Source organism: Streptomyces cyaneochromogenes, from assembly GCF_003963535.1.
GTDB classification, from domain to species: domain Bacteria; phylum Actinomycetota; class Actinomycetes; order Streptomycetales; family Streptomycetaceae; genus Streptomyces; species Streptomyces shaanxiensis.
The window spans coordinates 7,924,543-7,981,322 of sequence record NZ_CP034539.1; the positions used below are offsets into that span (position 1 = coordinate 7,924,543).

Genomic DNA, 56,780 nt, shown 5'->3' on the forward strand with positions numbered 1-56,780 from the left:
CGGACCGCCGTCTCGCACATGACCTGCGGTGAGGGCGCCGACCTGGCCGGGCTGGAGCTGGGCCGCGCCCAGTACGCGCTCCTGGCCGCCGTGGCCGCCACGGGCACGCCGACGGCCGTCGTACTGATCCAGGGCCGCCCGCACGTCGTGCCCGACACGGCGGGCGCACTGCTCACCGCCTGGTACCCCGGCCCGTGGGGCGGCGAGGCCATCGCCGAGGTGCTGCTCGGGCTCACCGAACCCGTCGGCCGTCTGCCGGTCTCCGTGCCCCGCTCGGCCGCCCAGCTCCCCGTCTACTACAACCACAAGGACACGGAGTACGGCGGCTACGTCGACGAAAGCGCGGAGCCGCTGTACTCCTTCGGGCACGGGCTGTCGTACACGAGCTTCGAATACGGCCCACCGCGGCCGGCCGGGCACACAGTCGAGGTCGACATCACCAACACCGGCCACCGGCACGGCCGTTCCGTCGCCCAGCTCTATCTGCGTCGGCTGCGGACGCCGGTGTGGCCGCGCACGCTGGAGCTGTGCGGTTTCCGGGCTGTCGACCTGGCGCCGGGCGAGACCCGTACGGTCACGTTCCCGCTCGGCGCCGACCTGCCCGGCAGGGGCACGGTGGTCGAGTTCCGCGTCGCCGAGTCGGCACGGGCGGCGCTGACCGCCGTACCGACTCAGAGCTTCACGGCCCCCGACGAGACGCCCTTGTAGAACCACCGCTGCGTGATCACGAACAGCACCAGCACCGGAATCACCGAGATCACCGACCCCGCCATCACCAGCCGCTGGTCGTACCCGAACGACGACGTCTGCAGCCGGGCCAGACCCAGGGTCAGCGTGAAGTGCTCCTCGGAGCGCAGCACGATCAGCGGCCACAGGAAGTCGTCCCAGGCGCTGATGAAGGTGTTGATGGTGACGACCAGGATGGCGCCGTAGGCGGAGGGCAGGTACAGGTGGCGGAACCTCTTCCACTCGCCGGCGCCGTCCAACATCGCCGCGTCCTCGATCTCGCGCGGCACCGAGAGGAACGCGGCGCGCATGATGAGGACGTTGATCGCGGCGACGAAGCCGGGCAGCCAGACGCCGACGAGGTTGTCGACCAGGCCCATGTCCCGGACGCTCAGGAACAGCGACACCATGATCGACTCGAAGGGGAACATCATGGACGCCATCAGCAGCACCCAGACCAGCTTGCGGCCCTTCCAGCCGGGCTTGGAGAGCATGTAGCCCGCCATGGTGGAGAAGACGAGCTGGCTGGTGATCGAGATGACCGCGATGAACAGGCTGTTCCCGATGTACGTCCACACCGGGACCTGGTCGAAGACCTCCTTGTAGGCCCGCAGGGTGGGGTGGTGCGGGATGAGGGAGGCGCCCGCGCCGAAGACGTCCTCGGTGGGGCCCTTGAGCGACGACAGCACCTGCCACGCCAGCGGGCCCACGGTGATGAACAGGACGAACACCAACAGCAGGTAGCGGACGACCAGTTCGCGCGGACGGCCGTAGTCCCGCCGGCGGGGGGTCGGACGCCGGTTCTTCTCGACGGCCGTGGTCATCCCTCGTCCTCCTTCGTCAGGCGCTGGGCGAGCAGCGTGAGGCCCAGGGTCAGGGCGAACAGGGCGACGCTGACCGCCGCGCCGTAGCCGGCGTTGCCGGTGAGCGGGTCGAGGCCGACGTCCCGGATGTAGAAGGGGAGCGTGCGGTCGGCGCCGCCGGGGCCGCCGGTGGCCCCGCCCAGCATGTAGATCTCGGTGAAGACGCGCAGCGAACCGATGCCGGTGAGGGTGCCGACCAGCATCATCGAGGTGCGCACGCCGGGCACGGTGATGTGCCGGAAACGGCGGACCGCGCCCGCGCCGTCCACGGCGGCGGCCTCGTGCAGCTCCTTGGGCACGTTCCCCAGCGCGGCCAGGTAGAAGATCATGTACCAGCCGAGGCCTTTCCACACCGTCAGGCCCATCGCCGACAGCAGGATCAGCCACGAGTCGGACAGGAACGGGATGGCGTCACGGATGATGTGCGCCTTCTGCAGCCAGGTGTTGACCAGGCCCTGGTCGCTCAGCAGCCACTGCCAGCTCAGGCCCACGACCACGCTGGAGGCGAGGACGGGGGTGTAGAAGGCGGAGCGGAAGAAGCCGATGCCAGGGAGGTTCTTCTCCACCAGGACCGCGAGCAGCAGCGGCAGCATGACCATCAAGGGGACGACGATCAGGGCGTACAGGATGCTGTTGCGGGTCGCCAGCCAGAAGTCGGAATCCCCCAGCATCCGGGTGTAGTTGTCCAGGCCCACCACGTCGTACGCGCCGCCGAGCGGCTTGGCGTCGGTGAAGGACACCAGGATCGTGTTGAGGAACGGGAACACCCCGAAGACCGTCGTGCCGACGATCGCCGGGAGCATCCACAGCCACGGCAGCCACCAGCGGCGGTAGAGCGCCGCGCCCCCCGCGTCCGCCGTCGGGCCGGGCGTGACGGAGCGGAGGGCGCGGCGCAGGCGCCCCGGCGGTTCGGGTACGGAGCCGGGGCGGGGGGCGCCCTTCCCGAGGGGAGCGGGAACGGGCGCCTGGTCCACGGTGTGCTGAGCCATCGTCAGCTGCCCTGCTCGATCAACTCGTTGCCCTTGGACTGGGCGTCCTCGAGGGCGTCCTCGGCGCTCTTCTTGCCCTGCATGGCCAGCTGGATCTGGGCCGAGATGGCGTTCAACTCGCCCGGTGTGAGGGCGACTTCGTCGGCGGTCGCCGTCTTTCGGTCACTGGCCACGATCTTCCGGGCCTCGGCGAAGGGGTCGGTGCCCTTGACCGACTGGAAGAACGGGTCGTCCAGGGAGGCCGTGGTCGACGGGAAGATGACCACGTTCGGGTCCTTCGCCCACTCCAGCTGGTTCTTCGCGTTGGTCAGGAACTGCGCGAACGCGAGTGCGGTCACCGCGTTCTTGCTGGTGGAGGCGGTGCCTATGTACTGCGGGGCGCCGACGGTGTGGCCGAGGTCGTCCAGCATGAAGCGGGCGACGCCGGTCTTCTTGTAGACGGTCGGGTTGTTCTGCTGGATGAACCGCAGGAAGTTGGGGTTGGTGGGGCCGTAGACCAGCTTGGCCTGGCCGTAGACGTTGGCCGGGTCCTGCGTGGAGGAGAGCGAGTCCCGGGGCATCCCGCCGGCCTTGTACAGCTTGGTCATGGCCTCGACCCACCGCACGGTCTTCGGATCGTCGGCGAAGGTGAACGACTTGCCGTCGGCGGAGAAGATCTGGATGCCCATCTGCTGCCAGTCGGCCGGGATGCGCAGCTGCGGGTTGGCGAGGAAGGCGTAGTACTTGCCGCCCGAGGCCCTGGCCACCTTCTCGGCGTCGTCGAACAGACCGAGGACGGTCGTCGGAGGTTTGGCCGGGTCCAGGCCCGCCTTCTTCATCAGCTCGGTGTTGAAGGTCTGCACGATGCCGCCGGAGTACCAGGGCAGCACGGAGTGCACCTCGGTGCCGGAGGCGTCCGCGTACAGGCTCGACTTCCACAGCGCGGGGACGAACGGCTCGCCCGCGTCCGGGGCCTTCTTGTCCAGGTCGAGCAGATAGCCGTTCCTGGTGAGCGCGATCGCCGTGTTGACGTTGATGTTCACGACGTCCGGCAGGGTGCAGCCCTGTGCGTCGGCGACCAGGCGCTGGGTGAAGGTGGCGTCGCCCGGGTCGTCGATCCACTTCACCTTCGCGTCCGGGTGCTCCTTCTCGAAGGCGGCGATGACGCCGTTGAAGTAGTCGCCGAAGTCCTTCTTCAAGTTGGTCGTCTGGAAGGTGATGCTGCCCTTGACGTCCCCGGAGAGCTCACCGGACCCGACGTTCGCCTTGTCGACCTTGCAGCCGCCGGCGGTGGCGTCGCCGTCGTCGGAGCCGCCGGAGAGGCCGCAGCCGGCGGCCGCGAGGGACAGGGCCGCGATACAGGTCAGGGTGCGGGTCAGTCTTCTTGCGCGCATGTCGGGGGCCTCCTGCGACCAAGTGGCAAGGGAAGGGGCTGGGTCAATGCGGCTGGTTCAATTCACCAACTTCAGCTCCGGGTGATGAAAATGTGGACCACAATTCATCGGAGGTCAATGGGCTGCCGTGTTGCTTTTGGGTTCCGGTCGGGTCAGTGCCGGTGTTCGTGATCCTGGTGTGCGGGGTCACCGGGGTGTTCGTGTCCGGGGGCGTACACCACGCCCGTCCGGGCGCGGTCCAGCCAGTCGAAGAACGCCCGCCGTCCCGCCGCGCGGCGCAGATCGCGGATGATCGCCTCGCGGACCTGCTCGTACGGGAGGACGTCCGCGGTTTCGTGGTAGGGGTCGACGCCGCTTCTGAGCGCCTGCGGGGTGAGGAAGCGGTCACGGTTGCGGTCGTAGTAGTCCCGTGCCGCGGCTTCGGGGATGCCTTGTTCTGCCTCCAGTTCGGAGAGGAGGGCGCGGGCGGCGGGGGAGTGGGCGAGGGCCGCGGCGACGATGCTGCCGAGGTCTGCGACGTCGCGCTCCGCGGGGAGTGCCGCGTTGGGTTGTGGGTCGTGTGCGGCGCCGTCGTGGCTGGTCGCGCCCACGCGGCGGAGCCGCATATCGACACCGCCCGCGCCCCTTTGGGGCGTTGCCGAACCGGCGTCGAGCAGTCCGCGTTCCGTGCAGGCCCGCCGGGCGAGTTCGTCGATCACCACCACCTGCGTCGCCCACCGCCGCCGCTGCCGCTCGGCCCGTGCGAGCGCCTCGGGGCGGGCCGCGCGGTCGAGGGGAGGTACGACCGTCAGGAGGGCGTCGACACGGGCCTTGGCGACGGCTTGGCCGTGAACCAGGGCCGCGTGATTCGGCCCTGCGGCGTGCTCCCTCACGGCGTCACCTCCAGCTCCACAGCCGCCGTATACGCCACGCACCCGTGCCAGCCCACCTTCGCCATCAGCCAGTACGAACCCGGCGGCACCGCCCCGCCGTCCACCTCGATCACGCGTTCCGCCTGCTCGCCGCCGGCCACCGTGAAGCCCTGGCAGGCCGGCGTCACGCCCGCCCAGGTCCCCCAGGAGGAGACCGCCCAGAGCGTCCCGCTGACCGGGCCCCGGGTCGGGTTGAGCAGGGTCACGGGGATGCGGGCCCGGTCGCCGCGTCGTACGCTGATCCGTTCGACTCCCAGCCGTGTCACCAGTGTTGGACCCTTGTGTCCGTCCCCCACATCCAGCGCCACGACGTCCTCGTACGTCTGCCCGCCGTACGTCAGCCGGGCGGCGAGCCAGTGTCGGCCGGGATCGGGGTCGGACGGCGGGGTCACCGTGGCCTCCGCGACCGTGAAGCCGCCTGGGCCCAGCGCGTACGGCAGCTCCGCCGGTTCGACGGACCAGCCGGGCGGGACGTGCAGGGTCGCCGTGCCCGACACCGGCGCGTCGGTCAGTTCCGAGCCGATCCGGACCGTTGCCGTGACCGGGCCGTCGGAGACGGTGAGGGTGGTCGGGGAGACGTACACCGCGACCGGCATGTTGCCGCGTGGGGCAGGGCCGCAGTTGTGGAGCCAGTAGCGGGTGCGGACGGGCTGGGCCGGTTCGTGGGCGGCGATGCCGGGGCCGGGTGAGGGCTGCGTTTCGGCGGCCGTGGCGAGCAGGGTCGTCACCTCGAAGCCGGTCAGGTCGAGTTCGAGTGCGCCCTGGCCGGCGGGCGTCAGCGGCTCGCCCCGCCGCTCCAGTACGTCCGCCCGCGCACCGTCCGTCCACTCCCGAGGCCCGCGCACCCGCGCCCGCACCGGCCGCCCGTTGACCTCATGCACCCGTACGACGACCCCGCGCCCGGGATCGGCCGCCGCCACGCTCCCGCGCGCCAGGGGCGACCCGACCGGCTTGAGTGCGTCGAGCAGCACCTCCCCGGCGGGGTCGAGGCCCAACAGCACGGCCTTCCGGGGCAGTACGGCATCCTCGGCGGCCGTCTCCCTCAGCCGCGCCGTCAGCGGATGGTTGAACGCGTGCCCGGCCTGGGGCAGCCGCAGCTCCCGCCAGTCTCCCGTGCCCGCGACGACGGCGTACTCGAAGGTGTGGGACCAGCGCTGGAGCTGGAAGGCGGACCCGTCGGGGGCCGTGCGCCGGGGCGGGTCGACCCAGATGCCGGAGGGCCAGCCGGTGCAGGAGCGCATCAGGGACATGTAGAGGTCGCCGGACGACGTCACCACGCAGCCCGGCGTCCCGCGGTTCAGGACCGCGAAGCTGCGGCCGTCCCACGCGTCGCCGGGCGGCAGCGCCTCCCCGCCGCCCGCCGCCGTGGCCCGCAGGGCCGCGTCGTCCAGGTCGGCGATCAGCGCGTCCACGGCCTTGGCGTCGTCCTCGGGCCGGGCGCCCGCCACCACGAGCAGCGGCAGCCGCTCCAGGTCGCGCAGGTCGGCGCCGGGCACCCACTCCTCGCGCAGCGAGGCCCGCGGCGCGACCCAGACGGCCGCCACGCCCCGCTCGGCGAGCTGTCGGCGCAACTCGCGCCCGGCGGCCGGGTCCCAGCCGAGGGCCTCGGCGACCAGCGAGTTGCGCTCGGGGGCGCCGACCGCGATCCGGATGTCGGGCAGGTTGGAGTCGACCTCCAGGTCGCCGTAGCGCGGGCCACCGGCGATCGTCGAGGTCGCCGTCACGCCCACGCGCACCAGGGCCGCCGCCAGCCCGGTGCCCAGCTCGCCGGCGTCGTCCCAGGAGGAGTACACCAACTCGGCGACACCGATGGACCGTTCCCCGAGCGGACGGCCGGAGCCGTCGGAGACCGCGACCCGCGCGGTGGAGCCCAGCCCGAACCAGGTGTTGGCGGGGTTGTCCAGCGTCCACGGGAACCGCTCGCTGTCCACCTCCACGAACCCGAACCCACGCCCGATCACCGCGTCGGCCACCTCGTGCACCGGCAGCCCGCCGCGCACGTCGGAGGGCCAGCGGACCCGGATCAGGCGGTCGGCGCCGTCGTAGCCGTCGACGGTGGTGGTGAGGTCGAGGCGATCGACGCCCTTCCAGAGCGTGAGTCGCTGGGTGTAGCGGAACAGGCCGAGGTCGGCGCGGACGGTGATACGTGATCCGGCGGGGGAGTGCTCGACATCGATGTCGGCCGTGACGTCGCGGCTGCGGGCGGCCGTCGTGCCGGTCGGTGTGAGGTGCCAGGGGCCCTCGCCGAAGCGCGGGTGCCTGGAGTACTCCTCCTGCACGACCAGTTCGTTGCCGATGTCGCCCGCGCGCAGCAGTTCCCGGCCGTCCTCCGCCAACGCCCGCAGGCTGCTGACCGCTCCTCCGCGCGCGGGGTCGACCGTCACCTCGTAGAACTCGTTGCGGATGGTGGCGCCTTCGGCGTGCGTCCACTCGGGGACGCTGCCCTCGGCGAGCGGGAGCGCCTTGAGTCCCATGCCGGGCACCTCCGGTACGACGACGCGGAGTGCGCCGTCCTCCCGTACGGCGGGCAGCGGCAGCCCGGTGTCGTCGAGCGGGACGAGCCCGGGGTCCTCGACCGCCAGAACGTCCCGCCGCTCCCAGGTCGCCGCGTTGAAGACCACCAAGTCCGATGCTCCGCCCGGTAGTTGGGCCACCTTGCGCGCAAGGGCGTCGGTCGCGTCGGCGTGCACGGTCCGCGCCAGGTCGTACAGCTCCCGCCAGCCGGTGAGCAGGTCGATGTAGACCTGGTCCGACTCCGAGCCGGTGATGGCGTCGTGATGGGCGCCGTAGATCAGCTGCCGCCAGGCCTTGTCGAGCGCCGCGTCCGGGAAGGGGCGCGCGGTGATCATCGAGGCGAGTGTCGCCCAGGCCTCCGCGTCGGCGAGCAGGGTCTCGCCGTGGCGCTGGGCCTGCTTGGTGTCGATGTAGGAGACGTCCTTGCCGGTGTAGACCGGGTTCATGTCCCGCGTCTGCGGCGACGCCTTGCGGCCCTGCGCCTCCAGTTCCGACCGCACGGCCGCGAAGAAGTCCCTCGGGATGCCGCTGACGAAGCGCGGCCAGACGTACCGGGCGTTCCAGCCCCGGTGGATGTCCATCACCCAGCGGCAGGGCGGCGCGTAGTCACCGCCGACCGGGAGCAGGACGTTGCGGGTGAGCGCGACCTGCTTCAGCCCCTTGAACAGCTTGAGCGCGGCCGCCTCCGCCTCGGGGAGCGTGGGCGCGTTGTCGATCGCCCAGCCGGCGCCGTAGTGGTTGACCATGTAGGCGGTGAGGATGCCGCGCCCCGACGGGGCGATCCAGTCGAACTCCGCCGGGAACTGCATCCGCTTCGGGTCCCGCGGCTCCTCGCCGAACACGGAGAGGGTCGGCCCCCACTGGTGGAAGGGCCCGCGCGCCCACGAACTGGAGCTCACCCCCGCGTCCGCCATCAGCCCCGGGAACTGCGGATCGTGCCCGAACGCGTCCAGCTGCCAGGCCGTCTCCGGGGACGCCCCGATGATCCCGCGCTGGAAGCCGTCGCCGTACAGCGCGTTGCGTACGGTCGCCTCGGCGCCGGTGAGGTTGGTGTTCGGCTCGTTGTAGGTGCCGCCCATGATCTCGACGCGGCCGGTGCGGATCAGCTGGCGCAGGAAGGCGCGTTCCTCCGGGAAGGCGTCCCAGTAGGGCTTGAGGTAGTCGACCTCCGCGAGCACGAAGGTGTACGCCGGGTCGCGCCGGGCCAGATCGCTGTGGGCGCGGACCAGGCTCGTCCCGGACTGGCCGCGCGAGTCGAAGGTGCGGGCGGGCAGGCCGGTGCCGGCGGGGTCGTCGGCGACGTCCCAGGTCTCGGTGTAGGCGCCCTGGGTGTTCCACCAGACCGGGTCGTAGTGGAAGTGGCTGACCATGAACATGGTCCAGCCGGGTTCGGCGGCCGTGAACCTGGCGGAGTGCTCCGCGGTTCGCGCCGGGTCCTCGGCGTCCGCGGCGGTGACCCTGACATGCGTGCCGTCGCCGGGAGCGAGGTCGGTCGTGACCGGTATCTCGGCCCGTACGGTGCCGTCGTCTCCCGTGGTCGCCTCGGCGGTGCCGCCGACCCCCGGCCCCTCGACGGTGAGGCGGACGGCCCGGCCGGGTTCATGCCCGATCTCGACGGCCACCACCTGCTGCGGACGGTCCTCGGTGCCGACGAAGAGCTCGGTCGACTCGACAGAGATGACGCGCATGGGGCTCCTACGAGTGCTCGTGGGGAGCCCCATCCTGGCACCGAGGAGTTGGTTCAAACAACCATCTCTGTGTTTCCTTGGTGGTTCATCCATGCAGTCCCGGACGGGGGTGGAGGGGCTCAGCGCGTCCGGCGCGACTTCACCGCGTGCTGCGGCGTGATGTGGTCGGTCAGTGCCAGCGAGGCGCTCGCGCGCTGGTAGGAGACCTGACCGACCCTGACGTAGAGGCAGTCGACGATCATCAGGACGGAGTGCCGGCCGCCGATGCTGCCCGTGCGGAAGCTGGTCTCCGAGGTGGACGAGATGAGCCGGATGTCGGCGGCCTTGGCCAGGGGTGAGCGTGGGTCGGTGGTGATGGCGATGGTGGTGGCGCCCCGCTCCTTGGCCATCTCGAACGGTTCGAGGGTCTCGCGCGTGGCACCGGAGTGGGAGATGCCTATGGCCACGTCGGCGGGGGTGAGCAGGGCCGCCGAGGTGGCCGCGCCGTGCACCTCGGTCCAGCCGCGGACCTGGCAGCCGATGCGGAACAGCCGCGTCTCCGTCTCCTGCGCCACCGCGCCGCTGCCGCCGACGCCGTAGACGTCGATACGCCGGGCACGTGCCAGGGCCTGGGCCGCGCGCTCCAGCGCGTCCAGGTCGATCCGGTCGATGGTCTGCTGGATCGCGCGCAGATCCGCGCTGCCGACCACCTGGACGACCCGCTCGAGGCTGTCGTCGGGGGAGATGTCCGGGCCGATCTCGGCGGTGCCCCAGTCGGAGACCTCGCCCCGGCCGCGCTCCTGGGCCAGCTCGATCAGCAGATGCTGGTAGGAGTCGAGGCCGATGGCCCGGCAGAAGCGGGTCACCGTCGCCTGGGAGGTGCCGGTGCGGCGGCCCAGCTCGGCGGCCGAGCAGTGGGTGACGGCGGCCGGATCCTCCAGGATCAGCTCGCCGACCTTCCGCAGGGAGCCGGCCAGCCGGGGCAGTTCGGTGCGGATCAGTGTGGTGACGTCCGTCGGGGGCATGGGAAGAAGGTATCAGCCACCGTTTGTCCCACAGCTTGAATACCAGGACCGGGCCAGGGGCGGAGCGGGGGCGAGCCGGGACGGAGCCGGCGGGCTCATTGCCCGTACCATCCGGTGTGTGATTTATTGATTCATCGATGAGGTAGTACGAGGTGGTTCAATCCACCGGTGGGGAGTGACGCGTGTCCGACGAGTCCGTGAGCGCCCGGCGCTTCGCACGCGAGAGCATGGCCGTCCTCGACCGCGTGACCGAGTCCGCCCAGGGCGACGTGGCCCGCGCCGCGGGGCTGATCGCCGACTGTGTGCGCGCGGACGGCGTGATCCAGGCCTTCGGCACCGGGCACTCCCAGGCCGTCGTCCTCGAACTCGCCGGACGGGCCGGCGGGCTGGTCCCGACGAACCGGCTGAGCATCGCCGACCTCGTCCTGTACGGCGGCGAGTCCCCGGGCGTCCTCGACGACCCGCTCCTGGAGCGCCGCGCCGGAGTCGCCGCCCGGATCTACGACCTCGCCGCACCGCGCCCCCAGGACCTCTTCGTCGTGATCTCCAACTCCGGGGTCAACAACGTGATCGTGGAGATGGCCCTGCGGGCCAAGGAGCACGGCCACCGCGTCCTCGCCATCACCTCCCTCACCCACACCCGCGCCGTCCCCGCCGGCCACCCGAGCGGCAAGAAGCTCGCCGACCTCGCCGACGTCGTCCTCGACAACCGGGCCCCGCGCGGTGACGCGCTGCTGGAGCTCCCGGAGGGCGGCGCGGTCTGCGCCCTGTCCACGCTGACCGGCGTGCTGCTCGTCCAGATGGCCGTGGCCGAGGCCTCCGCCCGGCTCATCGCCGCTGGGGAACGCCCGCCGGTGTACGTCTCGGCCAATGTGCCCGGCGGCTTCGAGGGCAACCTGGAACTGGAGAAGCGGTACGCCGGACGGATCCGGCGCACCGCCAGTTGATCACTGCGGCGCGCTGATCACTCCACGGGTACCGGCGTCAGCGCCACGGCCAGCGGATAGGCCCCTGTCCGCAACGGCTCCTCGGTGGCGCCCGACGCGGTTCGGGTCCGTTCGGGAGCCAGGCTGCCGTAGGGGGCGCACACTGGATGTGTGTGCGTCGGTGCTCAAGGGGGTGTCGGCATGGCTGCGTCGGAGTGCCCGAGGGTGCGGCTGTGGCGGTGGCGGCGCAGCCCACTGAGGCGGCGCAGTGACCTCGTCGAGGCCTGGGTCGTGTTGTGCGCGTGGGTGTTCGCGCTGGTCGGCGCGCTGTTCGCGGGGATGGTGGCGGCGGACGCGGTCACGCACTCCGCCGAGGAGCAGCGGGCCCAGAGCCGCAAGGTGACGGCCGTACTGGTGAAGGACGCGCAGGCACCGGAGGCCTCGCGGGTCGGCACCGACCATCTCGTGTGGGGCGTGGTCCGGTGGACCGACCCCGACGGCACGATCCGCACGGACGACGCACGGGTGCCGCCGAAGTCGCAAGCGGGCAGCAAGGTCGACGTGTGGGCGGACCGGAACGGCGCCGTCGTCAACCAGCCGCTGTCCGAGACCGAGATCCTGCTGCACGCGATCGCCGGTGGCGTCCTGGCCGCGGGGGCGGCCGGCGGCGTCGTGGTCGGGTGCTCCTGGCTGGTGCGGCTGGGGCTGGAGCGGCGGCGGATGGAGCAGTGGGCCGCGGAGTGGGAGCGGATGGACACCCCGTGGGGATGGAAGACGGGCTGACCCGGAAGCCGGGCTGACACGGCACCCGTCGCCGCGGCCGAGCCGAACCGAGCCGTGGCGAGGGATGCCGTACCGCTGTGTGACGTTCCCGCTCCGTCAGCCGGCCGACGGGCTCGGGGCCGGGGAGGCGGTGTTGAGGTCCTGCAGGTCCTTCGGGATGTTGAGGACGAGGACCGGGGTGCCCGGCTGCGGCGGGGGCGGGGTGGTCTGGTCCTTGGGGAGCTTCGGCGGGGTGGTCTGCTGGAAGTTGTTCGCGTCGAAGTTCACCAGGCCGGTCTTCTCCAGGACCGTCATGTGGTCGAGCACGGTGTCGTTCGCCTGGTCGGCCAGCTGACGGACCAGCGTGTTCTGGGTGTTCGCCCGGATCTTCGCGACCACGGGGAAGATCTGGCCATGGGTCACCCGCATGATGGCGGTCGCCGTGGCGTCGAACTCCTGGCCGCTCTTGGAGTCCGCGGTCGCCACGAACTGCTGCTGCTGCGGGCTCGCCTGGTTGGGCAGGGTGATGCCCAGTTCGGGCGCGATCTTGCGGCAGGTCTCGTCGAGTCGGCCGTGCCCGACGACCAGGTGCTCCCCGGCCTCCTTCATCGCCGCGGTCGTGCCCTTCCGCATCGAGATCAACCCGAGCGGGTGCTCCCACAGACCCGCCGCGCGGACCTTGACGACGAAGTCCCGGTCGGCCTCGGTCAGCGGGCCGTAGCGGGTGTTGGCGATGATGCGGTCCTGGTTGGCGGAGGTGTTCTCCACGCCCAGCATGGCGGGGTAGGCGAGCGCGGAGAGGGTGAGGACGAGGGCGCCTCCCACGAAGACGGTGCCTACCATGCGGCGCGAGACGGGCATCGTTACTCCTGACGTGAACGGCCGGTACCCCTTCAGGTACGGATGGATCACGCGAAACAATCATCGCCGCGGGAAAAAACTTGCGGTCCGCTGTGCGTCGTCCGTCACAATCCACCGCGAAACGCGCGTACGGCACGCGCCGCGCGTCCGCCACGGCTCCCCCGCCCGGCCCGCTACGGCGCTCGGCGTCCCTCCGCGACCAGGGCGGCCACCTGACGCGCGTACTCGGCGGGGTGGGTGACGTGCGGGACGTGTCCGGCGCCTTCGAAGGTGTACGTCGCCGCCCGGGGGAGCGCGCCGCCGAGCCGGCCGACGATCCTGGCGAACCACGGCGGGCTCTCGCTGCCCTTCGTGAGCAGGGCCGGCCCGGGGTAGCCGGAGAGCCGGCCGAGGTCGAGATCGGCCCACTGCGGGTCGCCCTGCTCGTCCGCGAACGTGGGCGCGTTGGCGCGGAACGTCTCCCGCACCCGGTCCGGCATCCGCTCCCACTCCCCGGGGCCGAACGCGACCTCGTCCACGAACTGCCGTGCCCCCGCGGCCGTTTCACCCGCCCGCAACCGGTCGACGACGGACGCCATGAGCCGCTCGGTGGCCGCCATCAGCGGCCGCGCCTCGGGGTCGTCGGCCACGATGCCCATGAGCGGCGGCTCGTGCGCGACGATGCCCCGGAAGAGCTCCGGACGGCGGGTGGCCAGGCCCAGCGCCGTCGACGCGCCGAAGGAGTTGCCCGCGACGAACGCCGGGGCGAAGCCGAGGGTCTCCATCAGGGCCGCCAGATCGTCCTCGTCCTCGCGTCGTGCCCCCTGTCCCGGCGGACGCTCGCTGCGGCTGTGCCCGCGACGGTCGTACACCAGCACGCGGTGGTCGCGGGTGAGGGCCGCCAGGGCCGGGACCCAGTTGTGGTGGTCGCCCCAGGACCCATGGACCAGGACCAGCGGAGCGCCGTCGCCCGCCACCTCGTAGAAGAGCTCGACGCCGTTCACCGCGACCTGTGGCATGCCCTTTGCTCCCCTTGTCGATCAGCGCAGATGGCGTTCGAAGAAGGCCATGGTGACGTCCATGGAATCCGGCCAGCGCGGCCCGAAGGTGTGCCCCTCGCCCTGGTACGTCCGCAGCTCCACGTCCTTGCCCGCCGCCTCGAACGCGGCGACCGTCGCCCTCGTCCACGCCGGCGGGCAGGTGTCGTCGGCGCTGCCGTGGTGGATCAGCAGGGGCTCGGTGACCCGGTCGACGTACGTGACCGGGGAGACCTGCCGCCAGAACTGCGGGTTCTTCTCGGGCGTACCGTGCGCGGCCTCGATCTCCTCGACGAGGGGATCGCCCTCGGGCCGCTGGAACCGGTCGATGTTCTGCTCCGGGCGCGAGCTGACCGGCGCGAAGACGACGGCCGCGTCGAACAGCCCCGGCGCCACGACCAGCGTGTTGTACACCACCCCACCGCCCATCGACCGCCCCAGCAGGCCGATCCGGTCGTCGTCGACGTTCGGCCGGGCGGCGGAGCGCAGCGCCAGGGCGGCGGCGATGACGTCCTCGGTGTAGCCGAGCCGCAGGTTGACGTCGTTGTCGGGGTCGTCGTCGGAGCCCGCGTGGTTGCGGTAGTCGGTGTGCAGGACGACGTAGCCGTTACGGGCGAGCAGGTCCTGTTCGCGGGGCATGCCCTGGCCGGTGCGGTAGACGTCGGGGTCGATATAGCCGTGCGCCAGGACGAGCGCCGGGAACGGGCCCTCGCCGCGGGGGACGTTCATGATCCCCGAGATGGTCAGGTCGTTCGCGCGGTACGTGACGGCGTACTGCGTGTAGGCGTCGGTGCGCACGCGTGCGGCGCCGAGGCGGAGGTCGGAGCCGTGGTGCTCGCGCTGCATCAGGGCGGGGAGGGAGACGGGGTCGGCGGGCGTCGGGGAGGGCGAGGGCGGCGCGGCGGGGGCTTCGCTCGTGGCCCGGGGTGACGTCGGCGGGGCCGCGGTACGAGCCGTGTCCCGGCCGTCGGTCCCGGTGCAGCCCGCGGCGGCCACCAGCGCGAGCGCGGCGGAGAGACACGAGGCGCCCCGCAGGAACCGCATGACGTCCAGTATCCGGCCCTCGGTCTGCGGACGCTTCCGCTCCGCGAGGCCTGAGCGATCCGTTGTGAGCCACATCACATGGGGCTAGGGTGATAGCGCTTGGAGAAGCCTCGCCGGGCCGTGGGCCGAGTGGCGGTGTGCGCGACCGGGACGGCTTCAGGTGAGGGAAGTGATCCCGTTGTCCGTCGCCTGGGACGACATCGGCGGGCTCGTCGATGCCCACGAACGATTCCTCGCCGGCTCACTCGTCGAGTCGGACGTCCGGGCCTCGGTGCTGGCCTCCTGGAAGCGATGCCGATCCGCGGGGCTCGAGCCGCACCGGCTGACGGTCCGCTACACCGAGGACGTGGCGCTGGACGACCGGGTTCTGCGTGCCGTGGACCCGGTCCTGCGGGAGCTGTCCGCCTCCCTCGCCCATGTGGGCATGACGATCGCGCTCTGCGACGCACAAGGGCGTATGGTCCAGCGGCTCGGTGGTGACCGACCGCTGCGCGAACGGCTCGACGCGGTCCGGTTCGCCCCCGGCTTCGACGCCTCGGAAGCGGTCGTGGGCACCAACGGCATCGGCACCGCCCTCGCCGAGCGCGGACCGGTCTACGTCGCCGGCCGGGAGCACTTCGCCGACTGTCTGCAGCCCTTCGCCTGCGCGGGGGCGCCCGTCCGGGATCCGCTCAGCGGGCGCATCGAGGCCGTCCTCGATCTCACCTGCCTGCGCGACCAGGGCGACCCGGCCATGGTGCGGATGGTCCGCGAGGCCGCCCGCACCATCGAGGTCCGGCTGCTGGAGCAGGCGACCCAACGCGAGCGGGCGCTCCTCGCCGCGTACCGGCTGGCCGACGGCCATGCGCGGGGCCGGGCGAAACAGCCCGCGCAAACGCCACCCGGCCAGGACCTCGGCGCCCTCGGCCGGCTCGACCTGGCGGTCCTGCGCGAGAAGGCCGAGGAACTCCTCGCCTCACCGCACCGCACCCTCGACGAGATCACCCTGCCCAGCGGCCGGAACGCCACGCTGTTGCGCCGGCCGGTGCGGGGAGCGGCCGGGGAGAGCGGGGTCGCGGTGGAGGTACGGGTGCTCGGCGGGGCTCGCCTGCGGCATGTGCGGTCGGCGTCGGTGGGCGGGCTGGGACTGGACGCGTTGACCGTGCGGGGCGTGGGCGGGGCGGGGGCCGCCGGCGTTTCCGCCGGGCAGGGCACGGTCGGGCCGGCCGTGCGGGGTCCGGGTGGGCCGGTGGCGAGGTCCCCGGCACCGTCGCGCGGGTCCGCGGCGCCCGCGCCACCCGCGCCTGCGTCCGCGGCGCCTTCCGCAGCGGTGCCGCCGCCCGCACAAGGCATGCCGACCACGCGGCGGGTGCCGCCCACCTCCGCCGAGTCACCGCCGCTCACACCGGCATCCGCCCGCCCCGCGCCCGAGTCCGTCGGAGCACCGCCCGCGCCGACCCGGCCCGCAGCGCCGCCCGCCGCGACGCACACGGTCGTACCCCAGCCGCACACCACCCGGCCCGCACCGGACGCCGAACGTGACGGCGACCGTGCCGCCCCCACCCTCGAACCCCCGCCCCGGCCCGCCACCCTCCCCGAACCCGAGCCGGACGGCGTCGGCGCCGACGGCTGGCTGCTGCTCGTCGGCGAGCCCGGTGTCGGGCGGCTGGCCGTGCTCGCGCGGCGGCGGCTGGAGTTGCTGCACGACGCGAGCGTCCGCATCGGCACCACCCTCGACGTGACCCGCACCGCGGAGGAACTCGCCGAGGTGACGGTCCCCCGGTTCGCCGACTTCGTCGCCGTGGATCTGCCCGACCCCGTGCTGCGCGGAGAGGAGCCCGAAGTGCTCGGCGGCCGCACCGCGTTGCGGCGGGTCGCCATACGGGCCGTACGCAAGGATCCGCACAACCTGTACGACGTCGGCGACCTCGTCGAGTACGTCCCGTCCACGCCGCAGGCCCGTTCCCTGGAGACCAGACAGTCCGTGCTGGAACCCGTCCTGTCCGAGGCGGGCGGCTGGATCGCGCAGGACCCGGAGCGGCTGGAGCGGGTGCTCGCGGCCGGCATCCACTCCCTGATCACCGTGCCGCTGCGGGCACGCGGCACGACCCTCGGCGTGGTCAGCTTCTACCGTTCCCTGCGGCCCGCCCCCTTCGAGGACGACGACCTCTCCCTCGCCCAGGAACTGGTCGGCCGCGCGGCGATCTGCATCGACAACGCCCGCCGCTACACCCGCGAGCACAACACCGCCCTCACCCTGCAGCGCAGCCTGCTGCCGAGGGGCCGCCCCGAGCAGAGCGCCGTCGAGGTCGCCTACCGCTACCTCCCCGCGCAGGCCGGGGTCGGCGGCGACTGGTTCGACGTCATCCCGCTGTCCGGCGCCCGGGTCGCGCTCGTCGTCGGTGACGTCGTCGGCCATGGGCTGCACGCGGCCGCGACCATGGGCCGACTGCGTACCGCCGTCCAGAACTTCTGCTCCCTGGAGCTGCCGCCCGAGGACGTCCTCACCCACCTCGACGACCTGGTCGGCCGCCTCGACCGCGGCGAGGGCTGGGCCGCGGAGAGCTCCCCCGACTGCGGCATCGTCGGCGCCACCTGTCTGTACGCCGTCTACGATCCGGTGTCCCGGCGCTGCACCCTCACCCGCGCCGGGCACCCTCTGCCCGCGGTCGTCGCCCCCGACGGCACGGTCGAGTTCGTCGACCTGCCCTCCGGTCCGCCCCTGGGCCTGGGCGGCATGCCGTTCGAGACGGTCGAGCTGGAGCTGGCCGAGGGCAGCCAACTCGTGCTCTACACCGACGGGTTGATCGAGGACCGGCACCGCGACATCGACGCCGGTCTGGACAAGCTGCGCGTCGTGCTGGGCTGCGTGGGCCGCCCGCCGGAGGAGACCTGCGAGGCCGTCCTCGACGCCCTGCTCCCGGCCCGACCCGGCGACGACGTCGCGCTGCTCGTCGCCCGCACCCACGCCCTGGGCGCCGACCGGGTGGCCCAGTGGGACCTGCCCAGCGACCCGGCGGTCGTCTCCCGGGCGCGCGTGGCGGTCACCGAGCGGCTCGCCGCCTGGCATCTCGACGAGCTGGCCTTCACCACCGAGCTCATCGCCAGCGAACTGGTCACCAACGCCATCCGCCACGCCACCGGCCCCCTGCAGCTCCGCCTCCTGCGCGACCGCGCCCTGATCTGCGAGGTCTCCGACGGCAGCAGCACCTCACCGCGCCTGCGTCGTGCGCGCAGCGAGGACGAGGGCGGGCGCGGGCTGTTCCTCGTCGCGCAGCTCACCGAGCGGTGGGGGACGCGGTACTCGCCCCACGGGAAGATCATTTGGGCTGAGCAGCCGCTGCCGTGACGCCTCTGGGGGCTGCCGCCCCCAGACCCCCGCTTCGGCCCTTGAGGGGCCTCGTCCTCAAACTCCCCCAGAGGGGGCACCCCCAACGGGCTGAATATTGCCGACCGGGGTCACGACACCCCCGGCAACCCCGGCCCCGCACACCGCACATCCGCCCCCGGCGCGACCCCCTCGACGAGGTACGCCGCCACCGTCCCGTCCACGCACGCGTTCCCCCGGCTGGCGAACACCCCGTGGGAGTAGTCGTCGTCGAGGACCACCAGCCGGGAACCGGGCAGTACCTTCCGCAGCTGCCGGGCGCCCTCGATCGGCGTGACCGGGTCGTGTGCGGAGGCGACCAGCAGGACCGGCGGGGCGGCCGGACTGCCCAGCGGTGTGCGGTGGTTCGGGCGGTGGTGCCAGTACGCGCAGGTCGATGCCTCCATGCCGGTCAGGACCGGGTGCGGGTCGAGGCGGCGGGTGCGGTGGATGTCCGCCAGGATCTCGCGCGGGGTGGGTCCCGGGCCGTCCGCGCACTTCACGATCCGGTTGGCCGCCTCGTAGTTGCGGTTCTCCGGGCTGTCGAAGGCGGATGCGGGGCGCAGGCCGTCGGGGCTGCCGTCGGTCAGGTAGGTGTGCAGTCCGTCGGCGAGGCCCGCCCAGCGCTCGGTGCGGCCCAGGGCGCGATAGACGGCGCGGTCGAACTCCGCGGGGCCGAAGCCGTTCACCGGGCGGGCGGCGAGGCCGTGGCGTACGCGCAGGTACGAGCGCCGTACGGCGTCCGTGCCGGCGCCGAGTCCGAAGCGCTCCGCGTGCGCGGCCGTCCAGGCGAAGAAGGTGTCGCGGGCGCGTAGCATCGCACGGCTCTGGACGACGTCGAAGTCGTACCAGTCCCAGGGTCCGACCACGCTGTCCAGCACCATGCGGCCGACCCGGTGCGGGAACTGTGCCGCGTAGGCCGCGCCCAGATAGCTGCCGTACGAGACGCCGAGGAAGTTCGTCCGCGGCTCACCCAGCGCGGCGCGGATCGCGTCCATGTCGTACGCCGTCTGTTCGGTGGACAGGTACGGCAGCGTGTCCGTTCCCGCGCCCGCCGCGCAGTCGTCGGCCATGCGGCGCAGTGAGGTGAGGTACGTCCGCTCGGCCCGCGGGGTCGTCGGTACCGGGTCCGTGCCCGGGGCGGTGAACAGACCGCCCATCGGGCCGCAGTCCACCGGGGTGCTGAGGCCCACGCCGCGCGGGTCGAAGCCTATGACGTCGTACGAACGCCGCACGCTCGCGGGGAGTTTGGCGCGCTTGGTCACCGCGTAGGGGAGCCCGGAGCCGCCTGGGCCGCCGGGATTCACCAGCAGGACGCCGCGGCGCTCGGCCGGGGTGCCGGAGGCGGGGACGCGGGAGACGGCGATCTCGATGCGCCGGCCGGAGGGGTCGTTCCGGTCGAGCGGGACCGTGAGGCGCCCGCACTCCACGCGGTCGGGTGCGGGAGGGCTCGGTACGGAGTCCGGGCAGGGGCCGAAGGCGAGGGAGGCCGACGCGCGGGCGGGCGTGGCCGTGGCCGAGGGGAGCAGGGCGGCCGCGGCCGCGAGGGCGCACAGCAGGGCGGTGGGGCGGGGCGGGACGGACAAGAGGTCGCTCCGGAGGCAGCAGGCAGCAGGCGGCAGGAAGGGCAGCAGGGACAGCCGGGTAAGAACGGGGTAGCAAATGAAAATGATTATCGATAGCGTGTGCGTGTCAAGTCCGGCACCCCTCCCGTCGAGGGGTGTCCCGGGCTGCCCTGACGTCTGAACTCGCGGCACGAAAAGGGGAGTTGTGGCTCATCTGCTGGTGGTAGAGAGCTGGGTCGGGTCGATGAGCAGGCTGCTGCCACGCGCGATCCGGGAGGGCGGACACGAGTTCACCTTCCTCACCCGTGACCTGCATCACTACCTGCGCTCGGCACCCGAGGGGGTGGCGCATCCGCTGCTCGGCGCCCGCAACGTGATCACGGCCGACACCAACGACCTCGACGCCCTGCTGCCCGAAGTGGAGCGGCTGCACTCGGTCCTGGGCTTCGACGGGGTGATCACTTCCTGCGACTACTACCTGCCGACGGTGGCCCGCATCGCCGGACACCTCGGACTGCCCGGCCCCGGCCCCGAGGCGGTGGAGAACGCCTGCCGCAAGGACGCCACCCGCCGCGTCCTCGCCGACGCGGGCCTGCCCGGACCGCGCTTCGCGGTGCACGAGGAGTGGGCCGACCTCGCGCGGGCCGCGAAGGAGATCGGCTACCCGCTCGTCGCCAAGCCGGTCGACCTGTGCGCGGGCATGTATGTGCGGCGCGTCGACGACGAGGACCAACTGGCCGAGTTGTTCCGCGCGTTGGCCGAGTTCCCGGTCAACGCCCGCGGGCAGCGGCGCACCCCCGCCGTCCTCCTCGAAGAGCTCCTCGACGGCCCCGAGGTCAGCGTCGAGACCGTGTCGCACGGGGGTGCGGTGCACCTGGTCGGCGTCACCGACAAGAGCATCGGCGGAGCGCCCGCCTTCATCGAGACCGGCCACATGTTCCCCGCCGCGCTGCCGCTCGCCGACACGGACGCCGTCGAGCAGACCGCGCTCGGCGCCCTGAAGGCGCTGGGGCTGACGGACGGGGTCGTGGCGCACACCGAGATCAAGCTGACCTCCGCCGGGCCGCGCCTCGTCGAGGTCAACCCCCGGCCCGCCGGCAACCGCATCACCGAGCTGGTCCGCCATGTCACCGGCATCGACCTCGCCGCCGCCTTCGTGGACGTCGCCCTCGGCCGCGAGCCCGACCTCAGGCGCACCGACACCGGGCTGCGCAGCGCCGCCATCGGCTTCCTCGTCCCGGACCGCGCGGGCACGCTCCAAACGCTGGACGGTGGTCAACTTGCCGACGAACCAGGTGTGTTGGAGGTGCAGCTCGCCGAGTCCGGCAAGACCGTGAAGGCGGCGGGCAGCAACAACGAGTACCTCGGTCATGTCATGGCCGGTGACCCGGACGGCCTCGGCGCCCGCGACCGCGTCGAGGGTCTGCTGGCCGGGCTGCGCGCGGGGCTGGTGATCCGATGACCGGCATCGCCGCCTCGCCGACGGCGCCCTGCCGGACGTACGACGAACTCGTCGCCCGCGTCCGCGAAGGCGCCCTCGGCCCCGACCCGCACACTCAGCGCATCGCCGTCGCCTTCACCACCCGCCAGGCCGTACGGCACGACGGGCGCGGCACCGGCTACCGCAACGAGGTCCTCAGCCTCCGCCTCGCCGAGGCCGTCGGATCGTGCGCCGTGGAGCCGGGGGAGCTGCCCGACAGCGCGCTCGACGACTGCGTCGGCGCCGATGTCGCACGGCTGCTCGGCCATCCGCTGGCAGCCGTGCGGGTGGCCGCCCTCGACGCCTATCTGATGCACGTCACTCCGCACACGCCGGACCACGGGGCGCTGCCGGTCGCGCTGCCCGCCGGGTCGTCGCTGGGGAAGTCCACGGCGCGGGCGAAGGCGGTCGTGGAGCTGCTGGACCTGCCGGGCGGTTCGCGGGTGCTGGTGGTGGGGGTCGTCAACTCGCTTCTGGAGGCGCTGCGTTCGCGCGGGCTCGGCTATGTGCCGTGCGACCTCAAGGGCGGGGTGACCGAGTGGGGCGAACCCGTGGTCACCGACGCGCTCGCCGCCGCCGGGCGCTGTGACGCGCTGCTCGTGTCCGGGATGACCCTGGGCAACGGCACCTTCGAGCCGCTGCGCGAGCACGCCCTGCGGCACGGCAAGCAGCTGGTGATGTTCGCGCAGACCGGCAGCGCGGTACTGCCCCGCTTCCTCGGGCACGGCGTGAGCGCGGTGTGCGCGGAGCCGTACCCCTTCTTCTGGCTCGACGGCGGGCCCGGCATCGTCCACCGGTACCGCTGTCCCGGGGGTGCGCGATGACCCTCACGACCACCGCCGCCGTACGCCCGCCCGCCGCGCGCCCCGAGTTGCTCGCCCTGCTCGGCCGTACCCCCGTCGTCCGCGTCACCAGCGAACTGCCGCACTCCCACCCCGGTTTCTGGGCCAAGCTCGAAGGGCTCGCCGCGGGCGGCATGAAGGCGCGGGCCGCCGTGTCGATGCTGCTCGGTGCGCGCGAGCGCGGTGAACTGCGGCCCGGCGCCCCGGTGGTGGAGTCCACGTCCGGCACGCTCGGCATCGGGCTGGCCTTCGCCGGACAGGCCCTCGGTCATCCCGTCGTCCTGGTCGGCGACAGCGAACTGGAGCCGTCCATGCGGCAGTTGCTGCGCGCACACGGCGTCCGCCTGGAACTCGTCGACCGCCCGGCCCCACAGGGCGGCTGGCAGGCCGCCCGGCTCGGCAGGCTGCGCGAACTGCTCGCCGAACTGCCTGACGCCTACTGGCCCGACCAGTACAACAACCCCGACAACACGGTCGGCTACGCCTCCCTCGCCGCCGAACTCGGCGCTCAGCTCGACCACTTGGACATCCTGGTGTGCAGCGTCGGCACCGGCGGCCACAGCGCGGGCATCATCGCCCCGCTGCGCCGGCACTGGCCCGCGCTGCGGCTCATCGGCGTCGACGCCACCGGCTCCACCATCTTCGGCCAGCCCGCCCGGCCCCGCCTGATGCGCGGCCTCGGCAGCAGCATCCACCCCCGCAACGTCGCCTACGACGCCTTCGACGAGGTCCACTGGATCGGCCCCGCCGAGGCCGTGGACAGCTGCCGGCGGCTCGCCCGGGGCAGCTTCGTCAGCGGCGGCTGGAGCACGGGGGCCGTCGCGCGGGTCGCCGCCTGGGCGGCCTGTGTGCACCCGGGCGCGGTCGTCGCCACCGTCTTCCCCGACGGGCCGCACCGCTACCTCGGCACCGTCTACGACGACGACTTCCTCGCCGCCCACGGCCTCGACCCGGCCGGTGCCGCCACCCGGCCCGTGGAGATACCGCACCCGTACGCCGCCGAGGCGAGCGGATGGGCGCGGTGCACCCGGGTCGCGGACCCGCTCTCTCTCGGAAGGACACAGTGAAGGCCCACCTGCGCACCGTACGTCTCGAACTCGCCGAGCCGCTGCGCATCTCCCGATCCACCATGTCCGCACGCGAGGCCGTGTGGCTCCGCGTCGAGCACGACGGGCTGTCCGGGTACGGCGAAGCCGTCAGCAGCGTGTACTACGGGCTCGACGCCGAGACACTGGTACGGCTGCTGGCGGGCGTGAATCTGAGGCGATTCGCCGATCCGGAGCGTGCCCTGGAGGCCCTGCGGGCAGGCGCGTTGGCATCGCAGGAAGCCGAAACGCCTCCCGCCGTCACCGCCGCCGTCGAGTCCGCCCTCCTCGACCTCGTCGGCAAGCGCGCGGGCGTCCCCGTCCACCGTCTCCTGGGAGCGTCGGAGCCCCCGGTGGCCGCCACCGCGCGCACCATCGGCATCACCTCGCCGACCCGTGCGGCCGCCGAGGCCCGGCGCCTGGCCGCGAGCGGCTTCGAGATCGTCAAGGTCAAGGCGGGCACACCCGACCCCGAGGACGACGTCGAACGCGTACGGGTCATCCGCGACGCCGCTCCCCGCATCCGGCTGCTGCTCGACCCCAACGGCGCCTGGAGCACGGCACAGGCCTCGGCCCTGCTGCCGCGCTTCGCCGACCTCGGCGTCGAGGCCGTCGAGCAGCCCCTCGCCCCCGGGGACCCGGACGCGCTGGGCGCCCTCGCCGAGCGGTCGCCGCTGCCCGTCATCGCCGACGAGGACGCCGTGTCCCTGGACGACGCGCGGCGCCTGGCCGGGCGCGTGCACGGTGTCAACGTCAAGCTCGCCAAGTGCGGCGGCGTCCACGCCGCCCTGCGCATCGCCGAGTCGATCGAGGGCAGCGGGACCGAGCTGATGCTGGGCTGCCTCACCGCCAGCACCCTCGGTCTCGCGCCCGCCGTCCAGCTGGCCGACCGCGCCCGCTGGACCGACCTCGACGGACATCTGCTGCTCGCCGACGATCCGTGGCGCGGGATCGGCGGCGCCGACGGATTCGTACGCGCGAGTGACCGGCCGGGGCTGGGCGTCGAGGAGGTGACGGCACATGAGGACGTGGCGTGAGATGCGCGGCTTCCCCGTCGCCGTCCAGCTCCTGCTGGTCAACCAGCTCGGCGTCAACACCGGCTTCTACCTGCTCATCCCGTACCTCGCCACCCACCTCGGCGAGAACCTGGGCATGTCGGCGGCGGTCGTCGGGATCGTCCTCGGCGTGCGCAACCTCAGCCAGCAGGGGCTGTTCATCATCGGCGGCTCGGCGTCGGACCGGCTCGGGGCGCGGGGCGTCATCATCGCCGGGTGTGCGCTGCGGACCGTCGGGTTCGGGCTGTTCGCGCTGGGCGACGGGCTGGCGGTGCTGCTCGCCGCGTCCGTGCTGAGCGGGCTCGCGGGGGCGCTGTTCAACCCGGCCGTGCGGGCGTATCTCGCCCAGGAGTCGGGGGAGCGCAAGGCGGAGGCGTTCGCGCTCTTCAACGTCTTCGCGACGACCGGCGCACTCATCGGGCCGCTGCTCGGCAGCGCGCTGCTCCTCGTCGACTTCCGTACCTCCGCGCTGACCGCCGCCGGCATCTTCGCGGTGCTCACCGTGGCGCAGGCCCTCGTCCTGCCCGCGCGCAAGGTCGAACCCAGCGGGAGCGGTGTCCTCGGGGACTGGCGCGAGGTGCTCGGCAACCGGGCCTTCCTGGCCTTCGCGCTCGCCATGGTCGGCATGTTCACCCTGGAGAACCAGCTCTATCTGCTGCTGCCCGACGGCGCCCGTGCGGCCACCGGCTGGGACGGGGCGGCGGGCATCGTCTTCCTCGTCGGTACGGTCGCCAACCTGGCGCTGCAGCTGAGAATCACCCGGCGCCTCAAGTCCCGCGGCCACAGGGCCGGTTGGATCGCGGCCGGGCTCGCGCTGATGGGCCTGGCCTTCCTGCCGCCGGCCCTGGTGGCGGGCGCGGGAACGGCCGGGTGGCTCGACGCCGTACCCGTGCTGCTCGGCGCGCTGCTGCTCTACCTGGGCATCATGATCGCCTCGCCGTTCGTGATGGAGCTGATCCCCCGCTTCGGCCGCCCCGAACTGACCGGCACGTACTTCGGGATCTTCTACGTCGTCTCGGGCGTCGCCGCCGCCGTCGGCAACACCGTCGTGGGCTGGGCCATGGACGCCGGGGAGAGCGACGGCCGCGCGTGGCTGCCGTGGGTGTGCTGCGCCGTGTTCGGCTCGGCCTCGGCGGCCGGGGTGGCGTGGCTGCACCGGCGCGGGGCGCTGCCCGCGGATCCGGCACCGGCGGCTCCCGTGCGGGCCGGCGAGAGGAGTTCGGCGTGAGCGCGATGCGGGGCGGAGAGGTGTATCCGCACACGGCCGGCGGCGAAGGGGCCGGCGGTGGTTCCGGTGCCGGCACCGGCGAGCCGGTCGGCTGTGGGCCGGACTTGGCGGTCGTGAGGCCGGGTGAGTGGGCGGGTGCCGGCCGGTACGGGAGTGGCGCGCGGGGCGAGCGGGAGTCCGGTCGGGCCGTTTCGGCGGTGGGCGGGGACGGTGGCCTCGATGTCGGTGGTCCGGGTGGGGGGACCGGCGTCGGTGACGTCGGCCCTGGCGGGAGCGGCAGCTCCGTGGGCGGTGCCCGGCACGCCGGTCGCAACCTCCTCACCGACAACCCCGCCCTGTACGAGGCCCGCTTCCCCGACCCCGACCGGCTCGCCGGACGCTGGGCCGAGGACTGCCTGCGGCGCCACGGCGCCGGGCCGCGCGTCCTGGACATGGGCTGCGGTACCGGCCGCGACGCGGCGCACCTGCACTCCGCCGGCCGTACGGTGACCGGCGCCGACCTCTCCGAGGCGATGCTGGCCCACGCCCGCGCCCACCACCCGGGCCCGGCGTACGTCAGGGCCGACCTGCACGGCTTCGACGCGCGGGACCTGGGCCGGGACGCCTTCGACGCGGTCGTCTGCCTGGACAGCTCCCTGCTGTACTGCCACACCAACGACCAGCTCGACGGTTTCCTCGCCTCCTGCCGCCGGGCCCTCGCGCCGGGTGGGCTGCTGGTCGCGGAGATGCGCAACGGGGCGTACTTCCTCGGCCGTACGGACCTCCTGGACGCCCCGTCCGTCAACGCCTTCACCTGGCAGGGCACCGCCTACCGGTCGACCACGACGCTGACCGTCGACCGTACGGCGCAGCTTCTGCGCCGAACCCGCGTATGGACGGCCGACGACGGAACGCCGCCCGTCGAACAGCGCTCCGCCTGGCGGCTGCTGTTCCCGCAGGAGCTGCGGCACTTCCTCGCCACGCACGGCTTCGAGGTGCTCGAACTGAACGACGGGCCCGGCCCGCGCACCGAACCCCCTTGGCGGGACGGCGAGTTGCCCGGTACCGCCACCGACGCCGACCGGCTGCACGTCGTCGCGCGCCGCCGCCACACCCTCTGACCCGAAGGATCACTCACCCATGCATGACGAACGTTTCCCCGGCCTGCGCCGTCGCGGCTTCCTCGCCGCCACCACCGGCGCCGCCGCCCTCGCCCTCGTAGGCTGCGGCGGCGGAACGGACGACAAGGCGGCCGGTGGCTCCGGCACCCCGAAGCGTGGCGGACGCCTGCGTGCCGCGTTCGCCGGAGGCGGGGCCAGCGAGACCCTCGACCCGCACCTGGCCAACCTCTTCGCGGACGTCGCCCGCGCCAAGGCCCTCTTCGACAAGCTCGCCGACTACGGCGCCGACCTCTCCGCCGAGCCCCGCCTCGCCGAGAAGTGGGAGGCCGACAAGGGCCTTGACCGCTGGCAGGTGACGCTGCGTCAGGCGACCTTCCACGACGGAAAGCCCGTCACCGCCAAGGACGTCCTCTACAGCTACCGCCGGATCGCCGACCCCAAGCAGGCCTTCCGCGCCAAGGCGTCCCTGGAGCCCATCGACCTCGACGCCAGCCGCGCCACCGGCGAGCGCTCCATCGAGTTCGTCCTCAAGCGGCCCACCGCCGAATTCCCCAACATCCTCGCCGCGTTCGGCGCGTACATCGTCCCCGAGAACGCCACCGAGTTCGACAAGAAGCCCATCGGCTCGGGCCCCTTCCGGTTCGTTTCCTTCACACCCGGCCGTTCCGCCGTCTTCCGCCGCTACGACGACCACTGGGACGGCGCCCCGCTCCTCGACGAGATCGAGTTCGTCGTCGCCAACGAGGAGTCCGCCCGCGTCAACGCCCTGCTCGGCGGCCAGGTCGAGTACGCGCACGAGCTCAACCCGACCACCGCCCGCGCGCACGAGGGCAAGGGCCAGATCGAGATCGTGCGGCTGCGCAACAGCGCCATGCAGGCCTTCTGCATGAAGACCGACCGTGCGCCCTTCGACGACAAGCGGGTCCGCGAGGCCTTCTTCCTGATCGCCGACCGGCAGGAACTCGTCGACGGCGCGCTGTCCGGCGCGGGCGAGGTCGGCAACGACCTGTTCGGCAAGGGGTACGAGTACTACGCCGCCGACCTGCCGCAGCGCGAGCAGGACCTCGACAGGGCCCGCGCCCTGCTCAAGCAGGCCGGTGCCGAGAAGCTCAAGGTCACCCTGGACACCTCGGCCGTCGCCGCCGGGTTCACCGAGGCCGCCGGCATCTTCCGCGACCAGGCCGCCAAGGCGGGCGTCACGATCGACGTGAAGATGGGCAGCAAGGACTCCTACTGGAGCGACATCCTCGACGGCGGCACCCTGTCCTGCTACCGCTCCGGCGCCATGCCCATCGAGGCCCACATCTCCCAGCGCCTGCTCACCGACTCCACCACCAACGCCACCAAGTGGCAGCACAAGGACTTCGACGCCCTCTACCAGCAGGCCCAGGCCACCCGCGACAAGACCGAACGGGCCGCCGTCTACGAGCGGATGCAGCGCCGGCTGTACTCCGAGGGCGGCTTCCTGATCTGGGGCTTCGCCGACTGGATCATCGGAACGGCCAAGACGGTGAAGGGGGTTGAGACCAAGGCGCCGGCCAACACCCTCGACTGGGCCCGCTTCGACAAGGTGTGGCTCGCGTGAGCGGACTGCGCTCCTTCGTCGCCCGGCGGCTGCTCCTCGGCGCCCTGCAGACCGTGGCCGTCGTGCTGCTGGTCTTCGCGCTCACCGAGGCGCTGCCGGGCGACGCCGCGGTGGCCCTCGCGGGCGACCAGCCGGACCCGGCGCGCATCGCGGCGATCCGCGAGGCCATGGACCTGGACCGGCCGGCGTACGAGCGGCTGGCCGGCTGGGCGACGGGCCTGCTGCACGGCGACCTCGGCACCTCCCTGACCTCCGGCCGCCCGGTCGCCCACTACATCGCCGACGGTTTCGGCCCGACGCTGCTGCTCGCCACGCTCACCCTCGCCCTCCTGGTCCCGATCGGCTTCGGCCTCGGTGTGCTCGCCGCCCGTCACGAGGGGCGGCTCGTCGACCGGCTGGTCAGCTCGGTGACGCTGGCCGTGTACGCGGTCCCGGAGTTCGCCCTCGGGGTGCTGCTGGTGACGGTCCTCGCCATCAAACTGGCGTGGCTGCCGCCGACGGCTCTCGGCTACGGCACCGACCTGCTCGCCCATCCGGCGGCACTGGTCCTGCCGGTGCTGGTCCTGCTCTCCCGCCCGGTGTGCTCCCTGTCCCGCCTGGTGCGGGCCGGCATGGTCGACGCCCTCGCCTCCCCCTACGCGGCTCACGCCCGCCGCTACGGCGTCCCCGGCGCCCGTGTCCGCTACACGCACGCCCTGCCGAACGCCCTCGCTCCGGCCGTGCAGCAACTCGCCCGTACCGTCGACTGGTTGCTGTGCGGCGTGATCGTCGTGGAGGCCCTCTTCGTGATCCCGGGCCTGGGCACGGTCCTCCTCAACGCGGTCGCCGAACGGGACGTACCGGTGGTGCAGGGGCTGGCCGTGGTGTTCGGCGTGCTGACGGTCGTCCTGAACCTCGGCGCCGACCTGGTGGCCCACCGGCTCACCCCTCGCGCGGGGGTGGCCGCATGACCACGCGTCGCCGTTTCGCGCTCGGCCTCGGCGTCATCGTCGTCCCCCTCGTCCTCGCCCTCCTCGGACCGCTGCTCACCGGAGAACCCGGCCCCCGGGCCACCTCCTTCACCCTCGGCGGCGGCCACTGGCTGGGCACCGACTTCGTGGGCCGCGACGTCTGGCAGCAGGTCCTGCTGGGCGGCCGTACGGTCGTCGTCACCGCCCTGGCCGCGACCGCGCTCGCCTATCTCGTCGCCGTCCCGGTCGCGCTCATGAGCGCGCTCACCCGCGTGCGGTGGCTGGAGGAACTGCTGATGCGGCCCCTGGACGTGCTGCTCGCCGTGCCGTCGCTGCTGCTGATCCTGCTGGTGGCCTCCGTGCTCGCGCCGGGAGCGGTCGGGCTCGCGCTGCTCGTGGCGCTGGTGAACGTGCCCGACGCGGCCCGGATCGTACGGGCGGCCGCGGGCGAGGCCGCCGCACGCCCCGCGGTCGAGGCGCTGCGCATGCAGGGGGAGAGCCGGTGGCGGATCGCCGTCGGCTACGTCGGCCGGTCGGCGCTGCGCACCCTCGCCGCCGACGCCGGCATCCGGCTGACCGGCGTGCTGTACCTGGTGTCGACGGCCGCGTTCCTGGGGGTCGGCGTCGCGCCGGACGCCGCCGACTGGGCGGTCATGGTCGACCGCAACCGCACCGGCCTGTTCGTGCAGCCGTGGGCCGTGGTGGTGCCCGCGCTGCTGATCGTGGCGCTGACGACGGGCACCAACCTGCTCTTCGACGCCGCGCTGGAGAAGAACCAGACCGACAAGAGGGGGCGGCGCCCGTGAGCGACGTGACGGACTCCGTGGCCGAGATCCGTGACCTGCGGGTGGAGATCGACGGCCGCGCGATCGTCGACGGGGTGCGCCTGCGGGTACTGCCCGGGAAGGTGACCGCGCTCGTCGGCGCCTCCGGCAGCGGCAAGACCACCACGGGTCTGGCCCTGCTGGGCGAGTACCCGCCCGGCGCCCGCGTCACGGGCGAGGTACGGCGCACCGCCCACGGCACGGTGGGCTCCGACGGCCCGGTGGGCTACGTCCCCCAGCACCCCGCCGCCGTCCTCAACCCGGCCCGCCGCGTCAGCGCCCTCCTCGACGACATCGCCCGCCCCCAGGTCCGCCACCTGCCCCGCGCGCAGCGCCGTACGACGGCCCGCGCACTGGTCCTGCGCGCCCTGTCCGACGCCCAACTCCCGGACGCCGAGGCCCTGTTGCGTCGCTACCCGCACCAGCTCTCCGGCGGCCAGCAGCAACGCGTCGTCCTCGCCCAGGCCCTGCTGCTCGGCGCCCGCGTCATCGTCGCCGACGAACCCACCACCGGCCAGGACGCGTTGACCAAGAGCCGGGTCGTCGAGCAGCTCAAGGCGGTGGCGGCCCGCGGGATCGCGATCGTGCTGCTCAGCCACGACCTGGACGTCGTCCGCGCCCTCGCCGACGAGGTCCTCGTCATGCGTGCCGGCCGGGTCGTGGAGTCGGGCCCGGTGGAGCGGCTGTGGACGGCGCCGCGCCACGAGTGGACCCGGCGCCTGCTCGACGAACAGCGCGCGGTGCCACAGGGCGGGGCGGACGTCGGGTCCGGTCGACCAGTCCTGGAAGTACGGGACTTGACCGCCGTGCACGACCGTCGCACCGCCGTCCTGCACGCCCCGAGGCTGGCACTCCACGCCGGCGAATGCCTGGCCGTGGTGGGCCGCTCGGGCAGCGGCAAGACCACGCTCGCCCGCTGCCTCGCGGGCCTGCACCGCGACCACGACGGAGAGATCCTGCTCGACGGCGCCCCGCTCCCGCGCAGCCTGCGCCGCCGCGGCCGCGCCCAGCTCGCCGCCGTGCAGTACGTCTTCCAGGACGCCCGCGCCGCCTTCGACGAGCACCGGCCCGTCCTGCACCAGGTGGCCCGCACGGCGGTGCGGCTGCGCGGCGCCGAGGAACGGGCGGCCACGGACGAGGCGTCGGCGACCCTGCACCGCCTCGGTCTGCCGGAGGCGCTCGCCCACCGCCGCCCCGGCGAACTCTCCGGCGGCGAACTCCAGCGCGCCGCCCTCGCCCGCGCCCTGCTGGCCCACCCCAGGGTGCTGATCTGCGACGAGGTCACCTCCGGCCTGGACACGGTCACCCGGCGCGGCATCCTCGACGTCCTCGCGGGTCTGGTCGGCGAGGCCGAGGACCTGTCCCTGGTCCTCATCACCCACGACCTGGACACCGCACGCCTGGCTCACCGCATCGCCGTACTGGACACGGGTGAGCTGGTCGAACAGGGCCCGGCACAACGGGTCCTGACGGAGCCTCGGCATCCGTTCACGGTCTCCCTCATGGAGACGACGGAGCGCCTGGAGGCGGGGACCCGGACATGAGCCGGACATGAGCCGACCTCCGGGCGCGTGCGCGGAGGAGACGGGAAGGCCTCGGCGCGAGGGGCCCGGAGGTCGGCGGTACGGGGGGTGCGGCGCCGCCTACGACCTGGTCGGCAGGCGTCGGCGCGGACGGGCGGTGGCCCGGGCGAGCAGGAGGTGGAACTGGCGCACGGCCTCTCCCGGGTGGGTGGCCGGGGCGGCGAAGGGCAGGCGGGCGTCGTGGTGCGCGTCCGGTGTCTGCACGCGCAGCACCAGGCCGTGCCGGTCGAGCCGCAGCGGCCGTACCTCGATCGCGCCGAGCTGCAGCCGGGGCGGGAGCAGCCGGGTGAGCGGGGCCACGGTGTCGGCGTGGGCCGCGTCCAGCCGGGCCAGCATCTCCGCCTCGTGGGTGGCCAGGGGGTCGGGGGATGCCAGGGTCAGCTCGTCGAGGCCGATGGTGGTCGTCCCGTCGTCCTCCGTGAGCACGGCCCGGGCGGTGTTGAACACCACGGCCTTCGGGCCGAGCGCGGTCAGCCGGCCGCCCAGCGTCAGCCGGGCGCGCACCCGGTCGCGTACGGCGACGGGGGCGATGTCGGTGAACTCCACGAGGGAGGCCGGATCGCCGTGCGGCGCCATCGCGAGCTCGGCGACCAGGTGTGCGTCCGGCGGGTTCCGCAGGAGCAGCCGGGCGGCGGCGTCGACGGTGTGCAGGCCGATGAGCTCGACGCGGTGGCCGTGCGTGGTGACGGTCAGCGAGCCGGCCGCCGAGAGCACCGAGCGGGCACGCTCGGCGGGCGTCGGCTCAGGGCAGGTGGCAGCGGACATGGCAACCTTTCGGGTTAGGTAAGGCTTACCTTAGCTTGCCGTGTCCGTGTTCACCAACCCGTCAGCCGGCCCCCTGCCCCGGTCCACCGCCAACGGGATCGTCACCGTGAACACCGTCGCCCCCGGCTCGCTCGTCATGTCGATCCTGCCGCCGTGGGCGTGCACCAGTGACTGCGCGACCGCCAGCCCGAGCCCGCTCCCGCCCCGGTCCCGGCTGCGGGCCTTGTCGACGCGGTAGAAGCGGTCGAAGACCCGCTCCCGGTCGGCGGGCGGGATACCGGGGCCGGCGTCGGCGATCCGGACCTGTGCCGTGCCGTTCGCCACCGACACCGCCACGGACACCGGCGTGCCGGTCGGCGTGTGCATCGCCGCGTTGGTCAGCAGGTTGTCCAAGACCTGGCGGATGCGCTGGGGATCGAGGCGCAGCTTCACGGAGCCGGGGCCGGGGGCCACCGTCAGCGGGTGGCCGGCGTGGGTGACCCGGAACGCGTCCGCCGCCTGTTCGACCAGCTCCACCAGATCCGCCTCCTGCGGGCGCAGCGGCGTCTCCACCTCCGCGGCGTCCAGGCGGGCGAGCAGCAGCAGGTCGTCCAGCAGGAACCCCATCCGGGCGGCCTCCGCCCGCAGCCGCGCCAGATGCTTCTCCCGCTCCTCGGGGGCGTTGGCGGCGGCGTACTGGAAGAGGTCGGCGTAGCCCCGGACCGACATCAGCGGCGTCCGCAGCTCGTGCGAGGCGTCCGCGACGAAACGGCGCAGCCGCTGCTCGGCCTCCGCACGCACCGCGAGCGAGTCGTCGATGTGCTCCAGCATCGTGTTGAACGCGGTGCGCAGCTCCTCGACCTCCGGGCCGCCGCTGCGCCCGTCGTGCCGCATCGGCAGCCGCGCCGAGTCCGTCAGGTCGTGCGAGGTGATGTCGCGGGCCGTGTGCGCCATGTCGCTGAGCGGCTGCAGGCCGCGCCGCAGCATCCCCCGCCCGAACACCACCAGGGCGAGCAGCGCGAGCCCGAAGGTGACCACCTGGATCGTGATCAGCTGGCCCACGGTGTCCTCGATGTCGTCCATGGGCGCGGCACTGACCAGGACCACTCCGGGCTCGACCTCGCAGGCGCGCAGCCGGTACTCGCCCTTGCCCTTCAGATGCCGGGTCCGCAGGACCTCCGTCTGTGCGGCGGTCTGCGCCTGCGCCACGGAGGTGAAGTCGTCGACGTCCGCCGGCAGGTCGCCGGGATCCTCGGGCCTGCGCAGCACGGGCGTGCCGTCCGACACGTCGTACACGGCGTAGAACCAGCTGTAGTACTTCTTCCCCGAGAGCGTGCCGTAGTCGACGATGCTCTTGGACTGGGCGATCTGGCCCTGCGCCAGCTGGGTGTCGAGCTGGGCCGACAGATAGTCGCGCATGTACGTCGTCAGGGCCGTGCCCACGACGGCGAACACCACCAGCGACAGCCCGCCAAGACCCAGCGCGAGCCGCGTGCCCAGCCGGAGCCTGCCGTACGTCCGCCGCAGCCGCCCGATCACTCGGCCGCCTGCCGGATCACGTACCCGAAGCCGCGCACCGTGTGGATCAGCGGTGTGCCGGTGTCGTCGAGCTTGCGGCGCAGCCGGCTCACGACCAGCTCGACGACGTTCGAGCGGCCGCCGAAGCCGTACTCCCACACATGGTCGAGGATCTGCGCCTTGGTCAGCACGGTCGGCGACTTGCGCATCAGATAGCGCAGCACCTCGTACTCGGTCGGCGTGAGCGTGAGCAGCTTGTCGCCGCGGCGCACCTCGCGGGTGTCCTCGTCCATCATCAGGTCCGCCACCCGGAGGACGGAACGCTGGAAGCCGGGGCCGGAGCTGCGTCGCAGGACGGTCCGCAGCCGGGCCATCAGCTCCTCCACCGCGAACGGTTTGACCAGGTAGTCGTCACCGCCGCGGGTCAGTCCGGCCACCCGGTCGGCGACCCCGTCGCGGGCGGTCAGGAACACCACGGGCACCATCGTCCCGGCCGCGCGCAGCCGGTCCAGGACGCCGAAGCCGTCCAGGTCTGGCAGCATCAGGTCCAGCACCACGATGTCCGGGTGGAACTCGGCGGACAGCCGCAGCGCCTCCTCGCCGGAGTTCGCGGTGACCGCCGCCCAGCCCTCGTAGCGGGCGACCGTCGCGACGAGATCGGCGATGGGCGGGTCGTCGTCCACGACCAGCAGGCGTACTTTCTCCACCCGCTCATACTGCGGCACCCGGCGCCGGTCCTCGGAGCCGGGTGGGGAGCCGCGACCACATCGATAAACACTTGAAAGAACAACGACAGCTTTTCGACAGCTCCCTGCGGACAAGCTCGGAAGCCACAGACGAGATCAAGGAGCTGTCGCCGTGACGACCGTCCAATCGCCCCCCGCGCCCCCCACGGCGATACGCCCCAGGGTGGTCGCCCGCACGGGTCTGTACGCCGTGCTCGCCGCGAACGTGGCCGTGGTGCTCTACTTCTTCTTCGCCGCCGGCTTCGCCTCCAACACGCTCATCGTGCTCGGCCGCCTCACCGGTCTGTTCGGCGCGCTGCTCATGGCGTTCCAGCTGCTGCTGGTGGCCCGGCTGCCCTGGCTGGACCGCAGGATCGGCATGGACCGGCTGACCTCCTGGCACCGCTGGACCGGCTTCAGCGTCCTGTGGGCCCTTCTCGCGCACGCCGTGTTCATCACCTTCGGCTACGCCGAGTCGTCCTCCCTGGACCCGGTGAACCAGCTGATCGACCTCGCCGAGACGGTCGAGGGCGTGCTGCGCGCCGTCGTCGCGCTCGGGATCATCATCGTGATCGGCGTGGTGTCCGCCCGGTTCGCGCGGCGCCGGCTGGCGTATGAGACGTGGCACTTCATCCACCTGTACACCTACGTCGCGGTGGTCCTGGCGTTCACGCACCAGGTCGCGGTCGGTACGTCCTTCACGTCGTCGTCCGCCGCCACGGCGTACTGGTACGCGGTCTGGGGCGTCGCCCTCGCGTCGGTGTTCGTCGGCCGTCTCGTCCTGCCGCTGTGGCGGAACTGGCGCCACCAGTTCCGGGTCTCGGCGGTCGTCCCCGAGTCCGACAACGTGGTCTCCGTCTACATCACCGGCCGTGACCTGGACAAGCTGCCCGCCCGGGCCGGCCAGTTCTTCCTGTGGCGCTTCCTGACCAAGGACCGCTGGTGGCAGGCCAACCCCTTCTCCCTGTCGGCCGCGCCCGACGGCAACCAGCTGCGGCTCACCGCCAAGGCGGCCGGTGACGGCTCGGCGGCCCTGCGGCACATGAAGGTCGGCACACGCGTCTTCGCCGAGGGCCCCTACGGCGCCTTCACCGCCCTGCACCGCACCCGGCCGGAGGCCGTGCTGATCGCCGGCGGCGTCGGCGTCACCCCGATCCGGGCGCTGCTGGAGGAGCTGCACGGCCACGCGGTCGTGATCTACCGCGTCGCCTCGGACCGGGACGCGGTCCTCTACGGCGAGCTGGTGGAACTGGCCCACGCCAAGGGCGCCGAGCTGCACCTGGTGACCGGCCCGGTCACGCCGGACAAGCTGGCCCCCGCCGAACTGCGGCGGCTGGTTCCGGACATCACGGACCGGGACGTGTTCCTCTGCGGACCGCCGCCCATGATGAACGCGGTCATCGGCAGCCTGCGCGAGCTGGGCGTGCCCAAGCAGCAGGTCCACTTCGAGCGTTTCAGCCTGGCCGGCTGAGAAGAACGAGGAAGAAACAGTGAAGCGCGCAATCCCCGTCCTGGTCCTCAGCATCGCCGGCCTGGTCCCGGTCTGGCTCTACGAGCCGTCCCTCGGCACGGTCGCCGAGAGCGCCACGCCCGCCTCGACGCCCTCGGCGTCCTCCTCCGCCGCGTCGGGTTCCGGCGGCACGGTCGTCAAGGGCTCGACCGTGCAGACCGACAAGGGCCCCGTGCAGGTCCAGGTGACCTTCGCCGGCACCAAGATCGCGTCCGTGAAGATGCTCCAGCAGCCGAACCACCCGCAGACCACGGCCGCGGTGCCGAAGCTGGTCGCTCAGACGCTGGAGGCGCAGAGCGCGGACATCGACACCGTGTCCGGCGCCACGATCACCAGCGACGGCTACAGGGAGTCCCTGCAGGCCGCGATCGACGCGAACGCGGAGTCGGCGTCCTCCTCGGCCTCTCCTTCGACTTCGGCGTCCGCCGAGTCGGCCGCCCGGACGGTCGACGGCTCGACGGTCACCACCGACAAGGGCCCCGTCCAGGTCCAGGTGACCTTCGAGGGCGACAAGATCGCGTCCGTGAAGATGCTCCAGCAGCCGAACCACCCGCAGACGACGGCCGCCGTGCCGAAGCTCATCGCTCAGACGCTGGAAGCCCAGAGCGCGGACATCGACACGGTGTCCGGTGCGACGATCACCAGCGACGGCTACAAGGAGTCCCTCCAGGCCGCGATCGACGCGAAGGGCTGATCATGCACCGAGTCGAACACGTCATGGGGTTCCCGGTCTCGCTTCGGGTCGACGACGAGCGCTTCGCCGAAAGCGGCGCGGAGACCGCGGACGCCGTGTTCGCGTGGCTGCGCGAGGTCGACGCCCGGTTCAGCCCGTTCAAGGCCGACAGCGAGGTCTGCCGGCTGGACCGCGGTGAGATCGCGCGCGGCGACGTCAGCGCGGACCTCGACGAGGTGCTGGGGCTGTGCGAGGAGTACCGCATCGCCACCGACGGCGCGTTCGACGTACGGCTGCCCGGGCGCGGGCTCGACCCGTGCGCGGTGGTGAAGGGCTGGTCCGTGCAGCGGGCCGCCGAGCTGCTGAAGGCGGCGGGAGCCCGGCGCTTCGTCCTCAACGCCGGGGGCGACGTGGTGGCCCGCGGCGGGCCCTGGCGGGTGGGGGTACGGCACCCCGAGCAGGCCGACAAGGTGTGCACGGTGGCCGAGCTCACCGACGGGGCGATCGCGACCTCCGCGCGCTACGAGCGAGGCGACCATATCGTCGACGGCCGCACCGGTCGTCCGGCGACCGGGCTGCTCTCCCTCTCCGTCGTGGCGTCCTCCCTGACCGTCGCGGACACCGTGGCGACCGCCGCGTTCGCGATGGGCGCGGAGGGTGTCGAGTGGGCCGCCTCGCGGGAGGGCTGCGAGGTGTTCGCGGTGGACGCGGAGCGGCGGGTCCTGCGTACGGAGGGCTTTCCGGTGGCCCGGGCGCAGGCGCGGGCGGCGTGACCACGGCCGATTCCACGGCTGACGAGACGGTCACGGCGACGGCATCATGTCCGGCGCGAGCTGGTGTTCCACGCCGGGCGCGCACCCCGGCTCCTGCGGGCCGGCAACGAGGAGGAGCGCCTGCGCCCGCTCCTCGTGACCCCTGTCGAAGGCAAGGACCTCGGCGGTGTCCTGGTCCGGCAGTGGTCGGACGGGGTGATGGCGCTGCTGTGCGCCCGGGCACCGGAGAGAACCCGGGCCGTCGCCCGCAGCAAGGCGACGGCGATCGGCGTGGATCCCGAGGTGCTGTGGGACGACGCCCTGGACCACGTGCGCGCGGAACCCGTAGAGCTGCGGACCGCCGCGGCGGGCGCCCCGGGGCCGGCGATCACACATGTCACCGGTGACGGCGGCTTCGGAACGGGGCATCTGCTGAGGCTCCGTGAACTGGTCGCGGGGCCGGCCCCGCACGGGGTGCTGGTGGGCATCCTCACCTCGCCCGGTCTCTTCGTGTTCCACACGGTCGTCCGGCGCCTGTGGGCCCAGGCCATGGTGGAGACCTTCCAAAAGCTCGGTCCCGACAGGTCTAGACTCTGCCCTCAACGGCCCGGAGCCCGTGGTCCGAAAGCGGGCGAAACCTGCCAGCCCCGAAGGGTATTCGGCGTTTTGATACGGATAGATTCAGTCACCAAGCGGTACCCGGACGGCACGGTGGCGGTCGACCGGCTGTCGCTGGAGATTCCCGACCGCTCGATCACCGTGCTCGTGGGGCCGTCGGGCTGTGGGAAGACGACCACGCTGCGGATGATCAACCGGATGGTCGAGCCCAGCGAGGGCACCATCCTCATCGACGGCGTGGACAGCCGGCAGCAGCCCGTCAACACCCTGCGCCGGTCCATGGGTTACGTCATCCAGAACGCCGGTCTCTTCCAGCACCGCACGATCCTCGACAACATCGCCACCGTGCCCCGCATGCTGGGCTGGGGCAAGGAGAAGTCCCGGGCACGGGCGCGGGAGCTGATGGAGCGGGTGGGGCTCGACGGGGCGCTCGCCAAGCGGTACCCGTACCAGCTCTCCGGCGGCCAGCAGCAGCGCGTCGGCGTGGCGCGGGCGCTCGCGGCGGACCCGCCGGTGCTGCTGATGGACGAGCCGTTCTCGGCCGTCGACCCCGTGGTCCGCAAGGGGCTCCAGGACGAACTCCTGCGCATCCAGGAGGAGTTGGGGAAGACCATCGTCTTCGTCACCCATGACATCGACGAGGCCGTCAAGCTCGGCACGATGGTCGCGGTGATGCGCACCGGCGGCCACCTCGCCCAGTACGCCCCGCCCGCCGAACTGCTCTCCCACCCCGCCGACGCGTTCGTGGAGGACTTCCTCGGCGCCGACCGCGGCATCCGCCGGCTGTCCTTCTTCTCCTCGGCCGGCCTGGAGTTGCTGACCGAGCCGATCGTCGCCGTGGACGCGACAGCGGAGCGGATCGCCGCCGCCGGCTCGGGCGAGGCCCCCTATCTCCTCGTCACCGACCCGGACGGCAAGCCGCTCGGCTGGGGCGAGCCGGGAGATCTCACCGCCGGGGAGATCGAGGCCGGGCGACTGCTGCCGTACGGGCGGCCGTTCGCGGCCGGTACGGACTCGTTGCGGGCCGCCCTCGACTGTGCCGTGCTCTCGCCGACCGGATGGGCCGTCGCGGTGGACGCCGAGGGCCGGGTCGCCGGGGTGGTCTCGCAGCAGGTGATCGGCGAGGCCATTCGAGGGGCGCACGCGGAGCGGAGCGCGGACGGCAAGGTCGAGCAGGTCGCGCCATGAGCGAACTCTTCGACATGCCCAGCGACCTCCAGAACACCTACTTCGGCCTTGTCGCACTGCACCTGCGCGAGGCGCTGCTCCCGGTGCTGGCCGGACTGCTGCTGGCGCTGCCGGTCGCCCAGCTGTGCGTGCGCGTGCGCTGGCTGTACCCGCCCGTGCTGTGGGTGACGACCGTGCTGTACGCGATCCCCTCGCTCGCCTTCTTCGTCGTCCTCATCGACTACACCGGGCTGAGCGAACTCACGGTGATGATCCCGCTGGCCGTCTACAGCCTCGTGGTGCTGGTCCCGGCGATCGTGGACGGGGTCAGGTCGGTGCCGCAGGAGACGCTGGCCGCCGCGACCGCCATGGGCTTCGGACCCGTACGACGCTATCTCCAGGTGCAGTTGCCGATCGCGGCGCCCGCGATCATCGCCGGGCTGCGGGTGGCGTGCGTGTCGAGCGTCTCCCTCGTCAGCGTCGGCATGCTCATCGGCAACGCGGGAGCCCTCGGCAACCTGCTCAACAGCGGCATGATCTACCACCAGCCCCGCCTGATCTGGCTCTCCGTGGTGGGCACGGCCGTCCTCGCCATCCTCGTGGACGCCGTACTGATCGGCCTGCGTGTGCTGCTGACGCCCTGGATGCCGCGCGGCGGCACCCGCGAGAACACTCGCCCGCTCGCCGTGAAGGAGGCCGCCCGGTGAACGTCCTGAACTTCATCAACGCCTTCTTCAGCGACAGCGCCCACTGGCATGGCTACGACGGCATCCCGACGCGGCTCGGCGAGCACCTCCAGTACACGCTGACGGCGCTCGGCATCGCCGCCGCGGTCGGACTGCCGATCGGCCTGCTCACGGGCCACACCGGGCGTGGCGGCAACACGCTCGCCCTCATCGCCACCGCCGCCCGGGCGCTGCCCAGCTTCGGGCTGATGGTGCTGATGTTCATCCTGCTGGGCCTGGGCATGGCCCCCGTGATGATCCCGCTGGTCGTGCTCGCCGTCCCGCCCATCCTCGTCACCACCTACGAGGCGATGCGCTCCGTCGACCCCGCACCGGTGGACGCCGCCCGCGGCATGGGCATGGCCGAGTCCGCGGTCCTGTTCCGGGTCGAACTGCCCGTGGCGCTCCCGCTGATCCTCAGCGGCCTGCGCTCGGCGGCCATCCAGATCGTCTCGACCGCCACCATCGCCGCGTACGTCAGCTTCGGCGGTCTCGGCCGCTACATCATCGACGGCCTCTACCAGCGCGACTACGAGAAGGTCGTGGGCGGCGCCACCCTGGTCGCCGCCATGGCGCTCACGACGCTGGCGCTGTTCTGGGCGGTGGCGCGGTTCACGGTCTCACCGGGGGTGCGCGGCCGCGGCTAGCCACACACCCACGGTGAGACCGCCGGTCCCAGGCCCTGTCGTCACATTCCCGCCTGCCGCGGGGACGGTCGTACGGCGACCGCGTCGACCTCGAACAGCATGCCCGGCAGGGCGAGCGAGGCGACGCCGCTCAGGGTCTGGGCGGGCAGGCGGTCGCCGAACCGGGCGTGCAGCGCCTTGCCGACGGCCTCCAGCTTGGCCGCGTCGTGGTCGACGATGAAGGTGCCCAGACGGACGACGTGCTCGTAGCCGAGGCCGACGCCTTCCAGCGCCGAGCGCAGCCGGTCGAGGGCCAGTTCCACCTGGGCCGGGAAGTCGCCCGGCACGGGTGCGCCGTTGCCGTCGGAGGCGTACTGGCCCGCGATGAAGACGAGTTCACCGGGCGCCGAGACGGCGTGGCTGTAGCTGAACGGGGTCGGGTCGTGCAGGGCGGGCGGGTTGGTGATCGTGCGCTCGTCGAGGCTCATGCCGCGTCCCAACGCGCTTGCCGGCGCGGGCATTCCGCGCCCGCCGCCCCCGCGGTCAGTCCTGCGTGCGCGCCAGCGCCAGTTCCAGTACGACGAGCAGGGCGTCCCGTACCGAGCCGCGCTCGCGGGCGTCGAAGACCAGGAGCGGGACGCCGTCGGTGACGTCGAGGGCCCAGCGGACCTCCTCCAGGGTGTGCTCGACCCTGCCGTCGAAGGCGTTGACGGCGACCGCGAAGGGGATGCCCTTGTGCTCGAAGTAGTCGACGGCGGCGTAGCAGTCGTCGAGACGGCGGGTGTCGACGATGACGAGCCCGCCGACCGCGCCCTCGACGATGTCGTCCCACATGAAGCCGAAGCGCTCCTGGCCGGGCGTGCCGAACAGATACAGCTTCAGCGTGGGGTCGATGGTGAGGCATCCGAAGTCCATGGCCACGGTGGTCGTGGTCTTGCGCGGGGTGTGCGTGAGGTCGTCCACGCCCGCCGCGACCTCCGTGATGGCGGCCTCGGTGGTCAGCGGTTCGATCTCGGATATCGAGCCGACCGTGGTGGTCTTGCCCACGCCGAAGCCGCCCGATATGACCATCTTCACCGGCAGCGGCGGTCGTACGGCGGCCGACCGCGCGGCTGGGACGGCGGCCGGTTCAGTCGGTGTCACTGGGCACCCCTCGTGAGTCGGGGACGGCGCGCAGGCCCTCGATGACCCTGCGCAGGACGGAAGCGTCGTGGACGAGGTCGGAGTCGGGCACGTGCACCGTCAACTGCCCCGCATCGCGCAGATCCTCGGCGAGGACGCGCACCACGTTCAGGTGCAGCCGCAGCCGGGCCGCGATCTCGGCGAGGGACTGCGGCAGCCGGCACACGGCGACGATGTCGTGCCGTTCGAAGGCGAGCAGGTCGAGCGCGTCGAGCCCCTCGGCGGTGGCCACCACCTGGGTCTCGACGGGCATCGACCGGCCGTCGTCGCCGGCCGCCACCCGGCCGGCGGTGACCAGGAAGGGCCGCACGGCGGAGGCGGGGCCGACCGCGTCCGGGCCGCTGGGGTCCGGCGGTGGGGTGCCGTCCGCCATGGGGTTGTCCGTCTCTCCCCGGTCAGCGGGCCGACGCGGCGCCGACGCTGTTCTTCAGCTCCAGCACGAGCTGCGGGCTGAGGGCGGCGCCGGCGCGGTTGGCGAACACGGTCATCTCGTAGGCGATGTTGCCCAGCTTGGCCTCCTTGTCGGTGACGACGCCGAGCACGGCGCCGCTGCCGATCGCGGAGACCAGGACGTGGCCGCCCTCCAGGTCGATGATGACCTTGTTGAGGCCGCCGAGGCCGTAGTTGCCGGACGCGCCGGCGGCCAGGCTGGTGATGCCGGAGACGATCGCGGCGAGCCGCTCGGAGTCGGCCTGCTCCCGCAGTTCGGACACGGCGATGAGCAGCCCGTCGGACGAGACGGCGATGGCGTCCACGACGCCGGCCGTCTCGGTCGCGAAGCGATTCAGCAGCCAGGTGAAGTCGGCTGCGGCGGCCTGCAGTTCGGCCGGCGTGGCGCCTCCCGTCGGGGTGCCACCTGTCGACGTGCTCACTGCTCCGCTCCTTCCGGGGGGTCGTTCTGGTCGTGCTTCTGGGGGGTTGGGGGTGTGGCCGGTGCGGAGGGTTCTCCGGTGCCTGCTCGATCGCCGCCGTGCCCGCTGTCGCGGTGCGCGCGCTCCACGGCTGCCTCGAACTCCTCGATCGTCGCCCGCACGGCTTCCGCGTCCAGGGCCCGCACGCCCTGCCGCACCACGGCTTGCTGGGCCAAGGCGCCGACCTGTGTGCGCAGGGTCGCGCCACGGACGCGGCGACGCAGGGGGCGGCCGGTGACGGGGGCTTCGCCCGTCGCCACAGGGGCGGCCGTGGGCGCCGCGTCGGGGCGGCCCGCGGAAGCGGCGGGTGTCCGGTCGCTCCGGTCCTCGGCGGGGGAGGGCGGCCGGTGCGCCTCGCCCGTGCGGGAGGAGGGTGCCTGGTTCGCCTCGCCCGCGTCGGCCGAGGTGTGCCGGCCGGGCCTGGAGCGGGCCGACGGGTCGGACCGGTCGGCGCGGGCGTGGTCCGCCGGGGCCGGGTCGGCGTCGCCGGTCCGGGGCCGGACCACCGAGGGGGGCTGCTCGGAGGGCTGCTCGGGGGGCTCTTCGCCACGCGGGGCGGCCGACTTCGCCGCGTCGCCCGGGGCGCCTTCCCGCCGGGAGACCCGGCGGGGAAGAGGACGTGGCCCGTCGCCGTCCGCACCGCTGTCCGGCTGTGCGGCATCCCTCTGCGCGTCCGCCGACGGTCGGGGTCCGGAGACGGGGGCCGACGGCGTCGTGGCGGCAGGCACCGGGCCGGTGGCCGAAACGTCGGGGGCAGCGTCGTCCGCCCGCGTCTCCTCGGACGCCGCTGCTGCCACCGCCGCCAAGGCCGCCGTGGCCGTGACCCCCGTCGTGCTCCCCGACACCAGCAGCGACGGCGGTACCGTCACCTCGGCCGTCACACCGCCACCGGGCGTGCGCGACAGCGTGACCGTGATCTCCCAGCGGCGGGCCAGCGTGCCGACCACGAACAGGCCCAGGACTTTCGTCGGGACCAGATCCAGTCGCTCGCGGCGGATCAGGCGCGTGTTCTCCTCGTCGAGGCGCTCGGCGTTCATGCCGAGGCCGTGGTCGGCGACGACGATCACCGCGGCGCCGTGCTCGCCGTTCGCCACCGTCACCTCGACCGGGCGGCCCTGCGGTGAGAACGACACCGCGTTCTCCAGGAGTTCGGCCACCATCAGCGTCAGGTCGCCGATGACCTCCGGCTCCACCTTGGCCTCGGTCCGCGCACGCAGCTCCACCCGCTGGTAGCCCTCGATCTGGCCGAGTGAGGCGCGTACGACGTTGGTGAGCGCGGTGGGCCCGGCGTCGAGGTCCGCCTCGTGGATGCCGGCGAGCAGCATCAGGCTGTCGGCGTTGCGGCGCAGACGTACCGCGATGTGGTCGATGGAGTAGAGGCGCTCCAGGAGCGCGGGGTCGGTCTCGCCCCGCTCCACCGCGTCGATCAGGGCGAGCTGACGTGTCGTCAGGTTGCTGACCCTGCGGCCCACGTTGCCGAACATCTCGGCGACGTTGCGCCGGCTGAGCACCTGCCGCTCCAGCAGCGCGACCGCTGTCCTCTGCACCTGGTTGAACACCTGCGCGAGCTCGCCGATCTCGTCGCGCGCGGCGACCGGGATCTCGTGCAGCCGGGGCGGGCCGTCGTCCTCGGCGTCGTCGTCGGCCACCCGGGCCAGCTCGCGCTCGGCGACGTCGGCGACCTGCTGCGCGGCGCCCGTGAGGGCCTGCACCGGCCGGACCACGGAGCGGCGGACCAGCATCGCCAGGACCAGCCAGACGGCGAAGCCGAGCACGGCGAGCCCGAGCAGCAGGACCGCGTTCAACGCGGCCTCCTCGGAGGCGTTGTCCGCCCGGTCGGCGATCTGCTCGATGAGCGACGTGGTGATTGCCAGCCGGGTCCTGGCCTGGTCCCGGTAGGCGGGGTAGGAGTCGAGCGCCTGCGCGAGCGACTTGCGGATCTCCGCGGGCGAGCCGCCCTGCACGCCGCCGGGGTCGATCTGCAGCTCGGCGAAGTGCCGGCTGATGACGCTCTGCGCGGCGGTGTACTTGATCCCGGCGAGCTGGGCGGTCTGCGCGTCGGTGGCGAACCGGCTGAACCGGTCGGCCTGGTGGGTGTACTCGTCGTAGGAGCCGATCGCGCCGATGAACTCGATGAGCGCGTTGGAGTCACCGGTCGACGCGGAGAAGACGCCGGTCTCGAAGGCGCTGTGCGCGGCTCCCGCGCGCAGCAGCGAGTCGAGCAGGTTGCCGGTGAAGGTGGTCGCGAGATCGGGGTTGCGGTCCAGCGCCAGGCCGTCGATGAGGCCCTGTGTGGCGTGGGTGTACGCCGGGTCGATGTTCTCGGCGGGCAGATACGCCCGCTCGACGGTGTTCCGCAGGCTGCTCAGGCCCTCGACGCCTCGCAGTGCCTGCGCCTCGGTCTCCGGCAGCCGGTCCCCGAAGGCGTCGCGCACCCGCTCGACCTGGGCGTTCACCATGGACTGCGCGGTGCGGTAGGCGGCGGAGGAAGGTGCCCTGCCCTCGGTGGCCTCGTGCCGCACGGAGAGCAGGACGGCCTGCTGGTGCTCGGCGGCCAGCCGGTCGACGAGCGTGGCGACCTCGACGCTCTCCCGGACCAGGCGGGCGGCGTCCGCCGCGTTGCGGGACCGCGCGGTCTGTTCGGCGATGAGGTACGCGAGGAGGACCGCGACCACGGTCAGCGGCACACCGACCAGAAGGTTGAGCTTGCGCCGGAAGGTCCAGCGGCCGGCGAAACCGCGTGGACGACGCGAGCGGAGCGCGCCCACCTCCTGCGTGGACACCGACTTGCCTCCTTCATGGGCGTCACACGGTGCGCGCGAGGTCTCACGTGACCGTTGTCGATCGTCTCCTGATCGGCTGTATGCGCACGTCACCCCGGTCAACGTCGGGGAGACTATCGCCTCTTGCCGTTCGTGACCGGAACTGTACGTCAAGAATCCGTTACAACACCCTCCGCCCCAACCGTCCCCCGTTAACCTGCCCAGTCACACCGGATCACAAGTGACCATTGTTCGAGGCCAATCGGTGACCGGATCGCTCTTGACTGGGGGAGAACCGGCTGGATTGGATCAGTGGAAGAGCTTTCTTCGCTCACCCAATCCCCAGAATCCGGAACGGGAATCGTGACTCTCACCGCCTCACGCAGCAGGTCCCTCAGGAACCATCCCGGCGCGGCCGCCGTGGCGCTCGCCGCCACGGCTGTGCTGCTGGCGGGATGCTCCTCCTCCGACACCTCCGACCCGCTCGCCGAGGAGGGGGCGAGCGGCGACACGGTCGTCGTCGGCTCGAACAACTTCGCCGAGAGCATCCTGCTCGCCGACATCTACGGCGAGGCTCTGAAGGCCAAGGGCATCAAGGTCACCTACAAGCCCAACATCGGCAGCCGCGAGACCACCTACGGCCTGCTGCGCAACGGCTCGGTCACGGTGCTGCCGGAGTACAACGGCTCGTTGCTCGCCTACCTCGACCCGAAGGCGGAGCAGACGTCGGCCGACGCCGTGAACGCCGCGGTGAAGGCCAAGCTGGACTCCGAGCTGACGCTGCTGGAGTCGTCGCCGGCCGAGGACAAGGACTCCGTGAGCGTCAACGCGGAGACGGCGAAGAAGTACGACCTGACCGCCGAGTCCAGCCTCGAGGACCTCAAGGACATCGCCCCGGACCTGGTGATCGGCGGCTCGCCCGAGTTCCAGACCCGGCAGCAGGGACTGAAGGGCCTGGAGTCCGAGTACGGCCTGAAGTTCAAGTCGTTCAAGGCGCTGGACGCGGGCGGCCCGCTGACCAAGGCGGCGCTGACGAAGAACACCGTGCAGGCGGCGGACATCTTCACGACGGACCCGACCATCACCAAGGAGGGCTTCGTCGTCCTGAAGGACCCGAAGAACCTCTTCGGGTACGCCAACGTGACCCCGCTGGTATACAAGAGCGGCCTCTCGAAGGAGGGCGTCGAGGCCCTCGACGCGGTCTCCGCCAAGCTCGACACCAAGACCCTCCTCGACCTGGACTCCCAGGTCCAGCTGGAGAACAAGGACCCGCTCGACGTGGCCAAGGCCTGGCTGAAGTCGGCCGGCCTGGAATGACCTCCCGCACGGCGGGGTGAGGGCCGGCCTGCGCGCCGCCACCACCCCGCCGTACTGCTGCCGGGAGTCGCTCAGTGGCCGACCTGGAACGTGGCGTCCTGCCGCTCGGTGGCCGTGGAGACCGGGTCGATGCGCAGGGCGTAGTTCGCGTGCCTGATGTAACGCGTCGGGTTGTTGTACGAGCGGAACGACGACCAGGCGGAGTCGGCCAGCCCGGCCGTCCGGTGGAAGGTCGCGTCCCCGGCGAACGTCGACGTGCCGTCGTTCTCGTCCAGGCGCAGGGCGTAGTTGTAGTGCCGCAGGTACCGGGTCGGGTAGTTGACCGACTGCAGCGAGACCGCGGAGGAGTCGGCGAGGCCCGGCACGAGCTTCCACTGCGAGTCGGGGAACGGGTCGAAGGGGTACTCGTCTATCCGGCCCGCGAATCCGCTGTGCCGGACGTAACGCGCCGGGTAGTTGTACGACTTGAGGCGGTTCCAGGCCGGGGCGCCCCACTTGGCGATGAGGTTGGTGTACTCGGTCGAGGTGATCGGGTGGATGCCGCAGTGCTTGGAGTTGAGCGGCTGGGTGTAGAGCCTCTGGTCCACGGCCGTCCAGGTGCCGGAGGCCAGATCGCTGCTCTGCCAGGCGTAGAAGACCCCGTTGGGCGTGTATGTGTCGCCCCAGAGGTACCAGGTATTGCCGGTCAGGGACTTCACCACCGTCGGGGCCTCGGTGCCGCCGTGCGCGACCCCGGTGCTGAACGGGGTGAAGCTGCCCGGGTTCAGGGTGGTCGAGCGGGCACCGACCAGGGTCTGGTCCTTCTTGTAGTAGAGGTAGTTGACCCCGTTCACGCCGAGGGTGAGGTTGCCGTCGATGACGTCGTAGCCGGGGTCGAAGAAGACCTGGGGGTTGGTCGTCGTACGGAAGTCGGTCGTGTAGCTGACCATGATGACGTTGTGGCCGCTGCTGTTCACCGACGAGTAGAGGATGCCGTACTGACCGCGTGAGGCGTCCCAGAAGGCCTCCGGCGCCCAGCTGTGCGTGCCCGTCATGTCGTGCAGCTTCAGCAGCCGGTAGCCGGTGAAGGTGCGCAGGTCGGTGGAGTCCCAGACGTGGATGTAGACGCTGTTGCGGGTCCAGTCCGTGCCGCTCAGGTCGGTCGCGAGGACGACGAACGTGCCGTCCTGCTTGCGCAGCAGGAACGGGTCGCGCAGGCCCTTCGCGCCGAGGGTCGGGGTGGCGACGGGGGCGTTCTGGTTGAGCGGCGTCCAGCGCAGGCCGTCGGTGCTGACGGCCAGGTGGAGGTTGTAGTCCGCCTCCAGCATGGTGTTGGACTCGGTGAAGTAGACCATCGCGTACGCCGAGTCGGCGGCGTGGGCGGTTCCCGCACCGAGGGCCAGGGCGCCGGTCGCGGCGAGCGGGACGGTGGCGGCCATGCCGAGGAAGTGTCTGCGGGAGGGGTTCGTCATGCGGCTCTCCAGGGGTGCGGGGGGCTCCCGAACGGTCGGTATTTCGAACTAGGTTCGGTTGATCGACCAGAAGGTAGGAGAGTGCCCGTTGCGCGTCAATCACATGGTCGCCCTTGGCGGTTTCCCGCCACTCGTTACGGCCTCCTCGGCTCAGCTCGCCCTGCGCGCGTCGGCGATCAGCTGGTCGATCAGGGCGATCAGTACGTCCCGGCACGACTCTCGATCCCGCGCGTCGCACAGCAGCACCCGCACATCGGCCGGGAGCGCGAGGGCGTCCCTGATGTCCTCGGCGGGGTAGGGGTGTTCGCCGTAGAAGCCGTTGACGCCGACGACGAAGGGGATGCCCCGGCGCTCGAAGAAGTCGATCGCCGCGAAGCTGGAATCGGGCCGGCGGACGTCCACCAGCACCACCGCCCCCAGGGCGCCGATCGCCAGGTCGTTCCACATGAACCAGAACCGCTGCTGCCCGGGCGTACCGAAGAGATACAGCACCAGTTCCCGGCTGATGGTGATCCGGCCGAAGTCCAGGGCCACGGTCGTGGCCTGCTTCTGCTCGATGCCGTTGAGGTCGTCGATGCCGAGGCCCGCGACGGTCAGGGGCTCCTCGGTGCGCAACGGGGCGATCTCGCTGACCGACCCGACCATGGTGGTCTTGCCGACGCCGAAACCGCCGGCGATGAGGATCTTGACCGTGTCGGGTGGTGCGATCGTCTCCACGGTGGTGTCAGAGCCGGCCAAGGCCGTCCCTCACTTTCTGCAGCAGGTCCAGGTCCGGGGTGCGGGGGGTGACGGGATGCGGCGGGTGCACCGTGATCAGGCCGGCCTCCAGCAGATCGCAGAGCATGATGGCGACCACGCTCACCGGGAGGTCGAGATGGGCCGCGAGCTCCGCGACCGCGATCGGCCGCGCGCAGCGCCGCAGGATCCGCGTCTGCTCGGGCTGTGGCCGCGGGGCCCGCTCCGGCGGCGGATCCACCGCCGTCACCGTCGTGATGAGCGTGAAGTCGGTGCGGCTGGGCCGGGTCCGGCCGCCGGTCAGCGTGAACGGACGTACCAGCCGCCCCGCCGTATCGTCTGAGCCCACCTCACGCGCCAGGGCCGACATGGGCCCGCGGTGCCGCCGAGAGGTGCTCGCCGATCTTCTTCACCAGCATGTTCATCTGGTACGCCACCACACCGACGTCCGCGCCCTGGTTGGTGAGTACGACGAGATGGGCGCCCGGCCCGGCGGAGGTCAGGATCAGATAGCTGTTGGCCATCTCGATCAGCGCCTGGCGCACCGGGCCGCCCCGGAAGTCCAGGCTGACGCCCTTGCTGAGGCTCATCAGGCCGGACGCGGTCGCCGCCAGTCGCTCGGCGTCGTCGCGCAGGAACCCGGTGGACTTGCTGACCACCAGCCCGTCCTCGGAGAGGACGACGGCGTGGTTGACGTCGGCGACCCGCTCCACGAGTCCGGTGAGCAACTGGTCGAGCTGGGTGTCCGTGGCGGGGGTGGGGCGTGTCATGGCGATGTCCTTCATGAGCGGTCGGCGGGCGGAGTGCAGGACGTGGGGGAGGAGGCGGACGAGCCCGACGAGGCGGTGTCGGCGGCCGCGGACGGCTCCGTACCGTCGCCGTCGTCACGGGCCCGCCGAGCGGCCGGGATCCGCAGCTCCGACGCCTCGGACGTGTCCGGGGTCTCGTCGCGGGCCTGCAGCGTGCCCCGTTGGAAGCAGGCGAGGGAGGAGGCGGCCTGCTCCGCGGTGAAGTCGTCGGGGTGCCCGTTCTCCTCGGCGGGCTGTGCCTCCTCGCGCAGTTCCGCGGCCAGGCTGGTCTGCGGTACGCGGCGGGGGAGCGGGGTGAGGCCGTCAGCGCGCGTGGTCGGTGCGGGGGCAGGGGCGGGCGCGGTACGGGCCGGGACGACGGGGCGGGACTCCCGTACGGGCTCCTCGGGCTCGGCGGCACCGGCGTGCTCCACCTCCTCCCGGTCCGGGACGGCCACGTCCCGCACCACGACGTCGTGTGGGATCAGCACGATCGCCGTCGTGCCGCCGTACGGCGAGGAGCGCAGCGTGACCGCGATGCCGTGCCGCCGGGCGAGCCGGCCGATCACGAACAGGCCGAGCCGCAGGTCGTCGGCGAGCGCCACCACGTCGAACTGCGGAGGCTCGGCCAACTGGGCGTTGAAGGAGTCGTACTCCTCCTCCGACATGCCGAGGCCGCGGTCCTCGATCTCCACCGCCAGGCCCTTGGCCACCATCGCGGCCCGCACCCCGACCGGCGAGGGCGCGGGTGAGTACAGCGTGGCGTTCTCGATGAGCTCGGCCAGCAGATGGATGACGTCCGCCACCGCGGGGGGCGCGAGGTGCACCTCCTCCTCGGTCTGCACCTCCACCCGCTGGTACTCGGCGACCTCGCCGACGGCGCTGCGCAGGATGTCGATCAGCGCGACCGGCTCGCTCCAGCTGCGGCCCGGCCGCTCGCCGCTGATGATGACGAGGTTCTCCTCGTAGCGGCGCAACTGGCTGGCGGTGGAGTCCAGTTCGTACAGGCCCTTGAGGACCTCGGGGTCCTGGTGCGCGCGCTCCAGCGCGTCCAGCTTGGTGAGCTGGAGATTGACCAGGTTCTGGCTCTGCCGGGCGATGCCGAGGATGATCTTCTGGAAGCCGCGCCGGGCCTCGGCGAGTTCGACGGCGGTGTGCACGGCCGTGCGCTGCGCGGTGTTGAACGCCTCGGCCACCTGGCCCAGTTCGTCGTGGCCGTAGTCCAACGGCGGGGTCGCCAGCTCGACGTCGACCTTCTCGCCCCGCTCCAGCCGGGCCACCACGTCGGGCAGCCGCTCCTGGGCGAGGCCCAGGGTGGCCTCCCGCAGGCCCCGCAGCCGCCGGGACAGCGAGCGGGTGATCCGCCAGGACATCCCGGCGCACAGCAGCAGGGCGACCAGACCGCCCGCGCTCAGGGAGGCGGCCTTGATCAGCAGGTTGCGCGCGTTGTCCGCGCTCTGCTGCAGCAGTCCGGTCGTCTGCCGGCGGATCAGCACCTCGTACTCGTCGGAGACCTTGACCAGCGCGGCCCGCCACTCCTTCTGTGCCTCGGGAACGGCGATGTCCCCCTCGGCACGGGCCGCCGCCCTGGCCGCGAGCACGCGGTCCTCGACCGTCTCCAGGGTCCGCCACTGCGGGCTCCCCAGGATCCGCTCGGTCTCCGCCTTCGCGCTCCCCGTGAGCGACGGGAGGATCTGGTCCTCGACGAGCCAGCGGCGGGTGTTCACCAGCTCCGCGAACTCGGTCCACGTCTTCTCGTCCATCTTCCGCGACGGCGAGGCCAGCGTCAGCAGCGCGTCCTCCCGGGACACCAGTTCCGCCGCGTGCTCCAGCGAGACCAGCGGACCGGCCTGCGAGGTGAGATCGCCGTCGTCGACCTGGGAGAGCTCCTGGAACGCGTGGATCTGGTCGTCGATGATCGAGGTGTACTGACCGAGCGCCTGCACGGCGGGGATGTCGGTCGGGTTGTCCACCTGGCCCCGGTAGTACTCCAGGCTGCTCACGGACGCGACGACCGAGTACAGCCGGTCCTTGATCCGGGAGGGTGCCTGCTGGATCGCGTCCGACTGGGCGAGGAGTCCGGCGACCGCCTTGTCGGTCTTGCGGCGCTGCTCGTCCAGCTCGGTGCGGGCGGCCTCCTGACGGGTGGCGAGCCATACGGCCGAGTAGCTGCGCTCCTGCTGCAGCGCGAGCGTGGCCTCCGTGCCCATGGCCCCGGTCGACCTGCTCAACCCGGTCTGGGCGCGCAGCCGCAGGCCCTCCGAGAACATCTGGATCGTCGTCACGCTCCAGACGGCGGCGAGCGTGACGCTGGGCACCAGCGCGAGGAGGATCAGGGAGAGACGTATGGAGCCGAGGCGGCGGCGCCGGGGACCTGTCCGTGGAGACATTGTCGTCCTAGGGCGATCAGCGGAGGGGTCAAGCGGATGGGGGACAAGCAGAACGGGGGACAAGCGGAATGGGGACGGGCGCGTGGGGTGGGCGCGTGTCCGGTGCGTCACAGGGGGTTCGCAGGATGTTATCCGTACATGTGGACGTACGCGTCACACGTGACCGAATCTTTGGCGACATCGTCGGCGGAAGTGTCCGGTCAGCGGGTCCCGTTGGCGGCGAACTTCGCGACCGCGGCGACGTTCGCCTTGGTGACGAACGCCGGCCCGGTGAGCACGGGGGCCTCGCCGCCGCCGAGGGTGTTGCCGTTGGTCCGGTACAGCCAGAGCGAGTCCACGGCGAGATAGCCCTGCAGATACGGCTGCTGGTCCACCGCGAACTGCACGTCGCCGTCCTGGACCGCGGCGACCAGATCCTTGTTGAGATCGAACGTCGCGACCCGCGCCTGGCTGCTCGCCTCCTTCGTCGACCTCACCGCGGCCAGCGCGAACTGCGCGCCGTTCGTGACCACTTCGTCGATGCTGGGGTCCTGCGCCAGCCGGGCCGCGACGGTGGCGGTGACCGCGTCCATGTCGGTGCCGTCCACATAGAGGTTCTCGGTCTCGCCGCCGAACGTCTTCTTCACGCCCGCACAACGCGCCTCCAACGAGACGTTTCCGCGCTCGTGGATGACGCACAGCGCGTGCTTGGCCTTCAGATCGTCGAGCTTGCCGCCGACGGCCCGGCCCGCGACGCTCTCGTTCTGGCCGAAGTAGCCCAGCAGTCCCGCGGACTGCCAGTCGTCTATACCGGAGTTGAGACCCACCACGGGTATGCCGGCGCTGCGCGCCTCGCCGACGGGACCCGTCATCGCCGACGGCTTGGCGAGGGTCACCGCGATGCCGTCGACCTTCTGCCGGACCGCGTCCCGCATCAACTCGGCCTGTCCCGCCGGGTCGGAGTCGCTCGCGTAGGTCAGCTCGATGCCGTCCTTGGCGGCCGCGGCCTGGGCACCCTTGCGCACCAGCTCCCAGAAGTCGTCCCCCTCGCCGCCATGGGTGACGAGGGTGACCTTCAGCCGTCCGGTGCTCGCCGCCGCGTCGGCGCCCGACGCCTCGTCGGTCCCGCCGAGGGCGGAACAGCCGGCCAGCAGCAGACAGGCGGCGGCCGTGAGGGCCGCGAATCGAACGGAACCGGGGGAGGGGGGTGGGGTCTTCATGAGGGTGCGGCACCTCGCTGTGCGGCCGAGCCGGAGGAACGAACGAGAGACCGGGCGGTGCCGGGAGGGGGGGTGCGCCGACCTGTGAACTCTCGCTGAGGCGGAGCCAATCGCGTGTGACCACCGGTAGTCAAGTGTGCAACCACACGGTGTGAGTCGTTGCTCCCACATCGTGATGAACCGCTGGCCGGGGGGGCGGACCGGGCTCCGGCCCGCCACCACCGATTGCGCCCGCAAACCGGGTCAACCCGGCTTACGGGCCACCGCCCCGTACATCGCGATGTCCGCGTCCCGGACCACCTCGGTGCCCGTGCCGTCCGGACGCCACTTGTGGACCTGGACGATGCCCGGCTCGACGAGGTCCAGACCTGTGAAGAACTCCCCGGCCTCGGCGAGGGTGCGCAGCCGCATCGGCATGCCCCGGGCCGCGTACTCCCGGGCGACCCGGCCGACCTCGTCCGGCGCGAACTCGGCCGTGCCGATGGACATCGCGAGGTGACTCCCCGCGGGCAGCGGTTCGAGCAGGCGCCGCACGATCCCCACGGCATCGTGCTCGTCCAGCAGGAAGTGCACGATCGCGATGACGGTGAGCCCGACCGGCTCACCGAGATCGAGGGTCTCGCGGAAGGCCGGGGAATCGAGAACGGCCGCGGGGTCACGCATATCGGCCTCGATGTACGCCGTCGTCCCCTCGGGCGCGCCGGACATCAGCCCTTGGGACAGCGTGAGCACGAGCGGGTCGTTGTCGACGTACACGACCCGGGACTCCGGGGCGACCGACTGGGCGATCTCATGGATGTTGGGCGAGGTCGGAATCCCGGTCCCGATGTCGAGGAACTGCCGTATCCCGGCCTCGGCGGCGAGATACCGCACGGCACGGTTCATGAAGTCCCGGTTGGCCCGCATGTGAACGGGCAACGCGGGCCACTCACGCACCATGGCGTCGCCGGCCTCCTGGTCGGCGGGGTAGTGGTCCATGCCGCCGATGATGTAGTCGTAGATGCGGGCGGAGTGGGCGGTTTCGGTGTCGATACGGTCGGTGGACATGGGGCCTCCGGGACCTTGGTGTCGGGCAGGATCAGTCTGCAACGTCCCGACGGGGCTGGGAAGTTGGTGGTATCCATGCCGACTTCAGGGGCGCGGGGCCGTGTCGATATGCGGCTCCGCCGCGTGAGCGCGACCAGCCCCCACACACCCGCACTCGCCCACAAGGAACAGCCCCTACGGCGCTGCCGCTGCTGCTTCCTTCCGCCGCTCCCGCCGACTGCGCCGCGGCTCCTGATCCGGCAGCCACCCGAACGTGAGAGAACTCCCCGCCACACCCAGCAGCAGTCCCACGAAGAACCCACCAAGATTCGACGTGGGCCAGGTCCCCAAGGAGACCAGCACCCCGGTGATCGAGTAGAAGAGCCGCTGCGCCGGATTGAACAGAACCAGCAACCCCAGCAACACCATCAGCCCCGGCAGCAGATACCCGGCCAGCCCCTGCATACCGACATGCAGAACGACCTTCAGCGAAGCCTTCATCGTGAGCAGGATCCACGCCCCGCCCAGCGCGAGCAGCAACCCGCCCCAGAACGGCCGGTCGGCCCGCCAACGACGGAAGGCCGACCGAAAACCCGCACGCTCGCTCACGGGCAACCCGAACCGCTGAAACGAAGCTTCAGTCCGGGAAGCCTGAACACCCCGGCAGTCGTCGCATAGTTGGTCTGCCGAAGGTTGGCGATGCGCACGGTGTCCGCCTGCTGGCTGAAGACACCGATCGGCCCCTTCACCCCGGCCTTGGTCAACGTACTCGCGTCGTTGCCGATCTCGATGTTGTTGAACGCCGCGTCACCCGACAGCTCGGTCGAGTCGGTGGTCAGATCGACCGCCGTCACCTTCTGGGACCCGTCACCCGCGGTGATGAGCAGGTTGGTGCCGCCGAGGTCGACGCTCTGGCACAGCTTCGTGAGCGTCGCGTTCTTGATCGCGGACGTGACGACCAGGACCTGGCCGCCGGTGTCCCCCGCGTTGGGGCTGCCCGGCGCCATTTCGTCGAGGCCGCCGAACTGCTCGAATCCGGTGCCGTTGAGCTCGGTCGCGGTGACCGTGAAGGGCATGCCGGAGATGGCGAACTGCACGCCCAGCGCGCCCTCGGCGGTGAGGACGGCGAGGGCGCCGGCGACGAGCGTGGCCGGTACCGCCATCACGGCGGCCCGGCGCGCCCGGACCCGGCCGCGTCTCGCGGGCCCGTCGGGGGTTTCGGAGGCTTCGGGGACGGAACCGCTTTCCGGGTTCTCGGGTGTGTTGTCGGCGGACGAGGTGACGTCCGAGGACGAGGCCATAACTGCTCCCAGGTGCATGTAAGTGCGGGTAGGGCATCAGCGGCACGTTGTCCTGGCGCGGACAGCGCCCACGGCGCACGTCTCCTCGCAACTCCCGGCGGGTGCAAGGGCTTTCTCGTACTCCGCAGTAGCCAGCCGGGAAGTTACCGGTGGTTACACTCGAGGGTCAAGGTAGTTGTGCAAAAAGGGTGTTGGTTGTGTGCCGCCTGTGGGTCACGTGCTTCCGGGAGTCACGAAAAGCGCCGGATGCAACATCAACTCCCTTCCTACTCCTTGACGTTGACTGACCCTCAGGTCTACAACTCTCCCTGGCTCCCCCCTGGATCCGTGGCGCCGGATCCGCCGCCGCGCGGCCTCTGCCCGCGTTCCCGGACCTGATGTCCTTCACATTTCCTTTTCGCGAGATCACTCCTGGCGCCGTCACGGTCGCTTCCCCCTCGGTCCGTGCCGGCCACCCCCCCGCCCGGGCCGGCCGGAGTCCTCCCCCCGGGTCTCCGGCCGGCCACCGGACGGGCTGCCGTTGCCGGTCCGTGTCGTACGGAGAAGGCGTCACGGACCGGCAACGACCCTGGTCTTCCGGGCCCGGCACACCGACCGGACTCGCGCACCCCCCCCGGCACCCCCCGAACCCCCTGAGCCCTCAGACCCTCAGGGCACACCCCCGCAACGAAAGCCGAGGTACACCCGCATGCGCGCACGCACCCTCATCGCCCTCGCCGGAACCGTCGCCGCCCTCGGGCTCGCCGTCCCCGCGTCGGCCGCCGACACCCCGGTCCTGACCACCACCGACGGAGCGGCCGTCGCGGTCGGTGCCGTCCTCGACGCGTCCCTGGCGAGTGGCACCGCCGCCACGTTCTACTCGAGCGCGACCGGCACCAGCGGCATCTCCTGCACCAGCTCGGCGTTCTCCGCCACCGTCACCGACAACCCGGCCGCCCCCGGCACCGCCACCGAGTCGCTGACCTCCCACACCTTCGACACCGGCGGCTGCACCGCCAACGTCACCGGTGTGCTCGGTGTCAGCGGCATCACCGTCGACAACCTGCCGTACACCACCAGCGTGTCCTCCGACGGCACCGTCACCGTGACGCCGGCCGAGGGCTCCGTCATCCAGTCCACGGTCCGGCTGCGCACCCTGCTCGGCAGCATCACCTGCGTCTACCAGGCGCCCAGCCTGTCCGGCACGTCGAGCAACGCCGACAACAGCATCGCCTTCACCAACCAGCCCTTCACCAAGACGTCGGGTTCGTCGCTGTGCTTCAGCAACGCCTACTTCACCGCCAAGTACGCCCCGGTGACGAGCTCGGGCGTCGCCGTCAACGTCAACTGACCGTCGTACG

General features: G+C 72.1%; 50 protein-coding genes (1 of these 50 running past the window's edge). 22 read left to right on the forward strand and 28 right to left on the reverse strand.

The genetic code is table 11. The annotated features are described in order from the left end of the window. Positions 1 to 708, forward strand: the 3' end of a protein-coding gene (locus tag EJ357_RS35895; RefSeq protein ID WP_126395834.1) for a glycoside hydrolase family 3 N-terminal domain-containing protein. It extends 1,572 nt beyond the left edge of the window; 708 of the gene's 2,280 nt are visible here — the last part of the coding sequence; its start codon lies off the left edge, out of view; its stop codon occupies positions 706 to 708. Here EJ357_RS35895 and EJ357_RS35900 read toward each other — a convergent pair. From EJ357_RS35900 to EJ357_RS35925, 6 genes are all read right to left on the reverse strand, one after another. Continuing rightward, on the reverse strand, positions 672 to 1,550 hold the full coding sequence (locus EJ357_RS35900; protein WP_126395835.1) for a carbohydrate ABC transporter permease: 879 nt from the start codon (positions 1,548 to 1,550) through the stop codon (positions 672 to 674). The genes EJ357_RS35895 and EJ357_RS35900 overlap by 37 nt on opposite strands. After that, on the reverse strand, positions 1,547 to 2,578 hold the full coding sequence (locus EJ357_RS35905) for a carbohydrate ABC transporter permease (protein WP_126395836.1): 1,032 nt from the start codon (positions 2,576 to 2,578) through the stop codon (positions 1,547 to 1,549). Before EJ357_RS35905 ends, EJ357_RS35900 begins: the two co-directional genes overlap by 4 nt. Positions 2,579 to 2,580: 2 nt before the next feature. Next, the gene (locus tag EJ357_RS35910) at positions 2,581 to 3,951 is read right to left on the reverse strand and encodes an extracellular solute-binding protein (protein ID WP_175647641.1); all 1,371 of its coding nucleotides are present in this window, start codon (positions 3,949 to 3,951) and stop codon (positions 2,581 to 2,583) included. 152 nt (positions 3,952 to 4,103) lie between these two features. Next, positions 4,104 to 4,823 carry a peptidyl-prolyl cis-trans isomerase gene (locus tag EJ357_RS35915; RefSeq protein ID WP_126395837.1) on the reverse strand — a complete coding sequence of 240 codons (720 nt, stop codon included), beginning with the start codon at positions 4,821 to 4,823 and terminating at the stop codon, positions 4,104 to 4,106. Next, a complete protein-coding gene (locus EJ357_RS35920; protein WP_126395838.1) occupies positions 4,820 to 9,064 on the reverse strand; it encodes a glycoside hydrolase family 38 N-terminal domain-containing protein in 4,245 nt (1,414 codons plus the stop codon). The genes EJ357_RS35915 and EJ357_RS35920 overlap by 4 nt, the downstream gene beginning before the upstream one ends. A 119-nt stretch (positions 9,065 to 9,183) precedes the next feature. Next, entirely contained in the window at positions 9,184 to 10,068 is an 885-nt protein-coding gene (locus EJ357_RS35925) for a MurR/RpiR family transcriptional regulator (RefSeq protein ID WP_126395839.1), read from the reverse strand. 182 nt (positions 10,069 to 10,250) lie between these two features. Between EJ357_RS35925 and EJ357_RS35930 the strand changes: the two genes are divergently transcribed. Both EJ357_RS35930 and EJ357_RS35935 read left to right on the forward strand, forming a co-directional pair. Next, positions 10,251 to 11,015 carry a sugar isomerase domain-containing protein gene (locus tag EJ357_RS35930; protein ID WP_126395840.1) on the forward strand — a complete coding sequence of 255 codons (765 nt, stop codon included), beginning with the start codon at positions 10,251 to 10,253 and terminating at the stop codon, positions 11,013 to 11,015. A 180-nt stretch (positions 11,016 to 11,195) separates the two neighbouring features. Beyond that, positions 11,196 to 11,777, forward strand: a complete 582-nt coding sequence (locus tag EJ357_RS35935; protein ID WP_175647642.1) for an Rv1733c family protein — start codon at positions 11,196 to 11,198, stop codon at positions 11,775 to 11,777. A gap of 96 nt (positions 11,778 to 11,873) precedes the next feature. On the opposite strand, the gene EJ357_RS35940 is transcribed toward EJ357_RS35935, so the two are convergent. From EJ357_RS35940 to EJ357_RS35950, 3 genes are all read right to left on the reverse strand, one after another. Then, the gene (locus EJ357_RS35940; protein WP_126395841.1) at positions 11,874 to 12,617 is read right to left on the reverse strand and encodes a DUF4142 domain-containing protein; all 744 of its coding nucleotides are present in this window, start codon (positions 12,615 to 12,617) and stop codon (positions 11,874 to 11,876) included. A 173-nt stretch (positions 12,618 to 12,790) separates the two neighbouring features. Then, a complete protein-coding gene (locus tag EJ357_RS35945; RefSeq protein ID WP_126395842.1) occupies positions 12,791 to 13,615 on the reverse strand; it encodes an alpha/beta fold hydrolase in 825 nt (274 codons plus the stop codon). 21 nt (positions 13,616 to 13,636) lie between these two features. Further along, entirely contained in the window at positions 13,637 to 14,677 is a 1,041-nt protein-coding gene (locus EJ357_RS35950; RefSeq protein WP_228472719.1) for an alpha/beta hydrolase family protein, read from the reverse strand. 169 nt (positions 14,678 to 14,846) lie between these two features. Between EJ357_RS35950 and EJ357_RS35955 the strand changes: the two genes are divergently transcribed. Next, complete coding sequence (locus EJ357_RS35955) at positions 14,847 to 18,005, forward strand: SpoIIE family protein phosphatase (RefSeq protein WP_126395843.1); 3,159 nt, start codon at positions 14,847 to 14,849, stop codon at positions 18,003 to 18,005. Between the two features lie 110 nt (positions 18,006 to 18,115). Here EJ357_RS35955 and EJ357_RS35960 read toward each other — a convergent pair whose 3' ends face one another. Next, entirely contained in the window at positions 18,116 to 19,609 is a 1,494-nt protein-coding gene (locus EJ357_RS35960; protein ID WP_126395844.1) for an alpha/beta fold hydrolase, read from the reverse strand. A gap of 184 nt (positions 19,610 to 19,793) precedes the next feature. On the opposite strand from EJ357_RS35960, the gene EJ357_RS35965 reads away from it, so the two are divergent. From EJ357_RS35965 to EJ357_RS36010, 10 genes are all read left to right on the forward strand, one after another. Beyond that, a complete protein-coding gene (locus EJ357_RS35965) occupies positions 19,794 to 21,050 on the forward strand; it encodes an ATP-grasp domain-containing protein (protein WP_175647643.1) in 1,257 nt (418 codons plus the stop codon). After that, positions 21,047 to 21,892 (forward strand): Rossmann-like domain-containing protein, encoded by an 846-nt coding sequence (locus EJ357_RS35970; protein WP_126395845.1) that lies wholly within the window; start codon positions 21,047 to 21,049, stop codon positions 21,890 to 21,892. The genes EJ357_RS35965 and EJ357_RS35970 overlap by 4 nt, the downstream gene beginning before the upstream one ends. Continuing rightward, positions 21,889 to 22,977 (forward strand): PLP-dependent cysteine synthase family protein, encoded by a 1,089-nt coding sequence (locus EJ357_RS35975; protein WP_126395846.1) that lies wholly within the window; start codon positions 21,889 to 21,891, stop codon positions 22,975 to 22,977. Before EJ357_RS35970 ends, EJ357_RS35975 begins: the two co-directional genes overlap by 4 nt. Beyond that, a complete protein-coding gene (locus EJ357_RS35980) occupies positions 22,974 to 24,032 on the forward strand; it encodes a mandelate racemase/muconate lactonizing enzyme family protein (protein WP_126395847.1) in 1,059 nt (352 codons plus the stop codon). Before EJ357_RS35975 ends, EJ357_RS35980 begins: the two co-directional genes overlap by 4 nt. After that, complete coding sequence (locus tag EJ357_RS35985; RefSeq protein ID WP_126395848.1) at positions 24,016 to 25,278, forward strand: MFS transporter; 1,263 nt, start codon at positions 24,016 to 24,018, stop codon at positions 25,276 to 25,278. Before EJ357_RS35980 ends, EJ357_RS35985 begins: the two co-directional genes overlap by 17 nt. A 284-nt stretch (positions 25,279 to 25,562) precedes the next feature. Next, positions 25,563 to 26,378: a class I SAM-dependent DNA methyltransferase gene (locus EJ357_RS35990; RefSeq protein WP_126400478.1), complete on the forward strand. Its 816-nt coding sequence runs from the start codon at positions 25,563 to 25,565 to the stop codon at positions 26,376 to 26,378. Positions 26,379 to 26,397: 19 nt separating this feature from the next. Beyond that, positions 26,398 to 27,963 carry an ABC transporter substrate-binding protein gene (locus tag EJ357_RS35995; protein WP_126395849.1) on the forward strand — a complete coding sequence of 522 codons (1,566 nt, stop codon included), beginning with the start codon at positions 26,398 to 26,400 and terminating at the stop codon, positions 27,961 to 27,963. Then, entirely contained in the window at positions 27,960 to 28,913 is a 954-nt protein-coding gene (locus tag EJ357_RS36000) for an ABC transporter permease (protein WP_126395850.1), read from the forward strand. Before EJ357_RS35995 ends, EJ357_RS36000 begins: the two co-directional genes overlap by 4 nt. Continuing rightward, a complete protein-coding gene (locus tag EJ357_RS36005; protein ID WP_126395851.1) occupies positions 28,910 to 29,719 on the forward strand; it encodes an ABC transporter permease in 810 nt (269 codons plus the stop codon). The genes EJ357_RS36000 and EJ357_RS36005 overlap by 4 nt, the downstream gene beginning before the upstream one ends. Then, on the forward strand, positions 29,716 to 31,281 hold the full coding sequence (locus EJ357_RS36010; RefSeq protein WP_126395852.1) for an ABC transporter ATP-binding protein: 1,566 nt from the start codon (positions 29,716 to 29,718) through the stop codon (positions 31,279 to 31,281). Before EJ357_RS36005 ends, EJ357_RS36010 begins: the two co-directional genes overlap by 4 nt. A 99-nt stretch (positions 31,282 to 31,380) precedes the next feature. Here EJ357_RS36010 and EJ357_RS36015 read toward each other — a convergent pair whose 3' ends face one another. Genes EJ357_RS36015 through EJ357_RS36025 form a run of 3 tightly spaced genes read right to left on the reverse strand, consistent with a single transcriptional unit; the run spans position 31,381 to position 34,289 of the window. After that, the gene (locus EJ357_RS36015) at positions 31,381 to 32,085 is read right to left on the reverse strand and encodes a DUF2470 domain-containing protein (protein WP_126395853.1); all 705 of its coding nucleotides are present in this window, start codon (positions 32,083 to 32,085) and stop codon (positions 31,381 to 31,383) included. 30 nt (positions 32,086 to 32,115) lie between these two features. After that, positions 32,116 to 33,603, reverse strand: coding sequence for a sensor histidine kinase (locus tag EJ357_RS36020; RefSeq protein ID WP_126395854.1), 1,488 nt, complete (start codon positions 33,601 to 33,603; stop codon positions 32,116 to 32,118). Next, complete coding sequence (locus EJ357_RS36025; RefSeq protein WP_126395855.1) at positions 33,600 to 34,289, reverse strand: response regulator transcription factor; 690 nt, start codon at positions 34,287 to 34,289, stop codon at positions 33,600 to 33,602. Before EJ357_RS36025 ends, EJ357_RS36020 begins: the two co-directional genes overlap by 4 nt. A gap of 151 nt (positions 34,290 to 34,440) precedes the next feature. Here EJ357_RS36025 and EJ357_RS36030 point away from each other — a divergent pair, with 151 nt between their 5' ends. Genes EJ357_RS36030 through EJ357_RS36040 form a run of 3 tightly spaced genes read left to right on the forward strand, consistent with a single transcriptional unit; the run spans position 34,441 to position 37,263 of the window. Next, a complete protein-coding gene (locus EJ357_RS36030; RefSeq protein WP_175647644.1) occupies positions 34,441 to 35,778 on the forward strand; it encodes a ferredoxin reductase family protein in 1,338 nt (445 codons plus the stop codon). A 19-nt stretch (positions 35,779 to 35,797) separates the two neighbouring features. Then, positions 35,798 to 36,511, forward strand: coding sequence for an FMN-binding protein (locus tag EJ357_RS36035; RefSeq protein ID WP_126395856.1), 714 nt, complete (start codon positions 35,798 to 35,800; stop codon positions 36,509 to 36,511). 2 nt (positions 36,512 to 36,513) lie between these two features. Next, positions 36,514 to 37,263 carry an FAD:protein FMN transferase gene (locus EJ357_RS36040; RefSeq protein ID WP_126395857.1) on the forward strand — a complete coding sequence of 250 codons (750 nt, stop codon included), beginning with the start codon at positions 36,514 to 36,516 and terminating at the stop codon, positions 37,261 to 37,263. A 30-nt stretch (positions 37,264 to 37,293) separates the two neighbouring features. Here EJ357_RS36040 and EJ357_RS36045 read toward each other — a convergent pair whose 3' ends face one another. Next, positions 37,294 to 37,671, reverse strand: a complete 378-nt coding sequence (locus EJ357_RS36045) for a hypothetical protein (RefSeq protein WP_126395858.1) — start codon at positions 37,669 to 37,671, stop codon at positions 37,294 to 37,296. A 237-nt stretch (positions 37,672 to 37,908) separates the two neighbouring features. On the opposite strand from EJ357_RS36045, the gene EJ357_RS36050 reads away from it, so the two are divergent. Genes EJ357_RS36050 through EJ357_RS36060 form a run of 3 tightly spaced genes read left to right on the forward strand, consistent with a single transcriptional unit; the run spans position 37,909 to position 40,399 of the window. Beyond that, positions 37,909 to 39,048 carry an ABC transporter ATP-binding protein gene (locus EJ357_RS36050; protein WP_175647645.1) on the forward strand — a complete coding sequence of 380 codons (1,140 nt, stop codon included), beginning with the start codon at positions 37,909 to 37,911 and terminating at the stop codon, positions 39,046 to 39,048. Then, positions 39,045 to 39,734: an ABC transporter permease gene (locus EJ357_RS36055; protein ID WP_126395859.1), complete on the forward strand. Its 690-nt coding sequence runs from the start codon at positions 39,045 to 39,047 to the stop codon at positions 39,732 to 39,734. Before EJ357_RS36050 ends, EJ357_RS36055 begins: the two co-directional genes overlap by 4 nt. Beyond that, on the forward strand, positions 39,731 to 40,399 hold the full coding sequence (locus tag EJ357_RS36060; RefSeq protein ID WP_126395860.1) for an ABC transporter permease: 669 nt from the start codon (positions 39,731 to 39,733) through the stop codon (positions 40,397 to 40,399). The genes EJ357_RS36055 and EJ357_RS36060 overlap by 4 nt, the downstream gene beginning before the upstream one ends. 41 nt (positions 40,400 to 40,440) lie before the next feature. Here EJ357_RS36060 and EJ357_RS36065 read toward each other — a convergent pair whose 3' ends face one another. The 5 genes from EJ357_RS36065 to EJ357_RS36085 are packed head-to-tail and all read right to left on the reverse strand — an operon-like array spanning position 40,441 to position 45,254. Beyond that, positions 40,441 to 40,866 carry a RidA family protein gene (locus tag EJ357_RS36065; RefSeq protein WP_126395861.1) on the reverse strand — a complete coding sequence of 142 codons (426 nt, stop codon included), beginning with the start codon at positions 40,864 to 40,866 and terminating at the stop codon, positions 40,441 to 40,443. 55 nt (positions 40,867 to 40,921) lie between these two features. Continuing rightward, the gene (locus EJ357_RS36070) at positions 40,922 to 41,521 is read right to left on the reverse strand and encodes a GTP-binding protein (protein WP_126395862.1); all 600 of its coding nucleotides are present in this window, start codon (positions 41,519 to 41,521) and stop codon (positions 40,922 to 40,924) included. Further along, positions 41,508 to 41,933 carry a DUF742 domain-containing protein gene (locus EJ357_RS36075; protein ID WP_126395863.1) on the reverse strand — a complete coding sequence of 142 codons (426 nt, stop codon included), beginning with the start codon at positions 41,931 to 41,933 and terminating at the stop codon, positions 41,508 to 41,510. The genes EJ357_RS36070 and EJ357_RS36075 overlap by 14 nt, the downstream gene beginning before the upstream one ends. A 22-nt stretch (positions 41,934 to 41,955) precedes the next feature. Next, a complete protein-coding gene (locus EJ357_RS36080) occupies positions 41,956 to 42,432 on the reverse strand; it encodes a roadblock/LC7 domain-containing protein (RefSeq protein WP_126395864.1) in 477 nt (158 codons plus the stop codon). Continuing rightward, on the reverse strand, positions 42,429 to 45,254 hold the full coding sequence (locus EJ357_RS36085) for a sensor histidine kinase (RefSeq protein ID WP_175647646.1): 2,826 nt from the start codon (positions 45,252 to 45,254) through the stop codon (positions 42,429 to 42,431). Before EJ357_RS36085 ends, EJ357_RS36080 begins: the two co-directional genes overlap by 4 nt. Positions 45,255 to 45,596: 342 nt before the next feature. Between EJ357_RS36085 and EJ357_RS36090 the strand changes: the two genes are divergently transcribed. After that, positions 45,597 to 46,550, forward strand: coding sequence for an ABC transporter substrate-binding protein (locus EJ357_RS36090; protein WP_126395865.1), 954 nt, complete (start codon positions 45,597 to 45,599; stop codon positions 46,548 to 46,550). A gap of 71 nt (positions 46,551 to 46,621) precedes the next feature. Here EJ357_RS36090 and EJ357_RS36095 read toward each other — a convergent pair whose 3' ends face one another. The 9 genes from EJ357_RS36095 to EJ357_RS36135 form a co-directional block, all read right to left on the reverse strand. Next, complete coding sequence (locus EJ357_RS36095; protein ID WP_126395866.1) at positions 46,622 to 48,001, reverse strand: glycoside hydrolase family 43 protein; 1,380 nt, start codon at positions 47,999 to 48,001, stop codon at positions 46,622 to 46,624. A 150-nt stretch (positions 48,002 to 48,151) separates the two neighbouring features. Then, positions 48,152 to 48,739 carry a GTP-binding protein gene (locus tag EJ357_RS36100; protein WP_126395867.1) on the reverse strand — a complete coding sequence of 196 codons (588 nt, stop codon included), beginning with the start codon at positions 48,737 to 48,739 and terminating at the stop codon, positions 48,152 to 48,154. Then, complete coding sequence (locus tag EJ357_RS36105) at positions 48,726 to 49,106, reverse strand: DUF742 domain-containing protein (RefSeq protein ID WP_175647647.1); 381 nt, start codon at positions 49,104 to 49,106, stop codon at positions 48,726 to 48,728. The genes EJ357_RS36100 and EJ357_RS36105 overlap by 14 nt, the downstream gene beginning before the upstream one ends. Next, the gene (locus tag EJ357_RS36110; RefSeq protein ID WP_048586515.1) at positions 49,087 to 49,506 is read right to left on the reverse strand and encodes a roadblock/LC7 domain-containing protein; all 420 of its coding nucleotides are present in this window, start codon (positions 49,504 to 49,506) and stop codon (positions 49,087 to 49,089) included. Before EJ357_RS36110 ends, EJ357_RS36105 begins: the two co-directional genes overlap by 20 nt. 11 nt (positions 49,507 to 49,517) lie before the next feature. Continuing rightward, positions 49,518 to 51,914 (reverse strand): sensor histidine kinase, encoded by a 2,397-nt coding sequence (locus tag EJ357_RS36115; RefSeq protein WP_126395869.1) that lies wholly within the window; start codon positions 51,912 to 51,914, stop codon positions 49,518 to 49,520. Between the two features lie 200 nt (positions 51,915 to 52,114). Then, positions 52,115 to 53,113, reverse strand: coding sequence for a substrate-binding domain-containing protein (locus tag EJ357_RS36120; RefSeq protein ID WP_126395870.1), 999 nt, complete (start codon positions 53,111 to 53,113; stop codon positions 52,115 to 52,117). A gap of 243 nt (positions 53,114 to 53,356) precedes the next feature. Beyond that, positions 53,357 to 54,160 (reverse strand): SAM-dependent methyltransferase, encoded by an 804-nt coding sequence (locus tag EJ357_RS36125; RefSeq protein WP_126395871.1) that lies wholly within the window; start codon positions 54,158 to 54,160, stop codon positions 53,357 to 53,359. A gap of 174 nt (positions 54,161 to 54,334) precedes the next feature. Further along, the gene (locus EJ357_RS36130) at positions 54,335 to 54,748 is read right to left on the reverse strand and encodes a DUF6114 domain-containing protein (RefSeq protein ID WP_407698435.1); all 414 of its coding nucleotides are present in this window, start codon (positions 54,746 to 54,748) and stop codon (positions 54,335 to 54,337) included. Beyond that, the gene (locus EJ357_RS36135; protein WP_126395873.1) at positions 54,745 to 55,440 is read right to left on the reverse strand and encodes a DUF6230 family protein; all 696 of its coding nucleotides are present in this window, start codon (positions 55,438 to 55,440) and stop codon (positions 54,745 to 54,747) included. The genes EJ357_RS36130 and EJ357_RS36135 overlap by 4 nt, the downstream gene beginning before the upstream one ends. A 688-nt stretch (positions 55,441 to 56,128) precedes the next feature. Here EJ357_RS36135 and EJ357_RS36140 point away from each other — a divergent pair. Next, positions 56,129 to 56,770, forward strand: coding sequence for a Tat pathway signal sequence domain protein (locus EJ357_RS36140; RefSeq protein WP_126395874.1), 642 nt, complete (start codon positions 56,129 to 56,131; stop codon positions 56,768 to 56,770). The last annotated feature ends 10 nt before the right edge of the window (positions 56,771 to 56,780 follow it).

Coding starts and splice junctions, on each gene's coding strand:
- EJ357_RS35900 (WP_126395835.1), bottom strand. CDS start 1,550: ATGACCACGGCCGTCGAGAAGAACCGGCGTCCGACCCCCCGCCGGCGG.
- EJ357_RS35905 (WP_126395836.1), bottom strand. CDS start 2,578: ATGGCTCAGCACACCGTGGACCAGGCGCCCGTTCCCGCTCCCCTCGGG.
- EJ357_RS35910 (WP_175647641.1), bottom strand. CDS start 3,951: ATGCGCGCAAGAAGACTGACCCGCACCCTGACCTGTATCGCGGCCCTG.
- EJ357_RS35920 (WP_126395838.1), bottom strand. CDS start 9,064: ATGCGCGTCATCTCTGTCGAGTCGACCGAGCTCTTCGTCGGCACCGAG.
- EJ357_RS35925 (WP_126395839.1), bottom strand. CDS start 10,068: ATGCCCCCGACGGACGTCACCACACTGATCCGCACCGAACTGCCCCGG.
- EJ357_RS35935 (WP_175647642.1), top strand. CDS start 11,196: ATGGCTGCGTCGGAGTGCCCGAGGGTGCGGCTGTGGCGGTGGCGGCGC.
- EJ357_RS35940 (WP_126395841.1), bottom strand. CDS start 12,617: ATGCCCGTCTCGCGCCGCATGGTAGGCACCGTCTTCGTGGGAGGCGCC.
- EJ357_RS35945 (WP_126395842.1), bottom strand. CDS start 13,615: ATGCCACAGGTCGCGGTGAACGGCGTCGAGCTCTTCTACGAGGTGGCG.
- EJ357_RS35950 (WP_228472719.1), bottom strand. CDS start 14,677: ATGCGGTTCCTGCGGGGCGCCTCGTGTCTCTCCGCCGCGCTCGCGCTG.
- EJ357_RS35970 (WP_126395845.1), top strand. CDS start 21,047: ATGACCGGCATCGCCGCCTCGCCGACGGCGCCCTGCCGGACGTACGAC.
- EJ357_RS35975 (WP_126395846.1), top strand. CDS start 21,889: ATGACCCTCACGACCACCGCCGCCGTACGCCCGCCCGCCGCGCGCCCC.
- EJ357_RS35985 (WP_126395848.1), top strand. CDS start 24,016: ATGAGGACGTGGCGTGAGATGCGCGGCTTCCCCGTCGCCGTCCAGCTC.
- EJ357_RS35995 (WP_126395849.1), top strand. CDS start 26,398: ATGCATGACGAACGTTTCCCCGGCCTGCGCCGTCGCGGCTTCCTCGCC.
- EJ357_RS36005 (WP_126395851.1), top strand. CDS start 28,910: ATGACCACGCGTCGCCGTTTCGCGCTCGGCCTCGGCGTCATCGTCGTC.
- EJ357_RS36015 (WP_126395853.1), bottom strand. CDS start 32,085: ATGTCCGCTGCCACCTGCCCTGAGCCGACGCCCGCCGAGCGTGCCCGC.
- EJ357_RS36040 (WP_126395857.1), top strand. CDS start 36,514: ATGCACCGAGTCGAACACGTCATGGGGTTCCCGGTCTCGCTTCGGGTC.
- EJ357_RS36045 (WP_126395858.1), bottom strand. CDS start 37,671: ATGCCCCGTTCCGAAGCCGCCGTCACCGGTGACATGTGTGATCGCCGG.
- EJ357_RS36055 (WP_126395859.1), top strand. CDS start 39,045: ATGAGCGAACTCTTCGACATGCCCAGCGACCTCCAGAACACCTACTTC.
- EJ357_RS36065 (WP_126395861.1), bottom strand. CDS start 40,866: ATGAGCCTCGACGAGCGCACGATCACCAACCCGCCCGCCCTGCACGAC.
- EJ357_RS36075 (WP_126395863.1), bottom strand. CDS start 41,933: ATGGCGGACGGCACCCCACCGCCGGACCCCAGCGGCCCGGACGCGGTC.
- EJ357_RS36095 (WP_126395866.1), bottom strand. CDS start 48,001: ATGACGAACCCCTCCCGCAGACACTTCCTCGGCATGGCCGCCACCGTC.
- EJ357_RS36105 (WP_175647647.1), bottom strand. CDS start 49,106: ATGTCGGCCCTGGCGCGTGAGGTGGGCTCAGACGATACGGCGGGGCGG.
- EJ357_RS36110 (WP_048586515.1), bottom strand. CDS start 49,506: ATGACACGCCCCACCCCCGCCACGGACACCCAGCTCGACCAGTTGCTC.
- EJ357_RS36115 (WP_126395869.1), bottom strand. CDS start 51,914: ATGTCTCCACGGACAGGTCCCCGGCGCCGCCGCCTCGGCTCCATACGT.
- EJ357_RS36120 (WP_126395870.1), bottom strand. CDS start 53,113: ATGAAGACCCCACCCCCCTCCCCCGGTTCCGTTCGATTCGCGGCCCTC.
- EJ357_RS36125 (WP_126395871.1), bottom strand. CDS start 54,160: ATGTCCACCGACCGTATCGACACCGAAACCGCCCACTCCGCCCGCATC.
- EJ357_RS36135 (WP_126395873.1), bottom strand. CDS start 55,440: ATGGCCTCGTCCTCGGACGTCACCTCGTCCGCCGACAACACACCCGAG.
- EJ357_RS36140 (WP_126395874.1), top strand. CDS start 56,129: ATGCGCGCACGCACCCTCATCGCCCTCGCCGGAACCGTCGCCGCCCTC.